The sequence below is a fragment of the Peteryoungia aggregata LMG 23059 genome (genome assembly GCF_030814435.1).
GTDB classification, from domain to species: Bacteria; Pseudomonadota; Alphaproteobacteria; order Rhizobiales; family Rhizobiaceae; genus Allorhizobium; species Allorhizobium aggregatum.
In genome coordinates, this window is record NZ_JAUSUW010000013.1 from 1 (window position 1) to 57,671 (window position 57,671).

At 61.3% G+C, this 57,671-nt stretch carries 48 protein-coding genes and 1 pseudogene (1 of these 49 running past the window's edge); 26 read left to right on the top strand and 23 right to left on the bottom strand.

The annotated features are described in order from the left end of the window. Window positions 1-137 precede the first annotated feature (137 nt). The gene (locus J2045_RS18785) at window positions 138-317 is read right to left on the bottom strand and encodes a hypothetical protein (protein WP_307375699.1); all 180 of its coding nucleotides are present in this window, start codon (window positions 315-317) and stop codon (window positions 138-140) included. Window positions 318-528: 211 nt separating this feature from the next. Between J2045_RS18785 and J2045_RS18790 the strand changes: the two genes are divergently transcribed. Genes J2045_RS18790 through J2045_RS18805 form a run of 4 tightly spaced genes read left to right on the top strand, consistent with a single transcriptional unit; the run spans window position 529 to window position 3,267 of the window. Then, window positions 529-1,167 carry an exopolysaccharide biosynthesis protein gene (locus J2045_RS18790; RefSeq protein ID WP_307375701.1) on the top strand — a complete coding sequence of 213 codons (639 nt, stop codon included), beginning with the start codon at window positions 529-531 and terminating at the stop codon, window positions 1,165-1,167. Window positions 1,168-1,221: 54 nt separating this feature from the next. Continuing rightward, entirely contained in the window at window positions 1,222-1,767 is a 546-nt protein-coding gene (locus J2045_RS18795; RefSeq protein WP_307375702.1) for a sigma-70 family RNA polymerase sigma factor, read from the top strand. Next, on the top strand, window positions 1,754-2,527 hold the full coding sequence (locus J2045_RS18800; protein WP_307375704.1) for an anti-sigma factor family protein: 774 nt from the start codon (window positions 1,754-1,756) through the stop codon (window positions 2,525-2,527). Before J2045_RS18795 ends, J2045_RS18800 begins: the two co-directional genes overlap by 14 nt. 20 nt (window positions 2,528-2,547) lie before the next feature. Then, window positions 2,548-3,267, top strand: a complete 720-nt coding sequence (locus J2045_RS18805) for a Bax inhibitor-1/YccA family protein (RefSeq protein WP_112248023.1) — start codon at window positions 2,548-2,550, stop codon at window positions 3,265-3,267. An 87-nt stretch (window positions 3,268-3,354) separates the two neighbouring features. On the opposite strand, the gene rhaI is transcribed toward J2045_RS18805, so the two are convergent. Beyond that, on the bottom strand, window positions 3,355-4,647 hold the full coding sequence (gene rhaI / locus J2045_RS18810) for an L-rhamnose catabolism isomerase (protein WP_307375708.1): 1,293 nt from the start codon (window positions 4,645-4,647) through the stop codon (window positions 3,355-3,357). 76 nt (window positions 4,648-4,723) lie between these two features. Here rhaI and J2045_RS18815 point away from each other — a divergent pair, with 76 nt between their 5' ends. Further along, window positions 4,724-4,882 carry a YqaE/Pmp3 family membrane protein gene (locus J2045_RS18815; protein ID WP_006728180.1) on the top strand — a complete coding sequence of 53 codons (159 nt, stop codon included), beginning with the start codon at window positions 4,724-4,726 and terminating at the stop codon, window positions 4,880-4,882. A 39-nt stretch (window positions 4,883-4,921) separates the two neighbouring features. Here J2045_RS18815 and J2045_RS18820 read toward each other — a convergent pair whose 3' ends face one another. Then, window positions 4,922-7,018, bottom strand: a complete 2,097-nt coding sequence (locus tag J2045_RS18820; protein ID WP_307375713.1) for a bifunctional rhamnulose-1-phosphate aldolase/short-chain dehydrogenase — start codon at window positions 7,016-7,018, stop codon at window positions 4,922-4,924. Window positions 7,019-7,219: 201 nt separating this feature from the next. On the opposite strand from J2045_RS18820, the gene J2045_RS18825 reads away from it, so the two are divergent. Genes J2045_RS18825 through J2045_RS18860 form a run of 8 tightly spaced genes read left to right on the top strand, consistent with a single transcriptional unit; the run spans window position 7,220 to window position 14,743 of the window. Next, the gene (locus J2045_RS18825) at window positions 7,220-8,032 is read left to right on the top strand and encodes a DeoR/GlpR family DNA-binding transcription regulator (protein ID WP_307375715.1); all 813 of its coding nucleotides are present in this window, start codon (window positions 7,220-7,222) and stop codon (window positions 8,030-8,032) included. Between the two features lie 51 nt (window positions 8,033-8,083). After that, window positions 8,084-9,079, top strand: a complete 996-nt coding sequence (gene rhaS / locus J2045_RS18830; RefSeq protein ID WP_307375718.1) for a rhamnose ABC transporter substrate-binding protein — start codon at window positions 8,084-8,086, stop codon at window positions 9,077-9,079. 59 nt (window positions 9,080-9,138) lie between these two features. Then, on the top strand, window positions 9,139-10,674 hold the full coding sequence (locus tag J2045_RS18835) for a sugar ABC transporter ATP-binding protein (RefSeq protein ID WP_307375722.1): 1,536 nt from the start codon (window positions 9,139-9,141) through the stop codon (window positions 10,672-10,674). Between the two features lie 9 nt (window positions 10,675-10,683). After that, complete coding sequence (locus J2045_RS18840) at window positions 10,684-11,676, top strand: ABC transporter permease (RefSeq protein WP_307375724.1); 993 nt, start codon at window positions 10,684-10,686, stop codon at window positions 11,674-11,676. Continuing rightward, the gene (locus J2045_RS18845) at window positions 11,673-12,683 is read left to right on the top strand and encodes an ABC transporter permease (RefSeq protein WP_307375726.1); all 1,011 of its coding nucleotides are present in this window, start codon (window positions 11,673-11,675) and stop codon (window positions 12,681-12,683) included. Before J2045_RS18840 ends, J2045_RS18845 begins: the two co-directional genes overlap by 4 nt. Continuing rightward, window positions 12,680-13,003 carry an L-rhamnose mutarotase gene (gene rhaM / locus J2045_RS18850; RefSeq protein ID WP_307375729.1) on the top strand — a complete coding sequence of 108 codons (324 nt, stop codon included), beginning with the start codon at window positions 12,680-12,682 and terminating at the stop codon, window positions 13,001-13,003. The genes J2045_RS18845 and rhaM overlap by 4 nt, the downstream gene beginning before the upstream one ends. Next, complete coding sequence (locus J2045_RS18855) at window positions 13,000-14,379, top strand: FGGY-family carbohydrate kinase (RefSeq protein WP_307375732.1); 1,380 nt, start codon at window positions 13,000-13,002, stop codon at window positions 14,377-14,379. Before rhaM ends, J2045_RS18855 begins: the two co-directional genes overlap by 4 nt. A gap of 16 nt (window positions 14,380-14,395) precedes the next feature. Next, window positions 14,396-14,743 (top strand): hypothetical protein, encoded by a 348-nt coding sequence (locus J2045_RS18860; RefSeq protein ID WP_307375735.1) that lies wholly within the window; start codon window positions 14,396-14,398, stop codon window positions 14,741-14,743. Between the two features lie 259 nt (window positions 14,744-15,002). On the opposite strand, the gene J2045_RS18865 is transcribed toward J2045_RS18860, so the two are convergent. Then, window positions 15,003-15,137 (bottom strand): hypothetical protein, encoded by a 135-nt coding sequence (locus J2045_RS18865; RefSeq protein ID WP_307375738.1) that lies wholly within the window; start codon window positions 15,135-15,137, stop codon window positions 15,003-15,005. Between the two features lie 377 nt (window positions 15,138-15,514). Between J2045_RS18865 and J2045_RS18870 the strand changes: the two genes are divergently transcribed. Beyond that, window positions 15,515-16,390, top strand: a complete 876-nt coding sequence (locus J2045_RS18870) for a DMT family transporter (RefSeq protein WP_370873177.1) — start codon at window positions 15,515-15,517, stop codon at window positions 16,388-16,390. 111 nt (window positions 16,391-16,501) lie between these two features. On the opposite strand, the gene J2045_RS18875 is transcribed toward J2045_RS18870, so the two are convergent. From J2045_RS18875 to J2045_RS18885, 3 genes and pseudogenes are all read right to left on the bottom strand, one after another. Then, complete coding sequence (locus J2045_RS18875; RefSeq protein WP_307375743.1) at window positions 16,502-17,671, bottom strand: fumarylacetoacetate hydrolase family protein; 1,170 nt, start codon at window positions 17,669-17,671, stop codon at window positions 16,502-16,504. Window positions 17,672-17,835: 164 nt separating this feature from the next. Continuing rightward, complete coding sequence (locus J2045_RS18880; RefSeq protein WP_307375745.1) at window positions 17,836-18,564, bottom strand: FadR/GntR family transcriptional regulator; 729 nt, start codon at window positions 18,562-18,564, stop codon at window positions 17,836-17,838. A 33-nt stretch (window positions 18,565-18,597) separates the two neighbouring features. Then, a pseudogene (locus tag J2045_RS18885) lies at window positions 18,598-19,279 on the bottom strand (FAD-binding oxidoreductase); the annotation flags it as partial. A 148-nt stretch (window positions 19,280-19,427) separates the two neighbouring features. Between J2045_RS18885 and denD the strand changes: the two are divergent. From denD to J2045_RS18905, 4 genes are all read left to right on the top strand, one after another. Then, window positions 19,428-20,411: a D-erythronate dehydrogenase gene (gene denD / locus J2045_RS18890; protein WP_307375748.1), complete on the top strand. Its 984-nt coding sequence runs from the start codon at window positions 19,428-19,430 to the stop codon at window positions 20,409-20,411. Window positions 20,412-20,413: 2 nt separating this feature from the next. After that, window positions 20,414-21,307 carry an NAD(P)-dependent oxidoreductase gene (locus J2045_RS18895; RefSeq protein WP_307375750.1) on the top strand — a complete coding sequence of 298 codons (894 nt, stop codon included), beginning with the start codon at window positions 20,414-20,416 and terminating at the stop codon, window positions 21,305-21,307. Next, window positions 21,304-23,088 (top strand): IlvD/Edd family dehydratase, encoded by a 1,785-nt coding sequence (locus J2045_RS18900; RefSeq protein ID WP_307375753.1) that lies wholly within the window; start codon window positions 21,304-21,306, stop codon window positions 23,086-23,088. Before J2045_RS18895 ends, J2045_RS18900 begins: the two co-directional genes overlap by 4 nt. Window positions 23,089-23,223: 135 nt before the next feature. Further along, entirely contained in the window at window positions 23,224-23,508 is a 285-nt protein-coding gene (locus tag J2045_RS18905; protein WP_307375755.1) for a hypothetical protein, read from the top strand. Window positions 23,509-23,976: 468 nt separating this feature from the next. Here J2045_RS18905 and J2045_RS18910 read toward each other — a convergent pair whose 3' ends face one another. The 9 genes from J2045_RS18910 to J2045_RS18950 form a co-directional block, all read right to left on the bottom strand. Continuing rightward, window positions 23,977-24,141, bottom strand: a complete 165-nt coding sequence (locus tag J2045_RS18910; RefSeq protein WP_166601365.1) for a hypothetical protein — start codon at window positions 24,139-24,141, stop codon at window positions 23,977-23,979. Between the two features lie 141 nt (window positions 24,142-24,282). Next, a complete protein-coding gene (locus J2045_RS18915; protein WP_307375759.1) occupies window positions 24,283-25,800 on the bottom strand; it encodes a tripartite tricarboxylate transporter permease in 1,518 nt (505 codons plus the stop codon). A 10-nt stretch (window positions 25,801-25,810) separates the two neighbouring features. Further along, window positions 25,811-26,305 (bottom strand): tripartite tricarboxylate transporter TctB family protein, encoded by a 495-nt coding sequence (locus tag J2045_RS18920; RefSeq protein ID WP_307375761.1) that lies wholly within the window; start codon window positions 26,303-26,305, stop codon window positions 25,811-25,813. Then, entirely contained in the window at window positions 26,302-27,246 is a 945-nt protein-coding gene (locus J2045_RS18925) for a Bug family tripartite tricarboxylate transporter substrate binding protein (protein ID WP_307375764.1), read from the bottom strand. Before J2045_RS18925 ends, J2045_RS18920 begins: the two co-directional genes overlap by 4 nt. A gap of 246 nt (window positions 27,247-27,492) precedes the next feature. Next, complete coding sequence (locus J2045_RS18930) at window positions 27,493-29,565, bottom strand: 3'-5' exonuclease (protein WP_307375766.1); 2,073 nt, start codon at window positions 29,563-29,565, stop codon at window positions 27,493-27,495. Between the two features lie 7 nt (window positions 29,566-29,572). Then, window positions 29,573-30,094 carry a hypothetical protein gene (locus J2045_RS18935; RefSeq protein WP_307375769.1) on the bottom strand — a complete coding sequence of 174 codons (522 nt, stop codon included), beginning with the start codon at window positions 30,092-30,094 and terminating at the stop codon, window positions 29,573-29,575. An 11-nt stretch (window positions 30,095-30,105) separates the two neighbouring features. Next, window positions 30,106-31,932, bottom strand: a complete 1,827-nt coding sequence (locus J2045_RS18940; RefSeq protein ID WP_307375771.1) for a DUF294 nucleotidyltransferase-like domain-containing protein — start codon at window positions 31,930-31,932, stop codon at window positions 30,106-30,108. Between the two features lie 88 nt (window positions 31,933-32,020). Next, complete coding sequence (locus J2045_RS18945; protein WP_307375773.1) at window positions 32,021-33,787, bottom strand: sodium:solute symporter family protein; 1,767 nt, start codon at window positions 33,785-33,787, stop codon at window positions 32,021-32,023. A 12-nt stretch (window positions 33,788-33,799) separates the two neighbouring features. Continuing rightward, on the bottom strand, window positions 33,800-34,060 hold the full coding sequence (locus tag J2045_RS18950; protein ID WP_307375775.1) for a DUF4212 domain-containing protein: 261 nt from the start codon (window positions 34,058-34,060) through the stop codon (window positions 33,800-33,802). A gap of 482 nt (window positions 34,061-34,542) precedes the next feature. Here J2045_RS18950 and bcsA (J2045_RS18955) point away from each other — a divergent pair, with 482 nt between their 5' ends. From bcsA (J2045_RS18955) to bcsN, 4 genes are read left to right on the top strand one after another with little or no spacing between them, the layout of a single operon-like run. After that, window positions 34,543-36,789, top strand: coding sequence for a UDP-forming cellulose synthase catalytic subunit (gene bcsA / locus J2045_RS18955; protein ID WP_307375952.1), 2,247 nt, complete (start codon window positions 34,543-34,545; stop codon window positions 36,787-36,789). Next, on the top strand, window positions 36,782-39,088 hold the full coding sequence (locus J2045_RS18960) for a cellulose biosynthesis cyclic di-GMP-binding regulatory protein BcsB (protein ID WP_307375778.1): 2,307 nt from the start codon (window positions 36,782-36,784) through the stop codon (window positions 39,086-39,088). The genes bcsA (J2045_RS18955) and J2045_RS18960 overlap by 8 nt, the downstream gene beginning before the upstream one ends. After that, complete coding sequence (locus J2045_RS18965; protein WP_307375781.1) at window positions 39,085-41,136, top strand: tetratricopeptide repeat protein; 2,052 nt, start codon at window positions 39,085-39,087, stop codon at window positions 41,134-41,136. Before J2045_RS18960 ends, J2045_RS18965 begins: the two co-directional genes overlap by 4 nt. After that, a complete protein-coding gene (bcsN, locus tag J2045_RS18970; protein ID WP_307375784.1) occupies window positions 41,133-41,921 on the top strand; it encodes a cellulose biosynthesis protein BcsN in 789 nt (262 codons plus the stop codon). Before J2045_RS18965 ends, bcsN begins: the two co-directional genes overlap by 4 nt. A 43-nt stretch (window positions 41,922-41,964) precedes the next feature. Here bcsN and J2045_RS18975 read toward each other — a convergent pair whose 3' ends face one another. Together J2045_RS18975 and J2045_RS18980 are read right to left on the bottom strand one after the other, a co-directional pair. After that, window positions 41,965-42,312, bottom strand: a complete 348-nt coding sequence (locus tag J2045_RS18975; protein WP_307375786.1) for a thiol-disulfide oxidoreductase DCC family protein — start codon at window positions 42,310-42,312, stop codon at window positions 41,965-41,967. A gap of 106 nt (window positions 42,313-42,418) precedes the next feature. Next, the gene (locus J2045_RS18980; RefSeq protein WP_307375788.1) at window positions 42,419-43,492 is read right to left on the bottom strand and encodes a GlxA family transcriptional regulator; all 1,074 of its coding nucleotides are present in this window, start codon (window positions 43,490-43,492) and stop codon (window positions 42,419-42,421) included. A 519-nt stretch (window positions 43,493-44,011) separates the two neighbouring features. Here J2045_RS18980 and bcsA (J2045_RS18985) point away from each other — a divergent pair. Genes bcsA (J2045_RS18985) through J2045_RS19000 form a run of 4 tightly spaced genes read left to right on the top strand, consistent with a single transcriptional unit; the run spans window position 44,012 to window position 51,538 of the window. Continuing rightward, window positions 44,012-46,243, top strand: a complete 2,232-nt coding sequence (gene bcsA, locus J2045_RS18985) for a UDP-forming cellulose synthase catalytic subunit (RefSeq protein ID WP_307375790.1) — start codon at window positions 44,012-44,014, stop codon at window positions 46,241-46,243. Further along, the gene (locus J2045_RS18990) at window positions 46,240-48,561 is read left to right on the top strand and encodes a cellulose biosynthesis cyclic di-GMP-binding regulatory protein BcsB (protein ID WP_307375792.1); all 2,322 of its coding nucleotides are present in this window, start codon (window positions 46,240-46,242) and stop codon (window positions 48,559-48,561) included. The genes bcsA (J2045_RS18985) and J2045_RS18990 overlap by 4 nt, the downstream gene beginning before the upstream one ends. Next, window positions 48,558-49,646, top strand: coding sequence for a family 8 glycosyl hydrolase (locus J2045_RS18995; RefSeq protein WP_307375795.1), 1,089 nt, complete (start codon window positions 48,558-48,560; stop codon window positions 49,644-49,646). The genes J2045_RS18990 and J2045_RS18995 overlap by 4 nt, the downstream gene beginning before the upstream one ends. Then, the gene (locus J2045_RS19000) at window positions 49,625-51,538 is read left to right on the top strand and encodes a hypothetical protein (protein WP_307375797.1); all 1,914 of its coding nucleotides are present in this window, start codon (window positions 49,625-49,627) and stop codon (window positions 51,536-51,538) included. Before J2045_RS18995 ends, J2045_RS19000 begins: the two co-directional genes overlap by 22 nt. A gap of 118 nt (window positions 51,539-51,656) precedes the next feature. Here the strand turns inward: J2045_RS19000 and J2045_RS19005 are convergent, their stop codons facing one another. The 5 genes from J2045_RS19005 to J2045_RS19025 all read right to left on the bottom strand — a co-directional run. Continuing rightward, window positions 51,657-52,748 (bottom strand): ABC transporter ATP-binding protein, encoded by a 1,092-nt coding sequence (locus J2045_RS19005; RefSeq protein WP_307375800.1) that lies wholly within the window; start codon window positions 52,746-52,748, stop codon window positions 51,657-51,659. 11 nt (window positions 52,749-52,759) lie between these two features. Continuing rightward, complete coding sequence (locus tag J2045_RS19010; protein WP_307375804.1) at window positions 52,760-55,003, bottom strand: glycoside hydrolase family 2 protein; 2,244 nt, start codon at window positions 55,001-55,003, stop codon at window positions 52,760-52,762. Between the two features lie 9 nt (window positions 55,004-55,012). Continuing rightward, entirely contained in the window at window positions 55,013-55,834 is an 822-nt protein-coding gene (locus J2045_RS19015; protein WP_307375807.1) for a carbohydrate ABC transporter permease, read from the bottom strand. Further along, entirely contained in the window at window positions 55,831-56,727 is an 897-nt protein-coding gene (locus tag J2045_RS19020; RefSeq protein WP_307375809.1) for a carbohydrate ABC transporter permease, read from the bottom strand. The genes J2045_RS19015 and J2045_RS19020 overlap by 4 nt, the downstream gene beginning before the upstream one ends. A gap of 129 nt (window positions 56,728-56,856) precedes the next feature. Further along, window positions 56,857-57,671, bottom strand: the 3' portion of a protein-coding gene (locus J2045_RS19025) for an ABC transporter substrate-binding protein (RefSeq protein WP_307375812.1). 454 nt of this gene lie beyond the right edge of the window; 815 of the gene's 1,269 nt are visible here — the last part of the coding sequence; its start codon lies beyond the right edge, outside the window; it ends in the stop codon at window positions 56,857-56,859.

Below are 57,671 nucleotides of genomic sequence, written 5' to 3' on the forward strand. Positions count from 1 at the left end.
ACGAAAATCTACGAACAAAACACCACCTGAGCGCGCACCTTAGAAACTGGAAAACCCGCCGAGGAAAAATCGGCGGGTTTGTCAGCGGTCTGAGGCCGGCGTTCTCGCCGGCCTTTGACTTTGTAGAAACCGGATGCTCAATCCGGACCGACATCGGTTCCGCCAGAGCCGACCTCTGGCAGCGACCCCGTCCCCGGCGTCTTCATCGGGTCCTGAAGCTCCGGCTTGTCGTGCGGCCCCGCCGCAGGCATGGTCTCTGCGGTCGATTTTTCTCCGCTGGGCTGGCGCTTCCGCGCCTTTTCGATGTCTTCGGTCATGGAACGTCTCCGAGTGTGAGACGGAGAAACCTGCAGCCGGACCTCAAAGTTCCACCTCCCCGACACGCCTTGCAGAAAGAAGAGCAAGACGGGCCGACCAGGCCTGCCCTCGGGCAGGTTGACGACAGACCTTGCGGTCAAAACCAACAAGACCGCCTTGTGTGGCCTGAAAGCGCTCCTACATCTCCGCAGTGACAGGAGATCGACATCAATGAACAGCGCAACGCCGAATGACGAACCGGCCGCAGAGACCGGCGTAGCCTCGCGACGACTTGCCAGGCTCAGAGCCCATGCCACCGAAGCCGGATCCGTCAGCCTCGACGAGTTGATGTCCGCGATGGGCCGAAGCAGCATTGCCTTTGCGATCCTGATCCTGTCCCTTCCGGCGCTGACCCCGATCCCCGGTCCGTTCGGCTTTGTCTTCGGCAGCTGCCTTGCCATTGTCTCCCTGCAGATCATCGCCGGCTTCAGGCGCATATGGCTGCCGCAGTTCCTCGGTCGCCGCCAGGTTTCAGGCGGCACCATCGACCTCATGGTCCGCTACACCGCCCCCATGGTCGCACGTGTCGAAACGCTCTTGCGCAAGAACCGCATGCGCCATTTTGCAGGACCGAGAGCCCAGGCGTTCCTGGGCGTGCCGGTGCTTCTGCTCGCGATCGCAGTTGCACTTCCGATCCCCTTCGGCAATCTCCTTCCCGTCGCAGCCCTGGTGATGATCGCACTCGGCCTCATGGAACGGGACGGTCTCGTCGCCATTCTCGGCGTTGCCATGGGCGTTGTTGCGCTCGGTGCGACCGGCGGTCTCGTCTATGCCGCAGCCTGGGGGCTGGGCTCGATTGTAGGCCCTTGAAAAAAATCTTGCGGCAGATGGAATAGGATTGCCTCGGGCTCCGTATACAGGGGTATGACGACGAACTCGAACCCGTTCAATGTAATTGGCCAGCTCGCAGCCCTGCGACGCTACGCCCGTTCGCTCGTCAAAAACGCTGATGAAGCGGAAGATCTCGTTCAAGACGCACTGGTCCGTGCGCTGGAACGCAAGTCGACTTTCCGGAGCGGCGCAAGCATCCGCAACTGGTTGATGTCGATCGTGCACAACACCCATATAGACCGCCTTCGTCACGACCGCGCAGTCAATAGGCGTCATGATGCGGCGCTCGAATTGGCCGATAGCGTCGCACCTGCAGGCCAGGAGCACTCTGTCAGGCTCGCTCAGGTGCGTGACGCCTTCCTGTCTCTGCCGGAAGACCAGCGCGAAGCACTGCATCTCGTGGCCATCGAAGAGCTCTCCTATCAGGAAGCCGCAGATGTGCTGAACATCCCTGTCGGCACGCTGATGTCCCGCGTCTCTCGCGCCCGCGCCCGTCTTCGGGCGATGGAAGGCGGCGAGGAGGCAAGCGCCGTGCCCCACCTCAGAATCGTTGGAGGAAACCCCGATGACCAGCAATGATCCCGTGATCGAGGCCGACCTGCACGCCTATGTCGACGACCAGCTGGATGTCGGGCGTCGCATCGAGGTCGAGGCCTATCTGTCGGAGAACCCGGCGATTGCCGCCAAGGTCATGGCCGATCTGCGGGTGCGCGACGAATTGCGGCTGGCGCTTGCGGGGATGCCGGCAGTCGTGCGTCAGGATACGCGCGAGGCGGCGCGTGCGCTGGAAAGCGCCTTCAATCGCCCACGCACCGTCGATGTGATGCGCCGCGCAGCTGCGGTCGTTCTTCTCGTCGGTGCCGGCTGGATCGCTCATGGCTGGATCGCGCCCGGCAGCATCGGCGAAGTGGTGGCCTCGGTCCCGCCGCCGCAATTCGTCGAGGAAGCCATGCGCGCCCATCAGACGGCAGAACTGCGCGAGCAGATGTCGTCCCAGGCAGAAGTGAGCCGTTTCGACCCGGCTGAGATCCGTTCGGCGACAGCGATCGTGCTGCCCACGATGCCGGCAGAATGGTCCGTGCGCGACGCGCAGGTTTTCCCCTCCACCTACGGCCCGAGCGTCGAGCTCGAAGTGGAGCCCCAATCCGGCGAGAGGCTGTCCCTCTTCGCCGTCCGGCCTGGCAATTTCTCTGTTCAGCAGGTGCTGCTGAAGCAGGAAGGCCAGACCAACGCCGCCTACTGGCAGATCGGCGAGGTTGCCTACGCGCTGATCTCCGAAACCGAAAATGCGGACAAGCTGGCCGAACAGGCCCGCAAGCTTGCCCGTACCCTTTACTGATCCCAAGGAGGTAATTGACTATGGATCCTATCCAGAACCGCTTCGGCTACGGCGCTCAGGCCCAGTCCGCAGCACTTTTCGACGAAGGTCTGCGCAAGCACATGCTGCGCGTTTACAACTACATGGGCCTCGGCTTGGTCATCACCGGCATCGTCGCCTTCGTGGTCAGCCAGACGCCGGCCCTCTACGTGCCGATCTTCTCGACCCCGCTCAAGTGGGTCGTGATGCTGGCGCCGCTCGCCTTCGTCTTCTTCTTCTCGTTCCGCATTCACGCGATGTCGGCCGCAACTGCCCAGATGGCCTTCTGGGCCTTCGCAGCCGTGATGGGTCTGTCGCTGTCGTCCGTGTTCCTGGTCTTCACCGGAACCTCGATCGCCCGCACTTTCTTCATCACCGCAACCATGTTCGGCGCGATGAGCCTCTACGGCTACACGACGAAGCGTGACCTGTCGAAGTTCGGCTCGTTCCTGATGATGGGTCTGATCGGTGTCGTCATCGCCTCGATCGTCAACATCTTCCTTGGTTCGAGCGCCCTGCAGTTCGCGATCTCGGTGATCGGCGTCGTCGTCTTCGTCGGCCTGACCGCCTGGGATACCCAGAACATCAAGGAACAGTATGCCGAGAACGTCGACCAGGAGAGCCAGCAGAAGCTCGCCGTCTTCGGCGCTTTGTCGCTCTACCTCAACTTCGTCAACCTGTTCCAGCTGCTGCTGAGCCTCACCGGCCAGCGCGAAGAATAAGATAAAAACGCGTCGGGAGAACGCTTTGAAAAGAAAACGCCCGGGTTAAGGCCCGGGCGTTTTCACGAGATGAAACCGAGATCCAGTTCAGACGATACCGCCGGAGCCGCCCTTGACCGCCGGACGCTCGGCCGCAACACGGGCCCGGTAGCCGCTCGCACGATAGGTCGCGACCGGATCAATTGCGCCGCCTGCCCGGCGCCGCGCTTCAGCAAGGATCGGCTCGACATCGGTGCGATAGGCACGCTTCAGTGTTTCCGTCGCCATCAGCGCGTCATTGCCGCTCTGGTACCCTTCGAGAGCCGCACGATCGACGAGCAGAGCCTGGGCATAGGCCCGCCGGATTTCGTTGGCACTCGAAATCAGGCTTTCGATCGGATCCGTCACATTATGGCTCTGGTCGATCATATGTGCCGGATGAAAGCCCTTCACACCCCGATGCTCGGCATCAACAAGTTCGTTGAACACGAGGAACAGCCGGTAGGGTTCGACCGATCCGGCATCCAGATCGTCATCACCATATTTCGAGTCATTGAAGTGGAAGCCGCCGAGCTTGCCGAACTGGATCAGGCGCGCAACGATCATCTCGATGTTCGTGTTCGGGCCATGATGCCCGAGGTCGACGAGGCAATAGGCTTTCTCGCCGAGCGTCTGGGCGATGAGATAGTTCGTGCCCCAATCCTGCACGACGGTGGAATAGAAGGCCGGCTCGTACATCTTGTGCTCGGAGAACAGCCGCCAGTCATCCGGCAGCGCCTTGTAGATGTCGCGCATCCCATCGAGATAACGCTCGAACTGGCGGGTGAAATTGCTCTGGCCGGGGAAATTGGACCCATCGCCGATCCAGACGGTCAACGCCTTGGAGCCGAGTGCGGCACCGAGTTCGATGCATTCGATATTATGCTCGACCGCCTGACGGCGGGTCGCTGCGTCCACATGGCTGAGCGAACCGTATTTGTAGGAATGCGCCTGATCGGCGCCATCCGAGAAGGTGTTCGAGTTCATCGCATCAAAGCCGAGGCCCAGCGCATCCGCCTTGGCCTTCAGCTCCTTCGGATCAGCCTTGTCCCAGGGGATATGCAGCGAGACCGTCGGCGTCGCCCGGGTCAATTGCTGGATGACGCCGCAATCGTCGAGCTTGTCGAAGATGTGGCGCGGCTCGCCCAACCCGGGAAAGCGGGCGAAACGTGTGCCCCCGGTCCCGACACCCCAGGAGGGAACGGCCACGAAGAATTCCGCGACCTTGGCGGTCACCGCCTCAATATCGATGGAGCTACGCGCGAGCTTCTCACCCAGCGCCTGATAGTCGCTGCGAAGAGCCGCCTCGCGCCTGTCGTTTTCCGCCGCGACGATATCGGCGGTAATTCGGATTTCGCTCATTCTTTCCTCCACCTCGCGCGAACGATTGTCATCGAAGCGCGTTTATCTGCAATCTCGAACAATAGACGGAGCCACTATGGACGTTCTTCGCATTCTGCTTGCCATTCTCCTGCCGCCACTCGGCGTTTTCCTTCAGGTCGGAATCGGCCTGCATTTCTGGCTGAACATTCTGCTGACGCTGTTCGGCTATATCCCCGGCATCATTCACGCCATCTGGGTGATCATCCGCAAGTGAGCGGTCCCGCGGCATTTGCGCCGCGAGCGCCTCGGGAGATCAGCGTGTAAAGCTCTGCGCGTTGCCGGCATCGACATTGATGATGTTGCCGGTCGATTTCGCGGAAAGGTCCGATGCCAGGAAGTAGATCGCCTCGGCGATGTCCTCCGGGAAGACATTGAGCTTCAGCATCGAGCGGTTACGGTAGTGCTCCTCGAGATCGGTGACTTCGATCTTCGAGGAGGCTGCCCGCTGCTCGCGCCACTCACCGTTCCAGATCTTCGAACCGCGAAGAACCGCGTCCGGATTGACCGTGTTCACCCGGATGCCAGCATCTGCCCCTTCGAGCGCCAGGCAGCGGGCGAGATGGATCTCGGCAGCCTTTGCCGTGCAATAAGCGGACGCATTCGGCGAGGAAGCAAGCCCGTTCTTCGAGGCAACGAAGACGATGTTGCCGCCGAGCTTCTGACGCCGGAACAGACGGAAGGCCTCGCGCGAAACCAGGAAATAGCCGGTTGCCAGGATGCTGATATTCTTGTCCCACATCGCAAGCGTCGTGTCTTCGACCGGTGCAGACGAGGCGATCCCGGCATTCGACACGAGGATATCGACGCCACCGAATTCCACACAGGCTTCGGCGAAGGAACGGATAACCGCATCTTCACGCGTCACGTCGAGCTGAACGGAGCGGACCACATCCGCGCCATGTCTCTTCGAGAAGTCGGCGACCGTCTGCTCCAGTGCCGCCGCGTCAATATCGGCCAGCACCACGCAGGCCCCTTCCGCCATCAGCCGGTCGGCGGTCGCCCGGCCGATGCCGCCGGCGCCGCCGGTGACGAAGGCAACGCGGCCGGCCAGGCTTTTCGGCTTCGGCATGCGCTGCAGCTTTGCCTCTTCGAGCAGCCAGTATTCGATGTCGAAAGCTTCCTGCTCCGGCAGACCCTGATATTCGGAGACCGTCGAAGCGCCACGCATGACGTTGATCGCATTGACGTAGAACTCACCGGCAATGCGGGCCGTCGCCTTGTCCTTGGCAAAGGACAGCATGCCAACGCCGGGAACCAGGAAGATCACCGGGTTCGGATCGCGGATGGCAGGCGAATTTTCGTGTTTGCAGGTCACGTAGTAGCGCGTGTAGTCGGCGCGATAGGCTTCGAGCGCCTTGTCGAGGCCGGCAAGAACCGCATCGACATCAGGCTTTGCCGGATCGAAATCGACGATCAGCGGCCGGATCTTCGTGCGCAGGAAATGGTCCGGGCAGGACGTCCCGAGCGCGCCAAGCGGCTGCAGATGGCTGGAATTGACAAATTCAAGCACGGCACCATGGTCGTCGAAATGGCCGAGCTTGCGCTCGCCCTTGCCGATCCGTCCGCGGATCTCCGGCATCAGGCGCGCGGCAATCGCGCGGCGTTCCTCTGCCGGCAGGCTCTTCGATACCGCACCACCGAAGATCGTCTTGCCCTCGGTCTCCTTGGCAAACCACTCGATCGCCTTGTTGATGATCTCAAGCGTCAGCAGGTAGCAATCCTTGGCGTCATCCGCCCAGGTGAACAGGCCATGGCTTTCGAGCACCACGCCCTTGGCGGTCGGATTGGCCTTCACAAAGGCTTCGAGGTCGAGACCCAGCTGGAAGCCGGGACGCCGCCAGGGCAGCCAGCCGATCTCGGAGCCGAAGATTTTCTGGGTCAATTCCTTCGAATTCTTCGAGGCCGCAATCGCGATGATCGCGTCCGGATGCATATGATCGACATGCGTGAACGGCACGAAACCATGCAGCGGCGTATCGATCGAGGCCGCGCGCGGATTGAGGTTGAAGGTGCAATGCGGCAGGAAGCCGACCATGCGGTCTTCGTCGTGCACACCCTGATAGATGCCCTTCAGCGCTTCGAGCTTCTCCTGATAGAGCGTCGCAAAACCGTCGAGCTTGATCGTTCCGACGTCGCCGCCCGAGCCCTTGACCCAGAGAACCTTGACCGTCTGCCCCGTCAGCGGATCGATTTCCATCACCTTGGCAGAGGTGTTGCCGCCGCCGTAATTGGTGATGCGCTTGTCGGCACCTAAAAGATTGGAACGGTAAAGAAGCTTGCCGGGCTCATCCAGCTTGGCCGCCTGGGCATCATCCCAACGGTTTTCGAGAAGGCGGGTTTGGCCCGTCATGACATCCTCCCTGCATTGATTTTCATGAGCAGTCAGCGACGGCTCATCTCCTTCTTGTTCGCAGGTATCGCGCAGCCATCCCGCGATTGTCAATCAGTTTCGATCATTTCTTTTCATTGTGCGATGCAATATAATTATTTTTGATCGTTTCTGATTGACAGCGTAAAAACATTACGAATAAATCAGCGTCAGGAGGACCCCATGCACGAACGCGAACGCCATCGCATTATTCTGAGCGCGATCCAGGAAAAGCCTGTGATCACGGTGCAGGACATTGCCGAGCTGACCGAGGCTTCAGAAGCCACGATCCGCCGCGACATCGCCTCGCTTCATGTGCAGGGAAAGCTGAGGCGCGTCCGTGGTGGCGCCGAGGCAGTCCACCCACCGCAGCTCGGCAATCTCGCAGCACGCCCCTTCCGCGTTTCCGAATCGGTCAACATCGATAAGAAACGCGCAATTGCGCGCGCAGCCGTCGATCTCTGCGAAGAAGGCGATTCGATCATCATCAATGGCGGCACCACCACCTTCCAGATGGTGCATTTCATGTCGGCCCGCCGCCTGCAGGTGATGACCAATTCCTTCGCCATTGCCGAGCATCTGGTGAAGCATTCGAAATGCACGGTTTCGGTTCCAGGCGGCGCGATCTACCGCGACCAGAGCCTGATCCTGTCGCCTTTCGACAACGACGCGATCCGCAATTTCTACGCCCGCCGCATCTTCATCGGCGCGCAGGGCATCAATGCACTCGGTGTGATGGAATCGGATGCTCTCGTCATCCAGAGCGAACAGAAGCTGGTGCGCCAGGCCGAAGAGCTGATTGTCATGGTGGACTCCAGCAAGTTCGCCAAGCGCTCCAGCCTGATCCTGTGTGCGCTCGACAAGGTCTCGACGATCATCACCGATGACGGAATTTCCGACGAGGCGGCCAATATGGTCACCGACGCCGGCGTAAGGCTCATGACCGTGAAGCCGATGGCTTCTGCGGCAAGGGAGGATACCTCGTCGGTCGCCTAGAGGAGGCGCCGGGAGGGAGAGTAAAGCAGTTCATCAACCTGGGAGGATAATATGAAACTGACAAAAATGTTGCTGGCCGGTGCAGCTATTGCACTCGCAACCATGGGCTCGGCCGCACAGGCCGCCGACATGAAGATCGCGCTCGTGGTCAAGTCGCTCGGCATCGGCTTCTTTGAAGCTGCCAACAAGGGCGCGCAGGAAGCAGCCAAGGAACTGGGCGGCGTGGAAGTGATCTATACCGGCCCGACCTCGACCACGGCCGAAGGCCAGATCGAAGTCATCAACTCGCTGATCGCCCAGGGCGTCGACGCCATCGCGATTTCGGCAAACGACCCGGACGCAGTTGTCCCGGCCCTGAAGAAGGCCATGGAACGCGGCATCAAGGTCATCTCCTGGGATTCAGGCGTAGCGCCTGAAGGCCGTATCATGCACCTCAACCCGTCATCGAACGCGCTGATCGGCAAGATGTGCCTGCAGCTCGCCGCCAACCACCTGCCGGATGGTAAGGGTGACTTCGCCATCCTGTCCGCCACCACCACCTCGACCAACCAGAACATCTGGATCGAGGAAATGAAGGCACAGTTGAAGGACTTCCCCGGCCTGAACCTCGTGACCACGGTCTATGGTGACGACCTTGCCGACAAGAGCTACCGCGAAGCGAACGGCCTCCTGACCTCGCAGCCGAACGTCAAGGTCATCGTCGCCCCGACAACGGTCGGCGTTCTCGCCGCCTCGCAGGCCGTCAAGGATGCCGGCAAGATCGGCGACGTCTACGTCACCGGCCTCGGCCTGCCGTCCGAAATGGCGGGCGCCATCCAGTCGGGTGCCACGAAGGAATTCGCCATCTGGAACCCGATCGACCTCGGCTACTCCGCCACCCAGATCGCCTATCGTCTTGCCAAGGGCGAAACAGATGCGGCTCCAGGTTCGGAAATCGAAGCCGGCCGCATGGGCAAGATCAAGGTTGGTGACGGTGGCGAAGCCGCCATGGCCGATCCCTTCGTATACGACGCCTCGAACATCGAGGAATTCTCCAAGATCTTCTGATCTCGGCGGACCAGACCCGGCGGCTCAAGCCGCCGGGATTTCACTCATTCGGTAAGCACATGATGACCGTTCAATCTGCCAAGCTCGCGGCGGGCGCGATCCCGGCTGGCGAGTCCATTCTCGAAATGCGGGGCATTTCCCAGATCTTCCCGGGCGTAAAGGCTCTGGATCGGGTCGATATCGCCCTCTATCCGGGCAAGGTAACCGCGCTGATCGGCGAGAACGGCGCCGGCAAGTCGACACTGGTCAAGATCCTCACAGGCATCTATCGCCCGAACGAGGGCGAGATCCTGATCGACGGCAAGCCGACCACCTTCGCCAATGCGCAGGACGCCATCGACGCAGGTGTGACCGCCATCCACCAGGAGACGGTGCTCTTCGACGAACTGACCGTCGGCGAAAACATCTTCCTCGGCCACGCGCCGCGTACCCGCTTCGGGCTGATCGACTGGCGCACCATCAACGATCGCTCCCGGGCCCTGATGAAGGCGCTGGAAAGCGACATCGATCCGACAACCAAGCTCAAGGACTTCTCGATCGCCCAGCGCCATCTCGTCGCGATTGCCCGCGCACTCTCCGTCGATGCCCGTATCGTCATCATGGACGAGCCGACGGCCGCCTTGTCTCGCAAGGAGATCGACGATCTTTTCCGCATCGTCGAGGGCCTGAAGCGCCAGGGCAAGGCCATCCTCTTCATCAGCCACAAGTTCGACGAACTCTATGAAATCGCCGACAACTACGCCGTCTTCCGCGATGGCCGCATGGTCGGCTCCGGCGTTCTCAAGGACACGCCGCAGGACGAGATCGTCCGGATGATGGTCGGCCGCGACGTGCACGAGGTCTTCCCGAAAACGGAGGCTGTGATCGGCGCGCCGGTCCTCAGTGTCGTAGGCTACAGCCACGAAACCGAATTCCGCGACATCAGCTTTACCCTCAGCAAGGGCGAGATCCTTGGCGTCTACGGTCTGATCGGTGCCGGTCGTTCCGAGCTCTGCCAGTCGATCTTCGGTATAAACAGGCCCAAATCCGGCAGGTTGGAACTCGAAGGTCGCGAGATTGCCATTCGCAACACTTCAGATGCGATCACAGCCGGCATCGTCTATGTGCCCGAGGAGCGCGGTCGCCATGGCCTGGCGCTCGAGCTGCCGATCTATCAGAACATCTCCCTGCCCTCGCTGATCCGCACCTCGGTCGCCGGCTTCCTGAAGGCAACCAATGAGCTCAAGCTCGCCCGGCGCTTCGCCGAGAGGCTCGACCTGCGTGCGGCCGCCCTCTCCGTGCCGGTCGGCACGCTCTCGGGCGGCAATCAGCAGAAGGTCGTGATCGGCAAGTGGCTCGCCACCTCGCCCAAGGTCATCATTCTCGATGAACCGACGAAGGGCATCGACATCGGCTCGAAGGCTGCCGTTCATGCTTTCATCTCGGAACTCGCCGGCGAAGGCCTGTCGATCATCATGATCTCGTCGGAACTGCCGGAAATCCTCGGCATGTCGGATCGCGTCATGGTCATGCGTGAGGGCCTGCAGGCCGGTATTTTCGAGCGCGAAGGCCTGACCGCAGAGACGCTTGTGCGCGCCGCCACCGGCAATGCGTGAGGAATGACAATGCAGAACCTTTTGAAAAACCGGGAAATGTTGTTGGGTCTGATCATCATCGGCATGATCATGAGCTTCACCACGCGCGCGCCCAATTTCGCCACGCCTGAAAACCTGGTGACGATCTTCAACGACACCTCGATCCTGATCATCCTGGCACTCGGCCAGATGGTCGTGATCCTGACCAAGTCGATCGACCTCTCGGTTGCCGCCAATCTCGCCTTTACCGGCATGGCAGTCGCCATGCTCGACAGCGCCTATCCCGGCCTGCCACTCGCACTGCTCGTTCTCATCGCGGTCGGCATTGGTGCAGCCCTCGGCGCAATCAACGGCTTCCTCGTCTGGGCCCTGCAGATCCCGCCGATCGTCGTCACGCTCGGCACGCTCACAATCTATCGCGGCATGAGCTTCGTGCTCTCGGGCGGCGCCTGGGTGAATGCCCATCAGATGCAGCCGGACTTTCTCGGCGTGCCGCGCCTGCCGGTGCTGGGGCTGCCGATCCTCTCCTGGGTCGCGGTCGCGGTCATCCTGCTGATCGGCTTCATTCTCGCCCGCACCGCCTTCGGTCGCTCGGCCTATGCCGCCGGCGGCAATCCGGTCGCAGCCATCTATGCCGGCATTGATGTCGGCCGGGCCCGCTTCCTGGCTTTCGTGCTTTCAGGCGCGCTGGCCGGCCTCTCCGGTTACCTCTGGGTTTCGCGTTATGCGGTCGCCTATGTCGATATCGCCGCCGGCTTCGAGCTCGACAGTGTCGCGGCCTGCGTCATCGGCGGCATCTCGATTGCAGGTGGCATCGGCACCGTGATCGGCACGGTCTTGGGCGCGCTCTTCCTGGGGGTCATCAAGAATGCGCTCCCCGTCATCGGCATTTCGCCCTTCGCCCAGATGGCAATCTCCGGCATCGTCATCGTGCTCGCTGTCGTCTTCAACGCCCGCGCCGAACGAAAGAAGGGCCGTATCATCCTGCGCGACCGCGCAGCCGGAAAGGAGGTGACCGCATGAGCACTGCAGCCGAACAGACAAAGCGCGTCATCCCAGACCGTCTCGAAACGCCGTTCCGCCGATTGCTTGGCAGCTGGGAGGTTCTGCTCTTCTGCGTGGCGATCCTGATCTTCATCGCCAATTCGTTTGCCTCACCTTATTTCCTGAACGCCTGGAACCTGTCGGACGCCACCTTCAATTTCACGGAAAAGGCGCTGATCGCCTTTGCCATGGCGCTGCTGATCATCGCTGGCGAGATCGACCTCTCGGTTGCCGCGATCATCGCGCTCGCTTCGACCGCCATGGGCTATGCCGCACAGCTGGGCGTCGGGGCACCCGGTCTGGTCGCGATCGGGATCACCACCGGCCTTGCCTGTGGCGCCTTCAACGGCCTGCTCGTCGCCGGCCTCAAGCTGCCCTCGATCGTCGTGACCATCGGCACGATGAGCCTTTTCCGCGGCATCTCCTATCTGGTTCTCGGCGATCAGGCCTTCGGCAAATATCCGCCGGAATTTGCCTTCTTCGGCCAGGGTTACGTCTTCTGGGTCATCTCCTTCGAATTCGTGCTCTTCCTGGTCATGGCACTGCTCTTCGCCATCCTCCTGCACCGGACGAATTTCGGCCGACATGTCTATGTCATCGGCAACAACCCGCTGGCGGCCCGCTTCTCCGGCATCCCGGTCGAGCGCGTGAAGTTCATCCTATTCCTGCTGACCGGCCTGATGAGCGGCATCGCCGCCGTCTGCCTCACTTCGCGCCTCGGCTCGACCCGCCCCTCGATCGCTCAAGGCTGGGAGCTTGAAGTCGTCACCATGGTCGTGCTCGGCGGCGTCTCCATCCTCGGCGGTTCGGGCACCATCGCCGGTGTCGTCATCGCCGCCTTCGTCATGGGCCTCGTCACCTTCGGCCTTGGCCTTCTCAACGTGCCGGGCATCGTCATGTCGATCTTCATCGGCCTGCTCTTGATCATCACCATTGCCCTGCCGATCATCGCGCGGCGTATCAAGCATGCGAGGAACGCCGGATGAGCGAGACCGAACGCCACGTCTTCAAGATGAAGCTCAATCCCGGCATGGAGGCGGAGTACAAAAAGCGCCATGACGAGATCTGGCCTGAACTGGTCGACCTCCTGCACGATGCCGGCATCAGCGACTACACGATCCATCTCGACCCAGAGACCAACCTGCTGATCGGTGTCCTGACCCGTACCCTGAGCCACGGCATGGCGGACCTTCCGTCTCACCCGGTGATGAAGCGCTGGTGGGGCCACATGGCCGACATCATGGCCACCAATCCTGACAACTCCCCCTGGGCGGTCGACCTGAAGCCCGTCTTTCATATGCCATGAGCCAGTCCTTCGAACGCATAGCGGTCATCGACATTGGCAAAACCAATGCAAAGGTCGTCGTGGTGGATGCGGCGACGGGCACCGAGCTCGCCGTCCGCAGGACCGCAAACACCGTCCTACCGGGGCCGCCCTATCCGCATTTCGATGCTGAGGCACTCTGGGCCTTCATCCTGGACGCGCTTGCGGAATTTGCGGCGAAACCGGGCGTCGATGCCGTGTCGATCACCACCCACGGCGCATCGGCGGCCCTGCTTGATGAGAAGGGCAACCTGGCGCTTCCGCTGCTCGACTACGAGTACACCTATCCCGAATCCATCATCGAGGCCTATCGCAGTCTCAGACCCGATTTCTCCCGCACCTTCTCGCCTGGACTGACGGGGGGGCTTAATCTTGGCGCGCAACTGCATTTCCAGAAGAGCGTCTTCCCGGAGTTATTCGCCGGGGTAAGGACGATCCTCACCTATCCGCAATACTGGGCCTACCGGCTGACAGGCATCGCGGCCAACGAACGCTCGTCACTCGGCTGCCACACCGATCTCTGGCTCCCCTTCGAAGGACGATATTCGGATCTTGTCGACAGGCTGGGAATCCGCGAGCGGATGGCGCCCCTGCGCTCCGCCTTCGATGCCCTCGGACCGATCAGACCGGACATTGCCGGATCGCTCGGCCTGCCATCATCCGTTCCCGTATACTGCGGCATCCACGATTCCAACGCCTCGCTGCTGCCGCATCTCGTCGGCTTCGGCAGCCCCTGCACGGTCGTGTCGACCGGCACATGGGTTATCAGTTTCGGTGTCGGCGCTCAGCCGGCAGGGCTCGATCCGTCACGCGATACGCTTGTCAACGTCGATGCCAACGGAGCGCCCGTCCCCTCGGCCCGTTTCATGGGCGGCCGGGAATGGGATTTGCTCACCCGTGACATCCCGCCCGTCAAGCCGGAGGAGGAACAGACTGCCGTGCCGACCGTGCTCGCCTCAAGAGCCATGATCCTGCCAAGCGCCGTCGACGGAAGTGGCCCTTTCCCGAATGCGCGTTGGTGTTGGCACAATGAACCGCATGGACCGGCCGAGCGTCGCGCAACCGCGAGCCTCTACGAAGCACTCATGACCAAGACTTGTCTCGACCTGATCCGCGCCCAGGGACCGATCATCGTCGAGGGGCCCTTCGCACGCAACAAGGTCTACCTTGAAGCCTTGCAGGGCCTCATGGGCACCCCCGTCCACGCCTCGGAAACCACGACCGGTACCGCCATTGGTGCCGCCTTGCTCACTGGCATCACCGCGCCAGCAAAGTTGCGCCAGGTGTCGCCCGCAAAGCCGATGCAGGTTCTGGCAGATTACGCCGCCGAATGGCTGCAAAGAACGATGGTACGGTAAACACGGGATAGCCGATGTGCGCGGTTCGCTGGTCTCTTCAGCGGCAACCACGTCCAACCTCTTGGTGGGCCTGCTGTTCACACTGGCCCCGCTGGTTTTCATCCTCTCGGAGAGCCCGTTACCGGAAAGCCAGGCGGCTCTGGCCTCGGTCTTCGCGGTGCATGTCTACGTCATGCTGCATGCCGCCATCGGTGTCGTTTTGGCAGGCTACGGCCTCTGGCGCTGGCGGACGGGTTTCATCTCGTTTCACAGTTCGCTCGATCTTGCGATCGGACGGCTCTGGCAGGACTACACAGCCATCATCGACCTTGTCGGCCTTGCCTTTCCGTTCGCATTTGAGCGCCTCGGGCAGACAGGAGGTTGAGATGCAGCCCGCCTCCCCTTCATTGCCATGCTATCGGGGTTCGTCGGTTGGTCTGTCGCGTTCCTGATGATCTATGCGGCTCAGGCGACAGGCTGCCGATTGGGCTGGCAGGAGATGGCACTGGGCCCAGTCTCAGCACTCCGCCTGCTGCACGCTACCGCTTAACTGATCCATATGGCCGCGATCGCGGCTGGAAACAGCGACAGGTCCGGAGCATGCCACGGCAACCCGAGGCAATGCCTTCGTGTGCGGTCTCGTTTCAGAGAACGAAGAGGAGCACGGCAATGAAACCGATGGAGGTTGCGGCAGCGATCATGGCGAGCCGCTGACGACAAATCTCAAGGGATTGTCTCGAACGGTGGTCCCCAAACAGCCTGGCGATTGCTTGCGACATGGCAGTCTCCGTTGAAGCGAGGCCACTCATTGGCCTACGCCGATATTGACATATTTTCGTCACAATCCGCCCGAAGTCAATAATCACGACTAGATTGGTATTCTAAAGAGTCATCCCGGCGCGGAACGCTCTGCCTCGTTCTCCGATCCGGCCTCGTGGAGTGTTCCGACACCAGCAAGCACGCAGGTCAGCGAAATCTGAAACCGCATATCCCACGATGCTGTCCGACAACATGATCATGCTGTAGGGATGCTGAAAGACTGCATCGGATACTGCAATCGCGCAGCCCGATCCAACATCGCCGTTCCGGCACAGCGATCACCGGAGAAACCATGACGCCCGCATATTCCGGACCAGTATCCATCAGACTTTCCAGTATGGCTGGACCGGCGGTCATGCTGCTCGGCATGCTGCTCTTTGCATTGAACGATGCCATGGGAAAATGGCTGGTTGCGAGCTATGGTCTGGGCCAGATAATCTTCATCCGCAGCGTTGCGGCCCTGATCATACTGGCACCCTTTCTCTGGATGGCCGAACGCAAACCGATTTTGGAGGCGGAACGTCCTGGGCTTCAGCTTGCCAGGGTCGTCCTTTCCACGCTCGAACTCTTCTGCTTCTATTATGCAGTGATGTATCTGCCCTTGGCCGACGTCATGACCTATTGGCTCGCCGCCCCGATTTATGTCGCTGCCGCCGCGCCCTTCCTTCTCGGCGAAAAGGTCGGCTGGCGCCGCTGGACGGCGATTGCGCTCGGCTTCGTCGGCGTCATCATCACGCTTGAACCGTCGAGCGCCATGTTCACCATGCCGGCCCTGATCTCCATCATCGGCACTGCGGCCTTTGCCTTCATGATGCTGTCGGGCCGAAGCCTGAGGAACACGCCGGACAAGACGCTGGTTCTTTTCCAGACGGCTGGCGCAGGTCTGGCCGGACTGGTCTTTGCACCGTTCGACTGGACACCTCTGACGTCGATCACCGAGATCCTGCTGCTGGGCCTGCTCGGCATCGTCGCCATGAGCGCACACATGCTGGTCAACCGCGCGCTCAAGATCTCGGATGCGGCAACGGTCGCGCCACTGCAATACACCCTGCTTCTGTGGGCCGTGGTCTTCGGCTACCTGTTCTTCGATGAGGTTCCACGCGTCACCATGGTGATCGGCGCCTCGCTGATTGTCGGGTCTGGCCTTTTCATCTTCTTCCGCGAGCAACAACTGAAGAAGCGCGACACGGTCCTGCCCTCTGTGCCCGAATGAGGCGCTGCCACCCCGACCTCCATGAGTGAGCGATGGACGACGACTGGCGCGGCACGCCCCGGGAAATCACGCATGAATCGTCGTGCGAGTAACGACCTTGATCACACGTCCTCATGCCTTATCGAGAAGCCCCCGCACAGCCAGATTCCGGAACAGCGCCCGCGAGCCAAAGCTCCATTCGTCGCAAACGTCTGTTCGGTCGACCCAGTTGATCAGCCGTCCGAGCGTCGGTGTGGCGATTTCGACGCGGTCCCCAACCTCGTGCGTGAAACCCTGACCGGGTCCACGACGGTCCTTGACCGGTGCAAACATCGTCCCGAGGAACAGGACAGCGCCGTCGGGATACTGATGGTTTCGATTGCGCAATTGCGAGACGAGATTTTCAGGTGACCGGCTGATCGCCTCCATGGGGCTCTCCCCCTTCATCTCGAAACCGTCCTCTCCTTGCACCAGCAGCGAGACCCGCACCGTGCGCAACACGTCGAGCGTGAAGTTGCCGTGGAAGAGCCGGACGAAGGGGCCGATCGAACACGAGGCATTGTTGTCCTTTGCTTTCCCCAGAAGCAGGGCCGATCGGCCTTCGACGTCACGCAAATTGACGTCATTGCCGAGCGTCGCGCCAATGATCTTGCCGTCTGAACGCACGGCAAGGACGATTTCCGGTTCGGGATTGTTCCACTCGGAGATCGGATGAATACCGACGGTGTCGCCACATGTGACAGAGGACATAGGCTGTGCCTTCGTGAAGATCTCGGCATCCGGCCCGATTCCGACTTCGAGATACTGAGACCAGAGGCCCATCTCCTTCAGCAGCTCCTTCACCTTCGCCGCCTGCGCGGACCCGGCGACAAGTCCCCTGAGGCTGTCCCCCAGCACCGGCGCGAGCTTCTCGCGGATGGCCTGGGAGCGCCCTGCATCCCCTCTCGCCTGCTCCTCGATGACACGTTCCAGCATGCTGTCGGCGAAGGTGACACCGGCAGCCTTCACCGCCTGCAGATCGATGGGGGCGAGAAGCCGACCCAGAGCACCTGAAAGAAAATCGTCGAGTTTGCCAAGACAGGCTGAACTCGGAAGCGACACAAGACGCTCCGCAAGGTTCTCGATTTCGAAGAGACCGGATGAGGTCGCCGACAGGCTGGTGAGGTCGAACACCTGTCCACCTCGAACAAGAACAGGGCACGGACCACCGGCCGCATCGGACCAGACACGACCAACCAGAACGGCCTCAGACGCGTCTTCGGGCAAGATATCCAAAGATTTCAGGCTATGTTGGCGCAACAAGATGGACCTCCTCCCTGTCCCCGGCAGCGACGCTCCCGTCGCCCCACCCTATTGTCAGGGTGTCTGACAACTTTCTTCGCTTTTTGATAATGGCATGTTCTCGAACTGTCCACCCCGGATGGCCGCATCGGGAAAAACCCATGCAGCCCCCCCGGAAAACGACGTCAGAACTGCTCGAGACTGAGGTCGATGCGGCTGGCGGCACCATGCAGATGAGCACGCATGGCCTCCCGGGCAGCAGTCGGATTTCGGCTCGCAATGGCGTCCCTCAGACGAACATGCTCGGTGATGGTCACCTCGACGATCTCCTCCAGTACCGCGCGCGAACGGGCGGCATCGATCGCCATGCTGATGCGTTCGGCAATGAAGCCGATGAACAGTGCAAAATACTCGTTATGCGTCGCCTCGGCCACGGCACGATGAAATGCGAGGTCGGCCACGATGCCCTGTTCGGACCACTTCTCGGCACCGGTCATGCGCGACAGCGCATCGTCGATCCGGTTGAGATCGGTGGGTGTATGATGCACGGCGGCAAGTCCTGCTGCCTCGATCTCAAGTGGAACGCGGAGCTGGAAGAGTGCCCGGAAACTCTGCGGCTCGAAAAGTTCCCCGTCCTTGATCCGGATGGGTCGAGCGGATGGCTCGCTGACAAAAGCACCGACACCCTGGCGCGTTTCGACAAGCCCCTCGTTGCGCAACTGGGCGATCGCCTCGCGCACCACAGAACGGCTGACCCCCAGCGTCTTCGCAAGCACATGCTCGGTCGGCAACCTCTCGCCCGGCTTCAGGCGTCCTTGATGGATCTCTTCGGCCAACTGCACGGCGATCCGGGCCGGCAGATGCTCGCTGCGCCGGATTTGCCCGAAACTGATTTGCCCGATATCGATCGACATAGCCTGATATCTCCCTGTCTCTGCATGGGTATTTCATGAATCCGGGCCAAAATTCAATTGGCAACCCGAGCTCATCACGAGGCAGAGATCGACTGCGCGCTTGATGGCGGTCAACAGCGGCGCCTGCGGGGGCGGCGAACGTGACAGGAAATCCGGTTTCTTCAGACGCCCGATCCCATGTTCAGCACTGATCGAACCACCGAAATCATCGGGAACAGCATTGATGGCTCCCTTTGCCTCGTAAACGCGGCCATGAATCTCCTCGTGCGAAAGCCCCGCTGGCGGCAGCACGTTAAGATGTCTGTTGCCGTCACCGACATGACCATGGGAGACGCTAAGCCAGAGCCGGGACAGGGGGCACCGAGACATCGGTCCGCAGATGCGGTCCACGCCTTGTCCGCCCCGCATTCATACCATCCCGGAACAGCCATAAGTTCATCGCCTGAGCTTCCGAGGTCGCGATGACCCCATCGAGCTCCAGCCCGTCCTCCATCACGCCGTCGAGAAATCCATGCATGAGATCCTCGATATCCACCGGACAGGAGCCGGAAATCTCCATCAGCCCGTAGGCCGGATAGGGACCGCCTAGGGGCACGGCGAGATCCGACATTGCCTCACGAACCAGGGTGAAGGCCATCGGAAGCATGAATTCGACGGTGGACATCAGGTCGCAGCAGTCCCGCCTTGCACACCGATACAACGTGATCGTGTCTTTCGGCGCCCCGGGCGGACATGCATCCAACAATGGGGTTTTCAAGCCGACGACCTAGGGTTATCAGACAACCTTACAAATTCCTTTTTTTGGCGCACGGCCTTGTCTGATTGTCGGGGCAAGCGGATGAATGGAACGGGAGGAAAAGAAAATGCATGTCCTGATTATTGGCGCAGCCGGCATGATCGGGCGCAAGCTGGCGGAGCGACTGTCGCGTGACGGCGCACTTAGCGGACACGCACTAGAGGCGATGACCCTCGTCGATGTCGTGACGCCGGAGCCCCCGGCAGCGTTCGACGGCAAGGTGACGCTCCATACGGTCGACCTCTCCGAACCTGAAGCGTCAGCAACGCTGATCGCATCGCGACCCGACGTGATCTTCCATCTGGCGGCCATCGTGTCCGGCGAGGCGGAACTGGACTTCGAACGCGGCTATCGCATCAATCTGGACGGGACGCGTCATCTGTTCGAGGCGGTTCGTCTCGCACATGCGCAAGACGGTTACAGGCCACGGCTTGTATTCACCTCCTCGATTGCGGTGGTCGGCGCACCTCTCCCATTTCCGATCCCGGACGATTTTCACACGACACCGCTCACCAGTTACGGTACCCAGAAGGCGATCTGCGAACTCTTGCTGTCGGACTACTCGCGCAAGGGTTACTTCGATGGCATCGGGATCCGCCTCCCGACCATCTGCATTCGTCCCGGCAAGCCGAACAAGGCGGCATCGAGCTTCTTCTCCAGCATCCTGCGTGAACCGCTGGTGGGCCGGGAGGCCGTTCTGCCGGTGGGCGACGAGGTCCGTCATTGGCACGCCTCACCTCGGTCTGCCGTCGGCTTTCTCCTCCATGGTGCAACGATCGACCTGGAAGAGGTGGGGCCGCGCCGCAACCTGTCCATGCCGGGAGTCAGCGCCACCGTCGGGGAACAGATCGAGGCATTGCGACGGACAGCGGGTGACAAGGCGGTGAAGCTGATACGCCGCAAACCGGATGAAATGATCATGCGGATCTGTGCCGGCTGGGCAGCTGGTTTCGAGGCGACCCGCGCACGCGCACTCGGCTTTGCGGCAGAAACGTCCTTCGACGAGATCATCCGCATCCATATCGAGGACGAGTTGGGAGGTATGCTGTGAGCATGGATACAAGAAGCCGGATCGCCTTCATCGGCACAGGCCTCATGGGGGCTCCGATGGTGCGTCGGTTGCTGGCTGCGGGATTCGCGGTCACGGTCTGGAACAGAGATGGACGAAAGGCAGAAGCGCTCGTTTCCGCAGGCGCGAGGAATGCGTCGACGGCAAGAGAAGCCGCGAGCGGCGCCGACATTGTCTTCACCATGCTCTCAGACGGAACAGCCGTCGGCGAGGTCCTGTTTTCGGCAGGCGTCGCGGACGCCCTGAGGCCAGGCGGCACGGTGATCGATACCTCTTCGATTGCCCCGCCGATCGCCAGAGACCATGCTGCACGCCTTGCCGAACGCGGGATCGCCCATGTGGACGCACCTGTCTCCGGCGGTGTTGTCGGCGCAGAAGCCGGCACGCTGGCCATCATGGCCGGCGGCGAGGCAGACGTGATTGCGGGGCTGTCAGGGGTTTTCGCCCCCCTCGGTCGTGTGACCCATGTCGGCCCCTCCGGAGCCGGGCAGATCTGCAAGCTGGCCAACCAGCAGATCGTCGCCATCACCATCGGCGCCGTGGCGGAAGCCATGATGCTGGTCGAGGCCGGCGGCGCATCACGGGCGAAGTTTCGCGAGGCGATCCGTGGCGGCTTTGCAGAAAGCCGGATCCTAGAGCTGCACGGCCAGCGGATGGTCGAGCGCCGTTTTGAACCGGGCGGACCCTCGCGCCTGCAGTTGAAGGACCTGAACGCAGTCGCCGCCATGGCACAGTCCCTGGGATTGCACCTGCCGCTGACTGCAGACATTCGCGAGGCGTTTGAGGCATTCGTCGCCGACGGGCATGGCGATACCGACCATAGCGGCCTGCTCCTTCACCTGGAAAAAATCAATGATCGCGGGGAGAATGACCGATGACTGACACGAAGAAGCCGGGCCGGCGCTTGCGATCACAGGACTGGTTCGACAATCCCGATCACCTCGACATGACGGCGCTGTATCTTGAGCGTTTCATGAACTACGGCACGACGCCGGAGGAACTCCGCTCCGGCAGACCGATCATCGGGATCGCCCAGTCGGGTTCGGACATCAATCCGTGCAACCGCCACCACCTGGATCTGGCCAAGCGGGTACGCGACGGCATCCGGGATGCCGGTGGCATCCCCATCGAGTTTCCCTCGCACCCGCTCTTTGAAAACTGCAAGCGTCCGACCGCCGCCCTCGATCGCAATCTCGCCTATCTCGGACTGGTGGAATTGCTCTATGGCTATCCGTTCGATGGTGTCGTGCTCACCACCGGCTGCGACAAGACCACGCCTTCAGCCCTGATGGCGGCCTCGACCGTCGATATTCCCGCGATCGTGCTTTCAGGCGGACCCATGCTGGATGGTTGGCATGATGGCGAACGCGTCGGGTCAGGCACGGTGATATGGCGGTCCCGCCGTAAATATGCAGCGGGAGAGATTACCCGCGAGGAGTTTCTCGAACGCGCCCTGGATTCTGCACCCTCCCCCGGCCACTGCAACACCATGGGCACGGCCTCGACGATGAATGCCATGGCTGAGGCCCTCGGCATGTCCCTGACCGGCTGCGCCGCCATCCCGGCCGCCTATCGCGAGCGGGGACAGATGGCCTACCGAACAGGACGGCGAGTCGTGGAACTGGTCCTGGAAAACATTCGCCCCTCCGACATCCTGACGCGCGAAGCCTTTCTCAACGCCATCCGCGTAAACTCGGCCATCGGCGGTTCGACCAACGCACAGCCGCATATGATGGCGATGGCCAAGCATGCAGGCGTCGAACTTCTACCGGAGGACTGGCAGGTTCACGGCTTCGACATTCCGCTGCTCGCCAATGTCCAGCCGGCGGGTGCCTATCTCGGCGAGGGCTTCCATCGCGCAGGCGGCGTGCCGGCCATCATGTGGGAGCTGCTCCAGGCCGGAAGACTCGAGGCAAGCTGTCCGACGGTGACCGGACAAACCATGGGAGAAAACCTTGAAGGCCGAGAGGCAACCGATCGCGAGGTCATCAAGCCCTATCACGCACCGATGAAGGAGCGCGCCGGCTTCCTCGTGCTCAGAGGCAACCTTTTCGATTTCGCCATCATGAAGACGAGTGTCATATCCGACGGTTTTCGACAGCGTTATCTGCAGCAACCGGGTCGGGAAGGCGTATTCGAGGGCCGTGCCATCGTCTTTGACGGCTCGGAAGACTACCACCGACGCATCAATGATCCATCGCTCGACATCGACGAAACCTGTATTCTCGTCATCCGCGGTGCCGGTCCCCTGGGTTGGCCGGGGTCGGCCGAGGTCGTCAACATGCAGCCGCCGGATCATCTGATAAGACGCGGCATCATGAGCCTGCCCACTATTGGCGACGGCCGCCAGTCCGGCACCGCCGACAGCCCGTCGATCCTCAACGCATCTCCGGAAAGTGCAGCCGGCGGCGGGCTTGCCTGGATCAGGACCGGCGACGTGATCAGGATCGACCTCGAGCACGGGCGCTGCGACATGATCGTGGACGAGGTCGAGATCGCCCGACGTCGAAGCGAAGGCATTCCACCGGTGCCTGCAGACGCCACCCCCTGGCAAAGGCTCTATCGACAGACAGTGACCCAGCTGTCCGACGGCGCGACGATCCGCGGTGCGGAAGAATTCCATAAAATCTCCGACACGCCGCCTCGGCACAATCACTGACGCGCAACACGGACATCATTTGTTCGCGTTCGAAGCAGACAGATCGGCAAAATACCGCCGGAAGATCAGTCCATAGTGGAACTGACCGACGGAGAAATCATTCAAGCCTCCATCAGCATATCCATGGAGGCACAGATGAAACCCGTTCTTGAACTGCTTGCCGGCACGAGCGTCGCAGTCGGCATCGTGGTCGGCGGCGTGGCCCTTGCGTCCGCCGCCCTTGAACCGGCGGGACAACCGCATCGGTTTGACGGCCTTGACCTGCAGGACCTCTGGACAGCCGAGCCCGTCGTGGTCGACCGCAACAAGCAGAACTACGAGAGGCTCGCCCCACGTTATGCAAGCCACGTCGTGATGAGCGCGCCCAGACACACGCTCCGAAAGCGCCCCGGCGCTGCCGGCAACATCCGCCTTGAGTGACATCGACATCCTGATGACGGTTTCGGTGGAAAGAGGCGAAACCGACACTGCCTTGGAGGGCATCCTGTCGCCGCATCCGGCCGTTCGGGAAAAACATGTCCCGATTTCTGGCCCCTTCAGGGACACAGACGGGCAGCTTCTCAATCCATTGGCGAATGGAGGACACCCTTCTGGCGCTCGATTGGCGGGAAGAAATTCGTGAAACGCAAATGACTGCGCCGCGGCTGCAAGGGTTCTGCAGCAAATTGGCGCGCACAAGCGCCACATATCAATTGGGGGGAAGCATTGATTTTGATCGGGCCGCGACCGGACTTAACATTGCGCTCGAGGCTGCGGCAGAGCAGTTGACCCGATAGGCGTAATCTCATGTCTTGGCGAACCTGGCAGCACGTGTCCCAGAGGCTCACGCGTTGTGCGCAGATACCACGTCAGGGCGCCCGAAGAGCGCCCCTTGTCACCGCTAGTAGCTCAGTAGCGCGGAAAGTCGGCCGGATTGATTCCGAGGGTCTTGAGATGATGGTCCTTTGGACGACGATGTCCCTCGACAGCAGCCGCTGCGGAGCTTGCTGCGCCAAGAACGGCGATCGCACGACCGAGGAAACCCTGCTGGATGGACTTGCGGAGGCTAGACATTTCTTTGCTCGCTTTCTTCGTTTGCAAGCAGAAGATGATACTCCGACGGTGGAATTACAATGGACGGAAAGTCACGCCAGCCATGCAGCCGATGCAGGCCGAGTTAATCAGACCCTGCATCGGCACATGGTAATTTAGGCATCAGTCTTCACTGGCTGCAACCTGGGCCAGTACCTGCCCCTTGCCCCGCGCCCGAAGGATCATCGGAACAAAGAGCGCGATGGCCGCAAGCGCCAGCAAGATGGCAGCAATCGGCGAGGTGACGAGCACGGTCGCATCACCCTGGCTGATCGACAAAGCACGACGCAGCTGTTGCTCGGCCATCGGCCCGAGGATCAGGCCGACGATGACAGGCGCGATCGGATACCCGAAAACACGCATGATGTAACCGAGCACACCGAAGGTGAGAAGGAGGCCGAGTTCGAATACAGACGGGTTAGCACCGATCGTGCCGAGTGTCGCGAACACGAGAATGCCAGAATAGAGCCACGGCTTCGGAATGGTCAGCAGGCGCACCCACAGACCGATCAGCGGCAGGTTCAGCACCAGCAGCATGAAGTTGGCGATCAGCAGCGATGCGATCAGACCCCAGACCAGCTGCGGATTGGTCGCGAACAGAAGCGGTCCCGGCTGCAAGCCGAATTGCTGGAAGCCGGCAAGCATGATCGCGGCGGTGGCCGTGGTCGGCAGACCGAGCGTCAGCAGCGGTACCAACGTTCCGGCAGCGGAGGCATTGTTTGCGGCTTCAGGACCCGCAACACCTTCGATGGCACCGTGACCGAATTCCTCGAGATGCTTCGAGAAGTTCTTCTCTGCGGAATAGGACAGGAAGCTCGAGACATCCGCGCCGCCTGCGGGCATTGCACCGATCGGGAAGCCGATCGCTGTGCCACGAAGCCAGGGTTTCCAGGAGCGTTTCCAATCGGACTTGGTCATCCAGAGCGAACCGCGCACCGCCTCGACCTTGTCAGGAGCCCGGGCACCTTGCGCGGCCACATAGAGTGTTTCGCCGATCGCGAACATCGCCACCGCGAGTGTCGTCACTTCGAGACCGTCCAGAAGGTCCGGCACGCCGAAGCTGAGACGGGTCTGGCCGGTGAGCTGGTCGATGCCCACGATCGAAAAGGCGAGGCCGATGAACAGCGCCGTCAGGCCGCGTAGCGTGGAGTCCCCGAAGGCTGCGGACACCGTGACGAAGGCCAGCACCATCAGGGCGAAGTACTCTCTTGGCCCGAAGGACAGAGCGAACTTGACGACATAGGGTGCGATGAAGGCCAGCGAGATGGTCGCAAGCAATCCCGCGACAAAGGACCCGATCGCCGCCGTGGCAAGTGCTGGCCCCCCGCGTCCGGCCCGGGCCATCTTGTTGCCCTCGAGCGCCGTGACTATGGAAGCACTTTCGCCTGGTGTGTTCAGCAGGATCGACGTCGTCGAGCCGCCATACATGCCGCCGTAATAGATGCCGGCGAACATGATCAGCGAGCCGGCAGGATCGAGTTGGTACGTGACCGGCAACAGCAGGGCCACGGTGAGCGCCGGACCAATGCCCGGCAAGACGCCGACAAGTGTGCCGAGCGTGACGCCGATCAGCGCATAGAACAGGTTGATCGGCTGAGCGGCGATCGCCAGCCCCTGGAGAAGGAAATCAAACGTATTCACGGGGTTCCCCTCAGAAGAACAGCCGCTCGAGTGGACCCGCCGGCAAGGACAGTTGCAGGAAGCGCGCGAAAATGATCCACACGACGAAGGAGAGTGCGATGCCCGCAGGCAGCGAAATCCAGAACTTTCTCTTGCCGAACCCGGCAGCGGTCATGGCAAACAGAATACCGGTGGCAATCGAGAAGCCGGCAGTCTTCAAAAGCAGCATCTGCGCGGCAAGTCCCGCGACGATGAACAGGACAGGGGGGAGCTCCTGATGATCCCGCGCCGGAAAATCGCGACGCAACGCAGCGAAGACTGTCCAGACGCCGAGCACGATCAGACCGAATGCAATGCCCTTGGGCACTGTCGCCGGACCGATGCCGGAATAGAGATTGCCGCCTTGCAACCGCGCAACGTCGAAGAAGATCAGGCCCGCAATCGCGAACATCACCAGAGCGATGGCCAGCGCCGCCCAATCAGGGCGGCGCGTGCGATGTCCGGAAGAGCGTTCTTCCATGCTCATTTCACGAGCCCGATGTCTTTCAGGATCGCTTCGGTCGCGGTGATGTCCTTGGCGAGCTGCTCTTCGAAGGCGGCGCCGGACAGATAGGTGTCCTGCCAGTTTTTCGTCTTCAGCGTTTCCTGCCAGCCGGCGGATTTCGCAAGCTTTTCAACGTCAGCCTGGATGGCAGCCTTCTGCTCGTCGGTCAGGCCAGGAGCTGCAGCGACCATGCGCCAATTCTGCAAGACGACGTCGAGGCCGCTTTCCTTCAGCGTCGGCGCGTCGGCACCGGCAATACGTTCCGCGCTGGAGACGGCAAGCAGACGAAGCGCGCCGGCAGCGACCTGGGCCTGGAATTCGCCATAGCTGGAAATGCCGACCGTCACCTGGCCACCAAGGATGGCAGCAAGCGCTTCACCACCGCCCGAATAGGCGATGTAGTTGATCTTCGTCGGATCGACGCCGGCGGCCTTTGCGATCAGGCCGGCACCGATGTGGTCCACGCCGCCGGCAGAGCCGCCAGCCCAGGACACCGAACCCGGATCGGCCTTCAGCTTTTCGACCAGCTGGCCGATGTTCTGGATATCGGAATTGGCAGGAACGACGATCGCCTCGTATTCGCCGGTGAGGCGTGCGATCGGCGTGACGTCGGCCAGCGTGACCGGCGACTGGTTGGTCAGGATCGCGCCTACCATGACGTAGCCGCCGACGATGAGGGCGTTCGGATTGCCCTTCTGCTGGCTGGCGAACTGCGCGAGCCCGATGGTGCCACCGGCGCCTGGAACGTTCATGACCTGGACGTTGCTGGAAACGCCTTCAGACTGCATCACCGCCTGCAGCGAGCGGGCCGTCTGGTCCCAGCCGCCGCCGGGCGCTGCCGGAGCCATGATCGTGTAGTCGGCGGCTGCGGCCGGAAGGGCCAGCGCGCCTGCGAGAATAGATGCCAGGAAAAAGTGCTTCAAGATAGTCCTCCACCATCAATGCGGCTCTTGCCGCTTTCAACTGATCTGTGGGGAGAATGCGGGTTCCCCCAATACGGCGCGAACCGTTCCAGGCAATGCCTGCTCCTCCCGTGTCCCATCTGCCCCGCCTCCACGGAACGATGTGACCATACGCCCTATCAGCAGAACCTGTCACCCACCTGTCACCGCAGTGCAGAGAGGCTTCGGATCAGAACGGGAAGGAAAGGTTGGAAACGCACCCGCCGATCAGGAGGCGTGCACCTGGTCGTTGAGGTCGCGCACGAGCCGCTGGTGGCTGCGCAGGCTGATCAGCACATCGCCGAAACGGACGAGCCCCTGACCGGCCAGCATATCCTTGAGCTTGATGAAGACGTCGGCCGTCGCAATGGCATCACCCAGCGCGGTATGTCGGTCCTCGTCCTCGATGTGAACTCCAAGGCGAACGGCCAGCGCATCGAGAGTATGGGTCTCGGCCGGGCCGAAGGCGGTCGCCGACACGAGAACCGTATCGAGAATAGGATGCAGGAAACGCAGCCCTATTTCCTTTTCCCGCCTGTAGAGAAACTCCATGTCGAAGGGCGCATTATGCGCGACGAGAACCGCGCCCTCTGCGAAACGATGGAACTGCCGTATGGCCTCCTGAACGCTGACGGCATCGGCGACCATTGCATCGCTGACACCGTGGATCGCTGTTGCCGAGCCCGGGATCGGTCGGCCAGGATTGACGAGCAGATTGAACACCTCGCTCTTCACGCGCTTTCCATTGACGATCCGCACGGCCGCAATCTGGACGATCTCGTCGCCCTGCTCGGGCAGAAGCCCCGTCGTCTCGGTGTCGAAGACCACATAGGTCAGTGCATCGAGGCGAGCCTCGGAGAGCTTGTCGTACTGCATGCGGGACAACAGGTCGAAATCATAGACCACGTGGCGGGACAGGTCGGTTCCCATGGGGCGAAGCTTTTCGATCGGCCGCAGCCGCGTCAAGATCGCCGGACGCCCCGCCAGGAACCCGACCGAGAGCGTGTTGCCATGCGCCCTCAGAATTGTCTCGCTGGTCACCCCACCGTCATAGACTGGTTCGTTCAGCCACGCCTGCAAGGCCTCTGGTGTGACCGGCGTGCCCGACCAGGAGATCGCCAGCTCGGCCGCATCCCCGACCTCAGAGATCACGAGGTGGAACTGTGCTGCCGATGTCGCGCCGTTCACCCGCGCTGCGACGTGGGCCAGAAGGCTGACGATGTCGAACGCATTGCAGCGGACGGCAACCTCCGCAGCCTCCGTGTCCAGCGACAGTCCGAGTCCGTGCAACTCCCGACGCAATTGGCTAGCGAGCTCCCGCGCATCCGTTGGCGACATCGGCCAGCCATCGGATCGGCAACTCTCGAAGCGGGCTTCCAGTCCGTCCAGAATCGTGTCGAGCGTCTCGATATCCGATCGGATGACATCATCCGTCAGGTGACGCTCTGCCTGGTCGGCGGCAAGCCTGCGCAACCGGGACACTGACGGTCGAATCTGCAGGAAGACATCACCCAGGAGCACATCACGCCTGGCATAGGCTGCCACTTCCGTCGTGACGTCGCGCAAGGTCATCACATAGGCCCCGCCATCGCCGCCATTGTCGCTGGCAAGCCGCATGCGACCAGCGAGACGACTTTGACCACAGGGGCTGAGACAGATGAACTCCACCACAGCGTCGGGATCAGCACTCTCGATCAGCCTGTGATGCGCGTCCCGGATCGGACCTTCGCTGAGATAGTCGAAGACGTTGCGGTCAAGGCAGACAGGGCGTGGTGAACCGGCCAGCATCTGTCGGGCCACGCCGTTGTAAAAGACGAGATGATGGCGAGCGGTACACAGCAGAACCGCCGGCGGCACATCGGCAAGCAGCTGCTCGAGCTTGTTCTTGTCCGAGGAGAGCCGCGCTGTTTCGCGTTGCAATGTTTCAGCAAGGGCCCCGCGGGTTTGTGCAATCGTTGCAGCCGTAGCCGAGGCAGCCGCAGCCAGGTCGCCGAGATAGCGCGCATCATCCGCCGCAAAGTCATGGGCGACATCGGCATGGGCTCTCGCCCGCATCGCCGAGGCCACCTTGTCGATGGGACGGGCGATATGCGTGTCGAAGAGAAACCAGATCCAGGTCACGAGCGCCAGGATAAGGAAACCGGCTGCGACCGCCCCCTGCACGAAGGCGTTCAGCATGTCAGGATTACCTTCGCGGTGGTAGCCAAACCACAAACCGACCGCCAATGCCGCAATGGCACCGGCCGCCAGTGCCACGAAAAACAGCAGGATACGTCCGCGGAGGCTGATCCTGGTCACCATGGTTCCCTCACCCGGCCGAACATGCGATTTTCATGGCCGCATCGTCAGGCTCTACTTTGGTCCATTCTGCACCCACGAGGCTCCCATCATCGGCAATGCTGACATTCCCATCGACCAGATCGGCGCGGCGCGCATTCTGGCAGTCAAAAACCACCTTGACCGGCGTCACCGGCTGCCAACGGGCCAACAGCAGAATATCAACCATGACCAGACCCGGCTGGTTCGGATGCCGCTTGGCAGCCTTCAGATCAACGGCCGTGAAACGCGTGGTCACAGGCTCAATATAGGACCACGGCCGCCAGAAGGCGGTCTGCTCATTCTTCCAGGAGACGACGATCCCCGGCAACGCCAGATTCATCCGGTCAAACCAGCTGTATTCGCTCCAGATGGAATAGCTGAGCATACCGAGACCAGCCATCATTGGGACGATCCATTTTGGCAAAAACCCGCGGCTCAACCAGCGCAGCAACATCGCGACACCGGACAGGGCAACACCGGCGACGACCGCAGCGATCAACTCAAACAGCATTCTTCATTCCTTCAGACGGGCGCCCGACCGCCATTGGCGAGCGCCGATTGCATGGTGCGCACGACGACAAAAGCGTCGCGCAAATGGGACCGTTCGAAGTCTCCGAAATCATACGGTGCGAGGAAGTTATCCGGCTTTCGCCCGTCCCGCACCTGCCTGACCTGATTGCGCAGCCGCATATCGGCGATCAGGTCATAGGCGGCGATCAGATCACGCGCTCCAGCGCCGGAAATGATCCCGGCTTCTTCCGCCGCAAGCAGGCGCGCACGCGTATTCACGGGCGCAAGTCTGCCGATCAGGGAATAGACGCGTCCTAGATCGACAACAGGCACCACACCGTTGTGCTTCATGTCGATCTGGTTGCGATGCTCGCCGCTGCGGATCGTGGCAAAGCCCCTTAGGAGTCCGAGCGGTGGAGCATGCTTCAACGAGTTGCTGATCATATGCGCGGTGAAGATCGAGTTGCGGCTCGCATCTTCCAGAGTTTCTGCCTGCAGATCCTGGAAGAGTGACGACGCACCGCAGATCGGCCTGAGGTCGAACATCACGCTGGCCAGCATCTGCGCGGTCGGATCCGGCTTGTAGATCCAGTCACGGAAATAGCTCCGCCAGACCGAGACCGGCTGGCACCAGCGCGGATTGGTCGCCATCATGTCACCCGGGCAATAAAAATATCCGCAGATATCGAGGCCCCGACTAACCTTGGCGGCAAGCTGCTGGAACCAGGGCATGTCCTCAGGCTCCACCCCGTCTTCGATGAAGATGCAGTTGTCCTGATCACTCACACCGCTCTGTTCCTGCCGCCCCTGGCTGCCGCAGGCAAGCCAGACATAGGGCACCGGCGGCGGCCCAAGCTCACGCTCGGCGAGCATGATCAGCCGCCGTGTGACACTGTCAGCAATGTCGGTGATCAGGCGGGTCACCACCTCGTGGGCATTGTTGCTGCCGACGAGCTGAACGAGCAGTTGCGGGATGCGCGCCGTGATCGCGCGCATGTCCTCCGCGCTTTCGGCCGACGCAATGTCACGGATCAACTGGGCAGAACTGATGGCATGGAAGCGAATGAGGTCCGTTTGGGTGATCATCCCCACCAGCCTGTCGCCTTCGACGACCGGAAGATGACCGACACGGCGTTCTAGCATCAGGTGCAGGATGTCGGAGCCCAGAGCCTCCCCCGGCAGCCCGACCGGATCCGGCGTCATCACGGCAGAAACCGGTGTTGTATCGGGGTTCAAGCCCTCTGCAAGCACGCGCCCAGTCAGGTCGCGCGTCGTGAGGATGCCGAGAAAACGACCGTTATCGACGACGCCGAGACTCGAGACGTGTCGTTCGCGCATCAGGGTGGCAGCAGAACGGACTGTGTCGGAGGAGGCACAAACGATCGGCGGTCGCGACATCAGCTCGCTCACCTTCTGGATCGCCATATCGCCGCGCCGCGCATCGGCAAAGCGCCCACGGGTGAAGAAGCGGGAAAAGACAGCCTGCTCCTGCATCAACCGATGGAACTCGTCCTTCGGCAACATCAGCAGGGTGCAGTCGGAGCGCGCTGTCGCAGTCGTTGCTGCGAAACCGTCCGACAACAGACCACGTTCACCAAACGAATTTCGAGCGGCAAGCTCGGAGACCACCGTATTCGCGGCATCGAGGATTTCCACCGCACCATCCATGATGAGGTAGATGCCGGCCAACACGTTGCCCCGGTGATAGATTTCAGAACCTTTGGAAAAGGAGACTTGTTCGAAGCGGCTGGAAACCAGCTCGATCTGGTCCCTCGGGAGACTGTCATAGGGATGGACGGTCTCAAGAAACATCAGCACGTCGGATTGTGCCTGGGACATCCCGTTTGCCCTCACTTGGCGCTATTGAGCCGCGAATGACTGAGGGACAGGAGGGGCGACTCTGCGCCGCCCCTCCCGATCATTTCGATCAGTGACCGGTTGCCTGACCAGCGCCGCGCGGAACGCGGATGGATTCGACGAGATCCTGGACATGCTTCGGCGGAGCCTGGGTCATCATCGACACGAGATAGGCCGTGCCGAAGTTGAGCAGTGCGCCGATCGGGCCAAACGCCGTCGGCGGGATGCCGAAGATGTAGTTGGCCGGAACGTTTTCGAGCATGTTGGTGCCTGCGACGAAGAACCAGCCCAGATAGGTGAACAGGTACAAGCAGGTAACCACGAGGCCGACGATCATGCCAAGCGTGGCGCCGAGCGAGTTGATGCGCTTCGAGAAGATGCCCATCATCAGAGCCGGGAAGATCGTCGCAGCAGCAAGACCGAAGGCGAGTGCGACGGTCTGCGCCGCGAAGCCCGGCGGGTTGAGGCCGAGCAGGGTTGCGACCAGGATCGCGCCTGCCATGGCGATACGCGCCGCCAGAAGCTCACCCTTTTCCGAGATATCCGGCTTCAGGAAGTCCTTGATCAGGTCGTGACTGATCGCAGACGAGATCGCGAGCAGCAGGCCGGCAGCGGTCGACAGAGCGGCTGCAAGACCGCCAGCAGCGATGAGAGCGATAACCCAGCCCGGCAGCTGTGCGATTTCCGGGTTGGCGAGAACGAGGATGTCGTTGTTGATCGTCAGCTCGTTGCCCGTCCAGCCACGCTCGGCAGCCGTGGCGGCAAAGCCTTCGGACTTGTCGTTGTAGTACTGGATACGGCCGTCGCCATTCTTGTCTTCAAACTTCAGAAGACCCGTGACTTCCCAGTTGCGCATCCAGTCCGGACGCTCGTCGTAAAGGACGGCTTCCTGCTGCGTGCCACCCGGGAAGATGGTGTCGATGATGTTCAGGCGTGCCATGGCGCCTACGGCAGGAGCACTGAGGTAGAGCAAGGCGATGAAGATCAGCGCCCAACCAGCGGACCAACGAGCATCCGAGACCTTCGGAACCGTGAAGAAGCGGATGATGACGTGCGGCAGACCGGCCGTACCGATCATCAGCGACAGGGTGAACAGGGTCATGTTGAGCATGGAGCCCTGGGCTGTGTAAGCGTTGAAGCCGAGGTCGGTGACGACCTGGTCAAGCTTCTGCAAGAGCGGCAGCGCAGATTCCGTGTGCGTGCCGAAGAGGCCGAACCACGGGATCGGGTTGCCGGTCAGCTGCAGCGAAATGAAGACCGCCGGGATGGTGTAGGCGATGATCAGAACGATGTACTGGGCGACCTGCGTATAGGTGATGCCCTTCATGCCGCCGAGAACCGCGTACACGAAGACCACGGCAGACGCGATCCAGAGACCGGTCGAAACATCGACTTCGAGGAAGCGCGAGAAGGCGACGCCAGCGCCTGTCATCTGGCCGATAACGTAAGTGACCGAGATGATGATCAGGCAGACGACAGCCGTCAGGCGAGCGCCCTGGCTGTAGAAGCGGTCACCGATAAACTGCGGAACGGTGTATTTGCCGAACTTGCGCAGGTAGGGTGCAAGCAGGAGCGCGAGCAGCACGTAGCCGCCAGTCCAGCCCATGAGGAAGGTAGAGTTACCATAACCGACGGTGGCAATAAGGCCGGCCATGGAGATGAAGGAGGCCGCAGACATCCAGTCGGCAGCGGTTGCCATGCCGTTCATGACCGGGTTGACGCCGCGGTTTGCAGCGTAGAACTCGGCCGTGGTACCGGCACGAGCCCAGATGGCAATACCGATGTAGAGCGCGAAGGACGCGCCTACGATCAGCAGATTAAGTGTATACTGATCCATTGTTGATCCGCCTTACTGCTCGTCGACGCCGAATTCGCGGTCGATCTTGTTCATGTACACCGAGTAGCCGAAAATCAGGACGATGAAGACAACGATCGAGCCTTGCTGGGCGAACCAGAAGCCGAGATCGGTTCCACCGACGGCGATGCCGGAGAGAGCCGGACGGAGCAGGATACCGAATCCATAGGATACGATGGCCCAAATCGCCAGGCAGATGTAAATGACGCGAACGTTTGCTGACCAGTAAGCGTTGGACGAAGAATTTTCCGTCACGAGTACTCCTCCCTTTCCTCGATGAGGCATCCCCCAGGGACGCCGTTCCTCCTCGTCTGTCCCGCCATTCCATGTCCCACGGCGGAAAAGACAATTGTCTAGGAGTAACGAATCCGCCTGAGAACGTACATTCTCCGTTAGTCGCAGGGCGGACTGTCGACGTGACGCGTTGGATCGGGGCGAAACAGCAGCTGCTCGGGAACGGCACATGTTAAGATCCGATCAACCATGTCGATTAGATCAGGCTTAGGACCTGCGTGAATTCGCTCATCCGAAAACTCCGAAATCTCCATTTGAAGAAGGCAACAAAATCAATCGTCTGACTGCAAGACTCTTGCGCCACACTCACCACTTGAACACCCCGCGCGCCGCGAACCCCTTAGCGATTTGCTAAGAAATACCCCCCTATTTGCCATGTGTTCCTTTTTGGGAAACGCCGCAGATGACGCTGCGGTGGGGTGAAACATGGGGTTTGGCACATGATGTGCACTGCACTGCCTGCAATCATTGCGGGCCTTTCTGGTGTTTTTCTGCTTTGGCTGCCGATCAGCCTTCAGGCGCAACTGGTCCTGAGTCTCACGATACTCGGACTCATGTTCATTTTCATGATGCGCCCGCAGAACAAGACGTTCCGCCTGATGACATTCGTGTTCTCCGCAGTCCTAGCGTTGCGCTACGCTTTCTGGCGCACGACGGAGACGCTGCCGGACATCAACGAGCCGCTGAACTTCATCCCCGGCATCATCCTTTACGCGGCGGAAATGTACTGCCTCGTGATGCTTGCAATCAATTTCTTCATCGTCGCAGATCCGCTGCAGCGCAGGCCTGCACCTCGCATGCCCGACGCCGAGAAGCCCACCGTCGACGTCTTCGTGCCGTCCTACAACGAATCCGCAGATCTGCTGGCTCTCACTCTGGCAGCAGCCAAGTCGATGAATTATCCGGCCGACAAGCTCACGGTGTACCTGCTGGATGACGGCGGGACGGACGCCAAGTGCAGTCAGGCGGATCCGCGGGCCGCCCTTGCTGCCCGCCGTCGCCGTGAAGAATTGCAGGCGCTCTCCGCCGCCCTCGGCGTGCGTTATCACGCCCGTGCCGAAAACGCGCATGCAAAGGCCGGCAATCTGAACGCCGGGCTGGCGATCTCAACGGGCGAACTCGTGGTCGTGTTTGATGCCGACCACGCCCCCGTGCGTGAATTCCTCAACGAAACGGTCGGTTATTTTGCCAAGGATGAGAAGCTCTTCCTCGTCCAGACACCGCACTACTTCCTGAACCCCGATCCGCTTGAGAAGAACCTCCAGACGTTCGGCCGCATGCCGTCAGAGAACGAGATGTTCTACTCCGTCGTCCAGCGGGGCCTCGACAAGTGGAACGCCTCCTTCTTCTGCGGGTCGGCAGCTGTTCTGCGCCGCAAGGCGCTCAAGGAGACCGACGGTTTCTCTGGCCAGTCGATCACCGAGGACTGCGAGAGCGCCCTCGCACTGCATTGCCGCGGCTGGCACAGCATCTATGTCGACAAGCCACTGATCGCCGGACTGCAGCCGGAAACCCTCGTCTCCTTCATCGGCCAGCGGGTTCGCTGGGCGCAGGGCATGCTGCAGATCCTGACCCTCAACCGCCCCTTCCTCCAACGCGGCCTGACCACCGCGCAGCGCATCTGCTATGCGGGCACGAACCTGTTCTGGCTCTTCCCCTTGACCCGGCTGACCTTCATGTTCTCGCCGTTGCTGTACATCTTCTTTTCGCTGCAGATTTTCGAGGCCAACATCACCGAGTTCATCTGCTATTCGGTGACCTATCTGATCTCCTCCTTTGCCATGCAGAGCTATCTTTTCGGTCGTGTGCGTTGGCCCTGGGTTTCCGAACTCTATGAATATGTGCAGTCGGTCATGCTGTTCGGCGCGATCATCAGCGTCGTGCGCAACCCGCGCAAGCCGACCTTCAACGTCACCTCGAAGGGGCAGACCCTTGACGAGAGCAAGCTTTCGCCGCTGGCGCGCCCCTACTTTCTGATCTTCTTCCTGCTGTTCGCCGCGACCTGCTATGCCATCTGGCGCTATGCGACCGAGGCGATGCCATCAGAACTGCTGCTGATCGTCGCTGGCTGGAACATCATCAATATGGGCATCGCCGGTGCCGCGCTCGGCTCGGTATCGGAACGGCGCGAGCGGCGACGCAATCAGCGCCTCAACGTCCGCCGTCATGCGATCCTGCATGTCGATCGTGCCGCACACGCCGTCATCGTCGGCGACGTCTCAAGCGGCGGCCTGGCTCTGCAGTTCATCGACGGCAAGCCGGTCGACGGCATCGACAAGGGACAGGAAGCCATGGTCGAAATCCGTCGCAATGGGCGCAGCATGCAAGTGCCGCTGGTCTGCCGCAGCGTCCTTCGCCGCAACGATGAAACGAGCTTCGGCTTTGCTTTCGCCGAACGGACGCCGGAGACATTCATCGCCATAGCCGAAATGATGTATTGCGAGCAGCAGCCTCTGCAGGACCGTTGGAACAAGGTTCAGAAACACAAAGGCTTCTTCACGGGAACCCTCCGCTTCGCCGTCTGGACGGTGACCGAGACGCTGCGTGCCTTCAGTTACGCCCTGCGGCTGATCCGCGAAACGTCGGAAGTCTCGCATCCCGATGCACCGATGGTGATCCGCCCTGCTACGACCTGCGACGACCCGGCCGTCTCCCAGCCGTCTTCCCTGCGAGGACCAGCCTATGCTTAAGAGAGATCTCAGCTGTTTCCTGTGCGGCGTTGCGGCACTCCTGGTAAGCGTCCAGGCACGCCCGACGATTGCCGCAGGCCTCGCCCCTGCCGAACTGGTGGCGGCAACGCCTCCCGCCGCCTCCACGCATGCTTCCGCCGGCAGCCGTCGCACTCTCCCCTTCCGTCAGTCAGCAGGGGACATGCGACTGGAGGGCGAGGATGCCGCGCGCGAGCTGAGCTTTCATCTGTCACCGGATCAGGTTGCCGGAGGTGGTGCTGTGCGTCTGAGTTACCTCAACGCGGTCTCGGTACTGCCAGACGACGCCGTTCTCGATGTCGAATTGAACGGAGAGCCCCTTGAGACGCTGCCCATCCGCTCGCCGAACGGGCCGATGACGCATGACCTGCCGGTTGCGGCGGCGAAGCTCGTGCCGGGCTGGAACACGGTTCGAATCCGGGCACGCCAGCATCATCGCATCGATTGCAGTGTCGATGCGAGCTACGAACTCTGGACCCAGATTGACCCGCTGGTCAGCGGCTTCGTCACCACGGTGGAACCAAAGGACGGTGATCTTGCGAGCCTTCTCTCGGTGGGGCGCAACGGGGACGGGGCGACAGAGATCCGGCTGATCGCAAGCCCCGAGACGTCCCAGGCGACCGTTCGCGATAGCCTTTCCGTCGTGCAGACACTGGCGCTGGTACTGGGACGAAGCGACCTCGCCGTGACGGTCGGCGCGGAGGAAGGCCTGGGCCCTGGAATCGATCTGTATGTCGGCGATCCCAGCCGCATGGATCTCCCGCAATCTGCACGCGACACGCTCGCCGGCGCGCCACGCGGCCTTTTTGTCCGCCAGAATAACGGCGGACGCCTCGCCCTTACAATGCGTGCATCCAATACCAGCGAATTGCAGTCGCTTCTGCTGGCCGCAGTCAATGGCCCTCTGCTACCCCTGATCCGGGCGAACAGGGCGCAGGCCGAAGGATCAGCAATAGACGGTGCAACGCCGGCCACTCATGCTCTCTCGGATGTGGGATACCGAACGGCCCCCTTTGCCGGACGCCTCTTCCAGACCAGCTTCACCGTGATCATGCCGTCGGATTTCTATCCCGGCGACTACGCCACCGTCGACCTGCATCTGAACGCGGCCACGGCACCGGGGCTTTCGCCCGGGACCCAGTTGCTCGTACGTGTCAACGAGCGTGCCGTTGCCACGCAGGTGCTCTACAATCCGGAAGGCATGACCCTGAAGGACAAGCCTCTGGAACTGCCGCTGCGCTCGTTCCATCCGGGCGTCAATCATGTCCGCATCCTCGCCGAGCTTCCCACGGCGGCTGACAAGGCCTGCGATCCCTCCACCCGGGACGAAGCACGCTCTCGCTTTCTCATGCTTCAGGAAACGACGGTCACCATACCACCCCTCGCCAGAGCCGGACGCCTGCCGGACCTTGCAGCCTTTGCCGGCACGTCCTTTCCCTTCAAGGGCTCGACTGGCTTCGATGTCTTTGTCGATGCAGCGACGCCGTCGCGACTGGGATCTGCGCTCACCTTGCTTACGCGCATGGCAATCTCCGCAGGCCATCCCTTGCCGGCCGAAATCAGGATTGGCCGCCCGGATCCGCGTGCGCCGACTGACGCTCTCGTCATCACGGCCAGCGGAGACATGCCCGAGAACGCGTCGCTCGAAGGTCGCAAGGGCGAGCGGTTGCAACCATTCATCACCGACGCATTGACGACAGCATCGGTAGCCGGGCAATCCGAAGACAGCCGCCGCCTGTCGGACTCGGAGGCCTTGTTGAGTGCATTCCAGGTCGAGACGCGACTTGAGGAGGATCAGCGCTCCCTCAAAAGCCGTGCGACGAGCTGGTTTGCCGAGGCCTCCACAACCGTCAACCGCTGGCTCAGCTACAAGGAGATCGGGCGCGACGACATCCATGTTGATTCCCGTGACCGGATGATCAGCGTCAGACAAGTGCGGGCGCCCGAAAGCGACGCCGTTTGGACGATCGTTGCCGCAAGTGACGAGACCTCGCTCGCCTCGGGTATGAGCACCCTCACCGGACCTGCGACATGGATGTCGCTGGAGGGCGGGGAAGCGATCATTCGACATTCGGATAGCAAGCTCGTGACGCTCCAGCCGGACGCCTACAGCTTCTTCCCCATCACCGATACAAGCCCCGCCAATCTGAGACGCCTCGCAGCCGCCTGGCTGTCCGATAACTTCGTTGTCTATGTCGCGCTCGTCGTCATCCTGATGGGCGGGTTTGGCTGGTGGGTCGGATACATCGTGCCGCGCAAGGGCGTGAGGACAGTCGAATGATGAGAAGCACTTTCGCAGCAGCACTCTGTGCAAGCACTATCCTGGCCACACTCCTGCTGGCAGTGCCATCCCGGGCGACACCGCTGGTCGCGCCGCGGGCTGCCTCGACCATGGCGGCGCCGACGCCGGACCTTCCGGCACAACCTGCAACGCCACCGACAGCACCCAAGCCCGACACCGTCGATCTCGCGGCTCTCTACTACTATGCCAGGAGTGGTGAAAGCGCGCGCGTCGAAGCAGAGACGCGCCGCCTGGAACTGAAGTTCCCGGGTTTCACCATCCCGACCGATCTCTATGCGCCCGAAAATGGCGATCAGGTCGACGAGACCACACTGTGGCAACTCTACGAGCGTGACGACTATGCCGGGATCGATCAGGAGATCAGTCGCATCGCAGCGGCCAATCCGGGATGGGAACCGTCGGCTGATTTTCGGGCGAAGCTCGAGCGCCGCAAGATGCGTCTGGCGATGACGACTGCACATACAGCAAGGGATTTCGCGACAGTCATCCGCGAGGGTGCCAATCTCGATGCTACGCAGGAAGCCGAGATCGATCTGCTCTGGATGCTCATCGACGCCTACAGGGCAAACGGGATGCATGAACCGCTGACAATGCTGTATCGCGGCATCCTGTTTCGTCCACCGGAGAAAACTTTATCCGACGACCTGATCCTGACAACCTTGCGCAAGGCGATGCAGGATGTTCCGGCGGCCCAGTTGCGCGAGGCCATTCAGATTCTCTCCTCGAAGCCCGATCTGGCGCTCGCTATGACGGCTCTGCGTCTCGATCTGATGCGGCGAGAGATCGGCGACTACGTTGCCGACGCCTCAGGCATGTCGATCCCGACGGCCGAGACCATTTCGGCGATCCGGCAGGTGGCCGAGATGGAGCGGAACCCGAAGGATCTGGGACTGATGGGCTGGTATGCGCTGAAAAGCGACAAGCCGGAGGAAGCAGCCCGCTGGTTCGAGCAGATGATGCAGCACGGAGCAAACGCAGAAGCCGTGCGCGGCCTCGCCGTGAGCCTGGGACATCGCGGCAAGGAGGACCAAGCCTTCACCTTCGTGTCCTCGCATCTCGAACTGCTGCAGGACGACGATGCGTTCCTGCTCGATCAGCTCTCCTATCCCTTCCGCAGCGAGGTCAGGACGGATCTCGAGGACCGCGTTGTCACGCGCTATTCCGAAGCAATTCAGAAGACGGAATCCGCAGACCATGCACGCCTGCTCGGCTGGTACGCCTACAATTCACGCCAGTTCGAGCCGGCCAGGGCCTGGTTCACAAGGGCCTTCGAATGGAAGCCCGAAGCTGATAGCCTGAAGGGGCTCGTCCTGTCTGCGACGCGCCTCGGCCAGAAGGCTGAGGTCAGCGACCTGCGCGAAAAACATGCCGGTGCCTACGCCGCCGTCTTCGATGAGATCCGGTCAGCGCTCGAACCGAAGGGCAAGGGTGGCAAGCCGGTGAGCGCCCCCACGGGCGTTCAGCCACGTTACGCCTCGAGCCTGCAGAAGAAGGACTATGGCGCCTGCATCTCCGAACTGCGGACGCTCGAAGCGAAGGCAGCCTTGCGTCCGGATGCTGTCGTGATCAAGGGTTGGTGCCTGCTCGGCCTGAACCATCTGGCGGAGGCACGGCAGGCCTTCATGCAAGGCCTTGCAGACGGTGGCGGCAAGTCAGACGATGCCGCCTACGGGCTCGGGCTCACATTGCTTCGCTCAAATCTCACCGATGATGCAGAAGCCCTGCTGATGCGGCAGAACCTGACGCCATTGCGGGAACGGGAACTGCGGGCAGAGATGCTGTGGCAGAAGGCACGCGCCGCCTTCGATCGCAAACAGTACCGCCAGACGCTCGATGCCCTCAACGCGCGTCTGCAGATCATGCCGGAGCCGGTTGGCATCAGCCAGATGCGCGCCTGGAGCCACTACCACCTCGGCAATCTCGCCCAGTCTCGCGCAATTTTTGCGCAACTCAACCAGGTGGTGGCGGACCCTGCGAACAGCCGGGGCATTGCAGCGATCAACGAACGCATGGGGATCACACGATGAAAGCCTCCACCATCAGCCTCGTGGCTCTGCTTGCACTCACGGGCTGCAACACCGTCGAGGATCCTTACCTGGATGGCATCGCGTCGGCAGTTCCCGCAAGCGCGACAGGCAATCGCGAACTTCCCCCCCATCTAGCTCTGGCCACGCTGACGACGCTGGGAGAAACACCGATCAGCGTCCGCCAGACGACGGTCGGCGGCGTCACCAGCCAGGTCATCGCCTATCGCAGCACAACAACAATCCCGGGCGAGAACAGGCTGACGGTTGCCACCGGCACAGCGGCAACGGCGGCGTTCCGGCGCGGACCAAGCCGTGCCGAGCTTGCACGGGAACTCGCATCCGAGTTTCCCGGGATCCGGATGAGCCTCGACCCGGTCGTGCGCCAAAACGGCTACGGCCCCTACGGGGTCGCGACAGGCAGGGTGAGCGAACGCGGAGCCTGCGTCTACGCCTGGCAGACGATTGACAAGGCTGCCAGGACGACTGGCGAGGAGGCCTCGGCAATCCGCCTTCGCTACTGCCACCCCGCCCTGGGAACGGAGGTGCTTGCCGGTCTGCTCTCGGGATTATCCTTTGGCGGCGCCAATGTGGCAGCTATCGCGACCGCCACGACATCCTATGCCTATGCAACCGGTGCGCCTGTAGCCGATCCCGTTCCCGTAGCGGCCACGATGAAGGCTGAGATCAGTGCAGGGACACCGGCCGCAAGAGAGGCTGCAGACACCTCCACATCCCACGAAACGTCAGGCACGAAGCCATCCGTCACGATACCGATGCCGGACTGACCCATCCGGCTTTGCATCCTTTCGACAGGGGAAAGACCACCGGTCAGCGAAGAAGCCGTTGCAGCCGGGGCCGAACGCGCAGGAAACCCCGGTAGGCGGCTTCGAACGCGGGTGTGGCGGGCGCCCAGCCGGCCAGCAGGCCGAGCGGACGCAGCAGGGGTATGGCGCGCCACATTGCCGCAAATGCCTGCGCGCCCGACAGGAGCGTCCCCTTTTCGTCTGCGTGAAACCGGGACAGGATTTCCGCCCGGTCGATCGGGCACCCCTGGGAAAGGTCGCAGGCATCGACGAACCGGATCGCGCCGCGCCGGTCGAGGCGTTTCATCAGGGCGATCTCGCGCTGGCACAGGGGACAATTGCTATCGAACCAGATGGTGACCTGAGGATTCATGGCTTTTCTCGATGTCGCATGTGGACCTGACTCCAATATGGGGTCAGAAATCCTGTATGGACAGTGCGGCCCCATGCCGCGAGCCGGACGGTCCCACCCTCACGCCTTAGGACGCGATGGCCTTTGCATCCCGCCCGACGACCGCCAGCTGGGACAGGAGCTGGTTTCGCCATTGATCCAGTTTCGGAGAAGACGCGTCGTCGGCGACCAGGCCCCCGTTCGCCTCCTGAATGGCACCGTCCCGATAGGCTGTCGGGGAGCACCCGAACCGGGTCATGAACAGTTGTCGCATGTTGGTCTGGCTACCCAACCCGCTCAAGCGCGCAATGTCCTTGATCTTCCGCTCACCGGCTTTGAGCATTTCGCAGGCGTAGCTCAAGCGGACAGAGAGCACGAATTCACCCACTGTCTGACCCGTTTTCTGTTTAAACGCCCGAGACAGAGTCTTCTCGCTCATGGCCACCATATCAGCCAGCTTTCCGACGCTCAGATCAGCGGATGGATTTGCCATTACCCATTCCTGAACACGCTCCACCGGGCTGCCAGAATCGAAACTGGGAAAAACTGGGCGACTGCCGAAACGCATCTCCGCACTGAGCAGGCGCGCACCAAATCGACGCGCGACTTCTCCGGCGACGGACCGACCAAGGTCCTCCTCGATCAGCGAGAGCGACAGGGCAAGGCCCGCAGAACTGCCACGTGCACTCCAGATCTTGCCGCTCTTGTGAACATCCGAATGCGGCTCGACGATAGTCTGCGAGCAAAGTGTGGTCAGGCGCGCCTGGACGTCCCCCTCCGCCACCACGGTGTGACCGCGAGTAAGCCCCGCCGCAGCGGCGAATAAAATCCCGTTGCCAAAGGTTGCGATGCGCCGGACGGCAGGCGCCCGCCTGGCAAGGAATTCAATGATCCGCAGATCGTGATCCTGCAAAGTGACGAATGCGCCGTCAGGGATGACCAGGGTATCAACCTCTGATGGTGCATTATTCAAATTGTGAACTGCACTGAAACGGATCCACGGCTCATCCGGCTGAACGGCTTCATAGCCTGCGGCGCATGTCGTGAGCACATAGGAACGCCCATCGGCCACCTCGCAGGCATGCCGCAGACTCTCCATTACGGACGCCAGTTCCAACATTCCGCAATTGCTGCGCAGCACAATCATGACTGTACGCGTCATCGAGCAGACACCTCGACCTAGGTCTTCCATGTAAACGATTGTTAACGAATAAGAAAATTAATTATAAAAAAACAGTAAATCAATTTTCAGAACAGTCATACTGAATCAAATCGGCACATAAGATTAATTCATACGTATAGCTGCCGATTCATCGCGCAGAACATTGCTTAATAGAATGAATTCTGCGTTTTATTTATCGTTTTTGGAACAATATCAATTCACAACATGAACCTTTTTTGGGCGTATATTTGGCCTATTTGACTAAAATTCTATGTTGCACCGCAACTATCTCGACAATCTCCGACAGGATTCGGACAACTGACGAAGCGGCCTCGCCGGGGGCCTTCACATTCTCCCCGATCCATACCTAACGTTAACCCGAGATTAACCTCGCCACGGCCTGCGGGGCCTGTCGAGTTTCTGGTGCATGCACTCCAAGGATGTATTTGCTGGGATAGGACGGTGCCCATGGCGCCTGGCGGGGCAATCGACGATCGAACTCATGAGGAGTCCAAAGTCGTGCGAGAAATAGTTCGCTATGCTGCCTGGCTGGCCATCGTTATCGCGATGTTCCTGCTCGTTGCGCAGCCCGTCGGCCATTCGGCCCGATTCAACCTGTCAGTCATCGTCATCGTCATTTTGGCTGCGATCATGCTTCTGAAGCTTGATGGCTTCTGGCGGCATGTGTTCCTCGCGCTGGCGAGTGTCGTCATCCTCCAGTATGCATACTGGCGCACAACCAGCACGCTGCCACCTGTCGAAGACCTCTATTCCTTCATCCCAGGTATCATCCTCTATGCGGCAGAGATGTATTGCATCCTGATGCTCGGCATCAGCCTGTTTGTCGTGGCAGACCCGATCGACAGGCCAAGAGCGCCGCAACTGGATGACGACGAAAGCCCCAATGTCGATGTCTTCATCCCGACCTATAACGAAGATCGGGAAATCCTGGCCCTGACCGTGGCCGCTGCCAAGGCGATGGATTACCCGGCGGACAAGTTCACCGTCTACCTGCTCGATGATGGTGGTACGGATCAGAAGCGCAACAGCGACGATCCGGTGGCCGCGGCCAAGGCAACGGAACGCGCCACGATCCTCAAGGATCTGTGCAGCGACCTCGGCGCCGTTTACATGACACGCGCAGAAAACGTCCACGCAAAGGCCGGCAACCTCAACGCTGCCCTGTGGCGGACGCATGCCGACCTCGTTGTGGTCTTCGATGCCGACCACGCACCGGAGCGCAACTTCCTGCGGGAAACGGTCGGCCATTTCCTTGAGGACGAACGTCTTTTCCTCGTCCAGACGCCACACTTCTTCTCCAACCCGGACCCGATCGAACGCAATCTCGGGACCTTCGGTCGAATGCCATCCGAAAACGAAATGTTCTACGGCAAGATCCAGAAGGGTCTCGACCGCTGGAACGCGTCGTTCTTCTGCGGCTCGGCCGCAGTGCTGCGCCGCGAAGCCCTGGAAGAGGTGGGTGGTTTCTCCGGCATCACCATCACGGAGGATTGCGAGACAGCCCTCGAACTCCATGCGCGCGGCTGGAACAGTCTCTATGTGGAAAAACCACTGATCTCGGGCCTGCAGCCGGAAACCTTCGCCAGCTTCGTCGGGCAGCGCTCTCGCTGGTGCCAGGGCATGGTCCAGATCCTTATGCTGAAGAACCCGCTTTTCAAGCGCGGCCTGTCTCTGCCACAGCGGCTGAGCTACATTTCCAGCTCGCTCTTCTGGTTCTTCCCCTTCGTGCGTGCGGTCTTCTTCGTCGCGCCCCTGCTCTTCATTCTCTTCGACATGAAGATCTTCGTCGCATCCTTCGAGGACTTCTTCGCCTACACGATCATGTATCTGATCGTCGGCGAGATGGTGCGCACCTATCTCTATGGCAGCGTCCGCTGGCCATGGATTTCCGAAATCTACGAGTATGTGCAGTCGGTCTATCTCTTCCAGGCCATTGTCAGCGTGCTGATGAAGCCGAGGAGCCCGACATTCAAGGTCACCGCCAAGGGCGTGTCGCTGAAGCATGATCGGTTATCAGAGCTGTCTCTGCCGTATTTCATCATCTTCGGCATTTTGAGCTTCACTCTGTTCGTGGCCGCCTATCGCTACAACACCGAGCCGGAAATCTCGAGCCTGCTCCTGATCGTTGGGGCCTGGAACTGGATGAACCTGATGATCGCCGGCTGCGCGCTGGGTGTCGTCACCGAACGCAGCCAGGATCTCTCCGGCGTGGAACTGCCGCTGCGCACCACTGTCGAACTCCAGTTCGGTGAGACTGTCCTGCGCGGTGCGGTCACCGAGGCTTCAGCCCAGGGTGCCAAGCTGATTCCGGCACAAGGCTCTGCCCGCAATCTCCGCAAGGGCGAATATGGCCGGCTTCAGCTGCTCAGCGTCTCCTCGAACCTGCTTGTCACCTCGCTGCCCGTCAGCATCGCGGGTGCCACACCGGGCGAGGATGGGGCAATCAGCCTGCGTTTCGATCCGGAGCCGCACCACTTCCCGATCATTGCCGAACTCCTGATGCACGACATGTCGGTGGTGCGCGAACAACGTGCGCTGCGCCAGCGCCCGAAAAGCATCATCGCCGGAAGCCTTCGCATCCTCCGTTGGGCCATTACCTGCCCGCTCGCGGCCATCGGCGTCGCGCTCGGCGGCAAGCCGGACGACAAGGTAGAGCCACAAAGACTGAAACCCCTCGCCGGCGCGGCTCTGGCCGCTGCCCCGGTCCGTCATCGGGAGGCTGGAGAATGATCAGACAACGCGCCATCTGGCTGGCGACGACAGGCCTGCTGCTTGCAGGCTCCCCGTCGACCGCCGCCACACCCGGTGGATTCATCCTGGCGCCGCAAACTGCGCCCCAGGCTGAAACCAAGGAATACTTTCAGGACGAGAACCAGATCCGTCGCCTGATCGCAGACAAACGGGACCTCTTCTTCCCCGGCGAAACAGCCAATCGGGAATACCCCTTCGTCGTCTTGCCATCCGAAATGACAGGATCAGCCAAGCTCATCCTGACGCTGCAGACGGCGATTTCAGTGGCGCCCGAACGGTCGGCAATGCGCATATTTGTCAACGACCGAGACATCGGAACAGTCAACCTGAAGTCGGGTGACGCTCATCAGGTCGAGCTTGAGCTCCCGAAGGGGCTGCTGCAACCGGGGTACAATGCCGTAACGGTCTTGCTCGATCAGTCACACCGTGTCGACTGCTCGGTGGAAGCAACCTACGAGCTCTGGACCCAGATCGATCCCGCCAGCAGCGGTTTCGTCTTCACACGCAATGCCAAGGACGACCCGAGCGACGTCTCCACCCTGCTCGCTTATAGCCGCGACGTGAACGGCCATGCCGCCATCAACGGGATGATACCCCGAGGCGCAGCAGGCGAAGACATCAATCGCACGTTTGCGGTGGTTCAGGTTCTCTCGATACTCGGTCACTTCGACCGCCCCGTCGTGACGGTCGGAAACGAGCACGGCTCTGGCCCCGGGATCGATCTCGTGGTCGGGACGTTCGGCACTGTCCGCGACCTGATCGGCGCGACACCCGAACAGGCAGGCGTACAGTTCGACATCGACCCTGCGAGCGGCCGCAGCCGCATGATCGTCGCAGCCCGAACGGCGGATGAGTTGGCATCGACAATCCGCGATTTCACTCTGCGTGCGCAGACCGAGATGACCGACGGTTCACCCCAGGGCCGCCGTGCACTCGGCAATCGCCGCGGCCGCCTGCTGGAGTCCGGCAGCGAAAACACGCTCGCCGAGCTGGGTTTTGTCTCGCGCCCCTTCGCCGGCCGCCATTTCGAGCAGTCGATCACGTTCAGCCTTCCTGCCGATTTCTATCCCGGCGACTATGGAGCCGCCACCTTCAAGCTGAATGCTGAATATGCCGCAGGCCTGTCGCCAAGCGCGCAGATGGTCGTTCGCGCGAATGGTGACACCGTCGCCAACATCCGGCTCGGCGAAGGTCGCTCCGGCCGCATCGAAGGACAGGTTTTGCCCATCCCGCTCGACAAGCTGCGTCCCGGCTACAATGTGATCGAGTTCGAGGCGGAACTGTCCAATGCAGCAGACGCCGTGTGTGATCCAGCCACTCTCGGAAACCCGACGGCACGCTTCTTCATCAAGGGCGACAGCACATTGAACATCCCCGCCTTCGCACAGATTGGCCACGCGCCCGATCTGGCGGTCGTGTCTGCCGGCAAGGCAGGCTTCGGCGGCGGCGATACGGCAACACCACTTTATGTAGAGGGCATGGACAATGACATGCTGGGGGCAGCAGGCAGCTTCCTCGCCAAGATGGCCTATGCCTCGCGGCAGGTGAGCCTCGTCTCCGTAACCTCCGGCTGGCCGCTCGATCGTCAGGGGCCGTTGCTGGCCTTCGGCAGCTTCTCCGGTTTCTCCAGCCAGCTCAGGTCCGACCTTGGCATTGATCTTAGCCCGGTCTCCAGCAACCTTGCGCTCTCGCTGGATGAAAATCAGCCAGAATCCCAGGGAGCGCAGGCAGAGCAAGCCGCACCTGCCCTCTCGGTGGATGGTGCGCAGGTGCAGGCCGACGACGACCGCCCGACTTCGCTGGTCGCGCGGCTCAAAGATGGCCTTGGCGCCATCTTCGAGGGAACGAAGGTCCGGGTGCAGATCCAGGCTGCGGAACTGGGCCTGATGGATGACCCGACCGTATTGAACAACGATACTGTCTATCAGGTCGCCAATGAGGCCGACATGCTCGTTGCACAGCGTCTGGTCAACGACCGGGATGCCTGGACCGTGGTCGCCTTTCGCAATCCCGAAACACTCAGCGAGGGCATGCGAAGCATGGCGCAGGCGGATGTCTGGGGTCGTCTCGGGGGGGCAGTGAACACCCTGACCCTCGACGGCACCGTTGTCGACCGAAAGATGTCGGCACACGAGCGTCTTTATGAGACCAAACCGCTCAGCCTTCAGAACGGCCGCCTCATCGTGGCGGGCTGGTTCTCCAACAACGCCCGTGAGTTCACCATCGCCCAGATCCTGGTAGCCATCCTGCTCGGCGTCTCGACCTACATCGTACTGCGGCAGGGACGCAAATCGTGAAGATCCGTCTCCACATGTCCGCCTTGGTTCTTGGCGGCGCCCTGATCGCCGGCGCCGCCACGGCTATGTTGCCGCAGCCACAGGAAAACGTCGCAGCCGACATCGCCGCCGGTGCCTGGCTCTTCTACCAGCACAATTTCGTCACTGACGAAGGGCGCGTGGTCGACAATCGCGCCGGCGGCATCAGCCATAGCGAAAGCCAGGGTTATGGCATGCTGATGGCCGAGGCGGCTGACGATCGCGACAGCTTCGACCGCATATGGTCATGGACACGCGCCAATCTTTTCGTCCGGGATGACGGGCTCGCCGTTTGGCGATGGGATCCATCCCACGCCCCACCCGTGACGGATCGCAACAACGCAACCGATGGCGACCTTCTGATTGCATGGGCCCTGATGCGCGCCGGCCAACGCTGGAACGAACCGGATCTCCAGCGCGAGGCCCGCCGCATCGCCGAAGCGATCGTGACAAGGACGACCATCGACACCGACTACGGCCTCGTCCTGTTGCCGGGTGTGCAGGGTTTTGGCCGCAACGAGCAATCGGACGGTCCCGTGATCAACATGTCCTATTGGATCTTTCCTGCTCTGGTCGATCTCGGTCGCTTGACGGGCCGCTTCCCGGCAGAAGAGCTGATGGACAGCGGCGTTTCCCTGTTGCGGGACGCCCGCTTCGGCCCCGCCAGGTTGCCGGCCGACTGGCTGTCGCTCTCCGGCGACATGCCACGGCCCGCCAGTGGTTACCCGTCGCAGTTCGGCTACGATGCGATCCGGGTCCCCCTCTACCTCGCCTGGTATTCACGCGACTATCCAGACATTCTGGAAGTTTTTGCCGCGCATTGGAAACAGTTCGGCAAGGCGTCGATGTCCGTGGTGGAACTCGCCACTGCGACCCGGCTCTCGCCAATGCCCGACCCCGGCTACCAGGCCGTGGCCGCACTCGTCGAATGCAGCCTGGGACGTCGCCCAGACATCACCCAGCTCTCTGACTTCAGCTCCCAAGACTACTACCCCGCCACGCTCCATGTGCTGAGCCTCATGGCTATCGCTGAAAGGTACCCCACATGTTTGACCGATTTCCCCTGAAAACAGCCCTGTTTGTCGGTGTCTGCATCTCGATCCCGATCAGCCAGGCAACCGGTGACAACGCCACGAACTATCCCGCAATGGGGCTGGTTCTGCCCGGCTCCGCCACGTTGTCGAACGCCTCTGCTCCGGCAGGCGGCCAGCCGGCCATGCCGGTTTTCGATCCGCTGGCCGGAGTAACCACGGCACCTGCCGTTCAAGCCGTCGTGCCAACGACGCTCCCCGCCCCGCAACCCGTGATGCCGGCTGCGCCGGCACCGGCGCAGGTCGTTCTGCCCGCCCAGTTACCCGTCGCCGTGACACCCGCAACAACGGTGGCCGTACAGCCGACGGCTCCGGTCATTCGCGAGGTTGCGCCGGGCGAAAACCCCTTCGGACCAACCGCTGCGACCACGGCGAGGAGACCGGCGGCACAGCTGCCGGCGGCCAGCACCCTTCCGCCGGCTGACCTTGCGCCCTCGAGAGAGAGCGTTGAGCAACAGATCGCCAAGCTCGGTCAGCAGACAGAGCAGCCGGGCGCATCGCCCCGACCGGAAGTCGACGAAACCGCCTTGCGCTACTATGCGCAGACGCGTGACCTCAAGCGCCTCGGCGCCGAGTTGCGCCGCCTCAAGACGCTCTATCCGGACTGGGACGCGCCGGAAGATCTCTTCGATGCTCCGACCAACATCTCGGAACAGCCTCTTTGGGACATCTTCGGCAGCGGAGACTATGTTCGGGTGCGCACCGAGATCGCCCGGTTGCAGAGCGAAAACCCAAACTGGAAGCCCAGCCAGGAATTGCTCGACAAGCTTGCGCTTGCCGAAACCCGCCGGCTGATGGAACGCGCTCACGCCCAGCGCAATTGGGGCCAGGTCGTCACTCTCGCCGAGGCCACGCCGCAACTGATGGTCTGCGCCGAGATGAACACCATGTGGATCACGGCAGAGTCTCTCGCCCAGTCGCGTGACTACGCCCGAGCCTTCGATCTCTACAAACATATCGTAACCACCTGCGAGGAGCCCAACGAGCGCCTGTCGACGGTCCAGAAGGCCAGCCTTCTCCTTCCTGAAGCGGGCACACGCTCGCCGGTCGCGCTCGGCAACATCCTTCCTGATGGCACGGGCGAATTCGACAATGTCTCCTTCGACCTTGTCCGCCGCAAGATGGGTCTCGTCGCCCAGGGCAGCGGACCGGCAAGCGCATTGACGATCGATGAACTGCAACGGTTCAGCGACTTCGTCCAGCGCTCGTTCTCCGCGAATGACGCAGAACTCTTCGGCTGGTTCTACTATGGCCAACAGAGTTGGGAGGCATCGTATCACTGGTTCGTCAGCGCAACCCGGATGACCACCAACCCGAAGAGCATTGAGGGCGTCATCCTCACGCTGCGCAATCTCGATCACCGTGACGAGGCACTCCAGCTCGCCCGGCAATATGCGGCGCAGACACCGGAATTGAAGAAGATCTACATCGAGCTTGTGTCAGCCGGATTGACGGATCAGGAAACGCCTCTCGCGCTTGACGAAAAGGAACTGAAAACGCTCGAGGGCTATGTCTTCGAACAGAAGTCGGCATTGGGTGCGCAGGCGCTCGGCTGGCATCGCCTCGAAACCAAGGCGACAAAGGAAGCGGCCCGTCTTTTCCAGCAATCCGTCGAATGGGAAGCCACCGAAGGCGGCGTGACCGGCCTTGCTGTTGTCGCAGCTCGTGCCAAGAACTGGGGCCGTGTCGCAGCGATCAAGAAGCAGTATGGCGCAAAGTTCGCATCACTCGACAACGTCAAGGTCTACCGTCCGGCAGCCACACCCAAGACCATCAAGCCGAAACCCCAGGAAAAGCCCAATCTGCTCACCTGGCTCCTGCAGAAGGACAAGCGCGAGGAGAAGAAGGGCCGTGTCGAAACCGAATAACTCCCGCCAGTCTGCGCGAACAGGCGCAGACTGGCGCACCTTGAAACGGAAGAAGCCGGCAGACCATCGTCTCCCGGCTTCTGTGTCAGGACGTCAACAAGCCCTGTAGGCAGGAGCCTTACCGGATCCTTTGCCCCTCGGCATCGAACAGGAAGCTCGTCCCGGCGTCGACACCAACGGTGATCTCGTCGCCCAATCGGCCGCCATGCCGTCGCTCTTCCTGCTCGATGATGATCTGTTCGCCGGGCACAGTATGGGCGTAGACATAACTGGTATTGCCCAGATGCTCGACAACGTCGACATGCACCGTCAGTTGCGCATCGCCGCTCCCGGCGGGATGGAAGTGCTCGGGCCGGATACCCAGGGTGACGGCCTCCCCAACCTTCGGCCCATGGGCACAGGCCAGGGTGAGCTGCGTGTCGGGCCGCACCTTGAGCGCCACGGTCACCTGGCCGACCGCCGGATGCGCGACGACCTTGGCCGGCAGAAAATTCATCTTCGGGGAGCCGATAAAGCCTGCAACAAACATGTTGTCGGGATCGTCGTAGAGCATGAGCGGCGCTCCGACCTGCTCGACAATGCCGCCGCGCATGACGACGATCTTGTCGGCCAGCGTCATCGCCTCGACCTGGTCATGCGTGACATAGACGATCGTGGCGTTCAGCTCCTTGTGCAGCCGGGCGATCTCGACACGCATATGCACGCGCAGTTCCGCGTCGAGGTTGGAGAGCGGCTCATCGAAGAGGAAAACGTCAGGCTGACGCACGATGGCACGGCCGATGGCGACGCGCTGGCGCTGACCACCGGACAGAGCCTTGGGCTTGCGATCCATAAGCGCGTCGAGTTCGAGGATCTTTGCGGCAGCGTTCACCCGCCGCTCGATCTCGTCCTTCGCCATGCCAGCAAAGCGGAGCGCAAAGCCCATGTTCTCGCGCACGGTCATGTGCGGATAAAGCGCATAGGTCTGGAACACCATGGCAATGCCACGCTTGGACGGATCGACATCGTTCATCACGGTGCCGCCGATGGTCAGCTCACCGGAGGAGATATCCTCAAGCCCTGCGATCATCCGGAGCAGCGTGGACTTGCCGCAGCCGGACGGACCGACGAAGACAACGAATTCCCCGGAGGAAACCTCAAGATTCACCCCTTTGATGACCTCGAGCGAGCCATAGGACTTGCGGATATCGGTGAGCCGGACCTCTGCCATGTAAGCCTCGCTCAGGTGACGTTGAAGGTGATGCGTTTGGTCCCGAAGGGACGGCAAGTCGCAGTCAGCGTCAATTGGCCGGCTTCGTTTCCGGCTTCGACATAGACGCCAACGGCGCCACCCTTGAAGGAGAGCAGCGAGGGGCCGACGATACGGCCCGGGCCCTCAAGCGAGACCTCGACCGGATCGTCGAAGAAGCCCAAGACATTGCCGCCCTGATCGAGCGCACGCAGGATCACGCGAACCGTGTCCTTCTCGCCAGACCTGAGCTCTGTGTCATCAGCCGCGATCTCAAGTGTCGTCGGAAGCGGATCGGCCGGCAGATGGCGGCGGACCACTTCCTCGCCGTTGATAAAGCCGACGAGCTCGCCATCCCGCCAGGTCATGCCCCATTCGCCGAATTCCTCCGGCGTCACCATGCTGTGGTCGAGAATGCAGGGCGGATGCGGCAGATGCGGATAGGTCTTCGTATCGGGTTCGATCCGCTTGACGATCTGGCCCATGCGGATTTCGACATAGTCGCAATTGGTGAGCACGATCAGCGGCAACACGCCGCCGATATTGCGCTCACCACGCGCCCAGAAGCTGACCGGCTGAAGCACGATCCCGTGCTTCGGATCGCCCTGCGAGGCATAGGCGTAACCGGCGAATTTCGGCTCGCGATACATGTCGGTGACGCCGTGATAGCAGATGCGGTCGCCGGAGCCGAAATCCTTGTGCGTGTTGTAGTCGAACATGCACCAGCCGGTGGAGCCTGATATCGACGGGTCGCCGGCAGCAGCATTGAGGATCGCCAGATGCCGGCCGACATGTTCAGCCTGCCGCTGCTCCTGGTCGAAGCGTTTGGTCGGATACATGTGACCGCCATATTCGGTGATCATGTAGGGCACCTTGCGGTCGAGCCCTGTCACCTCGCGCTGCTCGCGCAGCACCAGGCGCTCCCGGTTATGCCCCGGCATTTCCTCCATGCCGAGAATGAAGTCGTTCATTGTGTAGACGTCTTCGAGCAGCTCGCTCTCGGTGATGTAGCGCACGCCGCCTGTCTGGCGGGTCGTATCGAGCGACCGCGCCATGGCATTCGTCGCGACATAGAAGTCGTGAGAGTCCTGGCTCTCGTTGATGCGCACGCCCCAGATGATGATCGAGGGATGGTTCCAGTCGCGCTCGATCATGCGGCGGACGTTCTGAACGCTCTCCGCCTTCCAGCTATCACCGCCGATATGCTGCCAGCCGGGGATCTCTTCGAAGACCAGCAGGCCGATCTCGTCGCAACGGTCGAGGAAGTATTTCGACTGCGGGTAGTGCGAGGTCCGGGCGATGTTGCAGGCCAGATCGAACTTCAGGATATCGGCATCCTTCTCCTGACCACGCCGGCCCATGGCATAGCCGAGATGCGGCCAGGCCTGGTGACGGTTGAGGCCGCGCAGCTTGACGACGCGACCGTTCAGCTTGAAGCCGTCGATGGTGTATTCGGCAGAGCGGAAGCCGAAACGGCTTGTCACGGCATCGGCACCGGCTGCTGTCTCCAATGTCACCGTGAGGTGATAGAGAGCGGGATTGTCGATATCCCAGAGCGTGATGCCCTGAAGTCCGGAAAAGCCGAGCGAGACCTCTGCGCCTGATACGGTCGCCTCGGTCCGCGCGATCTCCTGACCTGCACCATCTTTCAGAACAGCCGTGACCTTGCCCGAAAGCGCCTGATCGGTCGGATTGGAAATCCAGACCTTCGCCGTCACCTGCTTGGTTTCATCAAGCACATCCGGCGTCTCGATCTTGACGTTGGCGATCGAAACCGGCGCGGTGACCTTGAGCCAGACATCACGATAGATGCCGGCATAGGTGAGATAGTCGATCACGCCGCCGAAGGGCGGGATTTCGGGGTTTTCCGAACCGTCGATCTTCACCGTCAGCAGGTTGTTGCCGGCCTTCAGATGCGGCGTGAGCCTAGCCTCGAAAGGTGTGTAGCCATCCTTGTGCGCAGTGATCTCGGTGCCGTTGAGATAGACAACGCTATCAGCCATGGCGCCGTCGAAGACCAGCGAGACTTCTTTGCCGTCGAAACGCGGATCCCACGAGATGACCTTCTGATAGGTAAAGGCCTTCTGATAGCTCTTCTCGTCGAAATAATTATAGGGCAGCTCGACCGCCGTATGGGGAAGCTGGACCGTCTCGCCGGACTGCGAAGCCGAAGCAAAACCCGGCTCAAACCCGGCGCGGAAGGTCCAATCCTTGTTGAAAGTCTCAATAATGCGCATGAATAAGTCCTATTTCACGGAGCCGAGCATGCCCTGCACGAATTGGCGTTGCATGGCGAAGAAGACGAGAAGGGTGGGAAGGGTGGCGAGGATCGTGCCGATCATCACGGTGCCGTATTCGGGCGAATAGGCGGAGGCGAGCGAGGACACGACCAGCGTGATCGTCTTGGTGTCATTCGACTGCAGCACGATCAGCGGCCAGAGATAATTGTTCCAGTTCAGCATGAAGACGATGACGAAGGCCGCCGCATAGGTGGAGCGCATCACCGGAACATAAATGTAGAAGAAGATCTGCCACTCCTTCAGCCCGTCCACCTTGGCCGCATCACGAAGCTCGGTCGGAAAGGCTTTTGAGGCCTGGCGGAAATAGAAGATGATGAAGGCGGACGCGATCATCGGCAGCATGATCGCGATATGGGTGTTGAGCAGCCCCGCCTGCCCCATCAGCATGAAGAGCGGGATCATCAGCGCCGCAAACGGCACCATCAGCGTCAAGAGGATCACGGTATAGACCCGTTCGCGCAGCTTTGAGCGGAACATCTCGAAGCCGTAGCCGGCAAGCGACGAGACGAGCAGCGTCAGCGCCGTGCCGACAAGCGCGATCTTCACCGAATTCCAGAACACCAGCGGCACATCCACCTGGGCGAAGAAGGACGCGATGTTGTCGAAGAGCGCCGTACCGAAGGTGACCTTGCCGCGCACGATCTCGCTCGTGGTGTTGGTCGCGCCGATCACCATCCAGATGAACGGAAAGATCGAGAGGAAGGCGGCAAGCGACAGCACGGCATACTGCACGATGTCGGGCAGCCGGCGGCGAAGCATTGTCATCATCGACGTTCCCTCGCGGCATAGAATTGCAGGAAGGAGAGGACCGCCACCATCAGCACGATGACATAGGAGACGGTTGCCGCATAACCGAAGCTCGGCATGAAGCGGAAGGTAAGGTTGTAGATGTAGAGCGACAGCGTCAGCGTCGAATCCGCAGGCCCACCTTTGCCTTCGGTGAAGTTGTACACCTCGTCGAACAGCTGCAGCGTGCCGATTGTCGAGGTGATCGTGGTAAACAGGATCACCGGTTTCAACATCGGGATGGTGAGAAACGCAAAGCGCCCCCAGGACGGCACGCCATCAATCTTCGCCGCCTCATAGATCGACCGGTCGATATTCTGCAGCGCCGCCAGATAGAAGATCATGTTGTAGCCGGTCCAGCGCCAGGTGATGGCGATGATGATCAGGACCTTGGCCCAGAAGGGGTCTGTGAGCCACCCGATCGGCTCGCCGATGATGCCGATCGTAAGCAGCGTGTTGTTCACCACGCCATCGAGCGAGAACATGCTCTTGAACAGGATCGAGTAGGCGACCAGCGACGAAACGCAGGGCAGGAAGATCATGGTCCGGAACAGGCCGGAATAACGCAGCTTCGGATTGTTCAGCATGGCCGCCAGGATCAGCGCCATGGTGATCATGATCGGCACCTGGACGACGAAGAAGATGACGGTGTTTTCCAGCGCCTTCCAGAAGACGGGATCGTTCCACAGACGTACGAGATTACCGGTGCCCGAGAACTTCAGCATCATCCCGCGTCCCGAATAGAAGGACAGCGCGAGAGAACGCAGGATCGGATAGAGCATGAAGAGCGAGATCAGCACGAGGGCGGGCGCGACGAACAGCCATCCGTTCACGTCGTAATAGCGTCTCAGGCTGGATCTGGATGTGGTGGCCATGCGGTATCCCCGAACCCGATCAGTGGTCACTGAACCTTGATATGTGAAGGGAAGCCGCGCGGCGCTTGCGCCGCACGGCTCCGGGAGGACAGGGGCCTGACCCGAAGGCCTGACCCCTGTGGGATGGGTTTACTGGATCTGACCGGCGGCCTGATCTTCGATCGCCTTCAGGACGTCATCGACAGGCGTTCCCTTGAGCAGCGCCGGGAAGTTTGCCGTGACAGCCGTGTCCAGCTCGTTGGTGAAGATGCCGTAGTTGACGGCCGGCACCTGGACGAGCCAATCGGCAAAGTTCTGCCAGACCGTCTGGCCGCCGAAGAAGTCGTCTGGCTTCTGATAGGCTTCGCCGGTGCGGGCGGCGAGCAGCGAGCCGACGGCGCCGCGCTCGGTCAGGATTTTCTGATAGAAGTCGAGATCCTTGGCATAGACTTCATTGAGGAAGTCGATTGCTTCGTCCTTTTCAGCGGAAGCCTCAAGCACATACCAGCTCGAACCACCGAGGTTGGAGGCGGCGGTCGCGCCGTCGATGCCAAGCTTCGGAATGGCGGTCAGGGCCCACTTGCCGGCCTGATCGGGCTGCGCCTTGACGGTGCCGGTGATCCAGACACCAAGCAGGACGGCGGCGACATCGCCGGAGGTGAAGGCGTTGACGCCGTCGTTCCAGCCGCTGGTCGGCTTCGCCACGCCTTCGTTGACGATCCGCGCCTGGGTTTCGAGGGCTGCCTTCAGCGCGGCGTTGCCTGTGATGTTGAGGCTGCCATCGTCCTTGAAATACCACTGGCCGCCGGACTGCATCATGATGCGGATCAGGCCGCCGTCGTTGCTGTCGAGCGCCATCATCTCATGACCGGTCTTGGCCTTCACGTCCTTGCCGATCTCGATGAAGCGATCCCAGGTCAGGTTCTCCATGTCGGAGGCCTTGTAACCTGCCTGCTCCAGATAGT

Excerpts from the sequence above, each read along its gene's own strand:
- rhaM (WP_307375729.1), top strand. The coding sequence starts at position 12,680 with ATGAGCGAGACCGAACGCCACGTCTTCAAGATGAAGCTCAATCCCGGC.
- J2045_RS18845 (WP_307375726.1), top strand. The coding sequence starts at position 11,673 with ATGAGCACTGCAGCCGAACAGACAAAGCGCGTCATCCCAGACCGTCTC.
- J2045_RS19000 (WP_307375797.1), top strand. The coding sequence starts at position 49,625 with ATGTTTGACCGATTTCCCCTGAAAACAGCCCTGTTTGTCGGTGTCTGC.
- J2045_RS18815 (WP_006728180.1), top strand. The coding sequence starts at position 4,724 with ATGGACGTTCTTCGCATTCTGCTTGCCATTCTCCTGCCGCCACTCGGC.
- J2045_RS18935 (WP_307375769.1), bottom strand. The coding sequence starts at position 30,094 with ATGCTGTTTGAGTTGATCGCTGCGGTCGTCGCCGGTGTTGCCCTGTCC.
- J2045_RS19020 (WP_307375809.1), bottom strand. The coding sequence starts at position 56,727 with ATGGCCACCACATCCAGATCCAGCCTGAGACGCTATTACGACGTGAAC.
- bcsA (WP_307375952.1), top strand. The coding sequence starts at position 34,543 with ATGTGCACTGCACTGCCTGCAATCATTGCGGGCCTTTCTGGTGTTTTT.
- J2045_RS18870 (WP_370873177.1), top strand. The coding sequence starts at position 15,515 with ATGGCTGGACCGGCGGTCATGCTGCTCGGCATGCTGCTCTTTGCATTG.
- rhaS (WP_307375718.1), top strand. The coding sequence starts at position 8,084 with ATGAAACTGACAAAAATGTTGCTGGCCGGTGCAGCTATTGCACTCGCA.
- denD (WP_307375748.1), top strand. The coding sequence starts at position 19,428 with ATGCATGTCCTGATTATTGGCGCAGCCGGCATGATCGGGCGCAAGCTG.
- J2045_RS18940 (WP_307375771.1), bottom strand. The coding sequence starts at position 31,932 with ATGTCCCAGGCACAATCCGACGTGCTGATGTTTCTTGAGACCGTCCAT.
- J2045_RS18920 (WP_307375761.1), bottom strand. The coding sequence starts at position 26,305 with ATGAGCATGGAAGAACGCTCTTCCGGACATCGCACGCGCCGCCCTGAT.
- J2045_RS18805 (WP_112248023.1), top strand. The coding sequence starts at position 2,548 with ATGGATCCTATCCAGAACCGCTTCGGCTACGGCGCTCAGGCCCAGTCC.
- J2045_RS18880 (WP_307375745.1), bottom strand. The coding sequence starts at position 18,564 with ATGTCGATCGATATCGGGCAAATCAGTTTCGGGCAAATCCGGCGCAGC.
- J2045_RS18990 (WP_307375792.1), top strand. The coding sequence starts at position 46,240 with ATGATCAGACAACGCGCCATCTGGCTGGCGACGACAGGCCTGCTGCTT.
- J2045_RS18785 (WP_307375699.1), bottom strand. The coding sequence starts at position 317 with ATGACCGAAGACATCGAAAAGGCGCGGAAGCGCCAGCCCAGCGGAGAA.
- J2045_RS18965 (WP_307375781.1), top strand. The coding sequence starts at position 39,085 with ATGATGAGAAGCACTTTCGCAGCAGCACTCTGTGCAAGCACTATCCTG.
- J2045_RS18795 (WP_307375702.1), top strand. The coding sequence starts at position 1,222 with ATGACGACGAACTCGAACCCGTTCAATGTAATTGGCCAGCTCGCAGCC.
- J2045_RS18840 (WP_307375724.1), top strand. The coding sequence starts at position 10,684 with ATGCAGAACCTTTTGAAAAACCGGGAAATGTTGTTGGGTCTGATCATC.
- J2045_RS18930 (WP_307375766.1), bottom strand. The coding sequence starts at position 29,565 with ATGGTGACCAGGATCAGCCTCCGCGGACGTATCCTGCTGTTTTTCGTG.
- J2045_RS18790 (WP_307375701.1), top strand. The coding sequence starts at position 529 with ATGAACAGCGCAACGCCGAATGACGAACCGGCCGCAGAGACCGGCGTA.
- J2045_RS18900 (WP_307375753.1), top strand. The coding sequence starts at position 21,304 with ATGACTGACACGAAGAAGCCGGGCCGGCGCTTGCGATCACAGGACTGG.
- J2045_RS18865 (WP_307375738.1), bottom strand. The coding sequence starts at position 15,137 with ATGTCGCAAGCAATCGCCAGGCTGTTTGGGGACCACCGTTCGAGACAA.
- J2045_RS18960 (WP_307375778.1), top strand. The coding sequence starts at position 36,782 with ATGCTTAAGAGAGATCTCAGCTGTTTCCTGTGCGGCGTTGCGGCACTC.
- J2045_RS19005 (WP_307375800.1), bottom strand. The coding sequence starts at position 52,748 with ATGGCAGAGGTCCGGCTCACCGATATCCGCAAGTCCTATGGCTCGCTC.
- J2045_RS18905 (WP_307375755.1), top strand. The coding sequence starts at position 23,224 with ATGAAACCCGTTCTTGAACTGCTTGCCGGCACGAGCGTCGCAGTCGGC.
- J2045_RS18945 (WP_307375773.1), bottom strand. The coding sequence starts at position 33,787 with ATGGATCAGTATACACTTAATCTGCTGATCGTAGGCGCGTCCTTCGCG.
- J2045_RS18820 (WP_307375713.1), bottom strand. The coding sequence starts at position 7,018 with ATGACGGGCCAAACCCGCCTTCTCGAAAACCGTTGGGATGATGCCCAG.
- J2045_RS18910 (WP_166601365.1), bottom strand. The coding sequence starts at position 24,141 with ATGTCTAGCCTCCGCAAGTCCATCCAGCAGGGTTTCCTCGGTCGTGCG.
- J2045_RS19010 (WP_307375804.1), bottom strand. The coding sequence starts at position 55,003 with ATGCGCATTATTGAGACTTTCAACAAGGATTGGACCTTCCGCGCCGGG.
- bcsN (WP_307375784.1), top strand. The coding sequence starts at position 41,133 with ATGAAAGCCTCCACCATCAGCCTCGTGGCTCTGCTTGCACTCACGGGC.
- J2045_RS18980 (WP_307375788.1), bottom strand. The coding sequence starts at position 43,492 with ATGACGCGTACAGTCATGATTGTGCTGCGCAGCAATTGCGGAATGTTG.
- J2045_RS19015 (WP_307375807.1), bottom strand. The coding sequence starts at position 55,834 with ATGATGACAATGCTTCGCCGCCGGCTGCCCGACATCGTGCAGTATGCC.
- J2045_RS18975 (WP_307375786.1), bottom strand. The coding sequence starts at position 42,312 with ATGAATCCTCAGGTCACCATCTGGTTCGATAGCAATTGTCCCCTGTGC.
- J2045_RS18895 (WP_307375750.1), top strand. The coding sequence starts at position 20,414 with ATGGATACAAGAAGCCGGATCGCCTTCATCGGCACAGGCCTCATGGGG.
- J2045_RS18800 (WP_307375704.1), top strand. The coding sequence starts at position 1,754 with ATGACCAGCAATGATCCCGTGATCGAGGCCGACCTGCACGCCTATGTC.
- J2045_RS18835 (WP_307375722.1), top strand. The coding sequence starts at position 9,139 with ATGATGACCGTTCAATCTGCCAAGCTCGCGGCGGGCGCGATCCCGGCT.
- J2045_RS18855 (WP_307375732.1), top strand. The coding sequence starts at position 13,000 with ATGAGCCAGTCCTTCGAACGCATAGCGGTCATCGACATTGGCAAAACC.
- J2045_RS18825 (WP_307375715.1), top strand. The coding sequence starts at position 7,220 with ATGCACGAACGCGAACGCCATCGCATTATTCTGAGCGCGATCCAGGAA.
- rhaI (WP_307375708.1), bottom strand. The coding sequence starts at position 4,647 with ATGAGCGAAATCCGAATTACCGCCGATATCGTCGCGGCGGAAAACGAC.